Genomic DNA, 49,759 nt, shown 5'->3' with positions numbered 1-49,759 from the left:
TCCGAGACCGGAGCTAAGCGACGGGCATACGACGCACCGGCCCACGACCCCTCCCACCGGAGGGAGGCTGCGGGCGCGTGGGGGTGCGGGCTTGCTCCGGGCGCGGGGAGCCGCAGGCTTTTTAAGGGGCGCGGGGAACTGCGCGACCAGCCACGACGGGCCCGCAGTCGCCAACGGACCGAACCACCACCCCCGTACGTGCCCCACCCAACCGCCGGAGGCACGTCGTAACATGCCGAGCGTGACGCACGACGCTCCGCTGCTCGCGGACCTCATGCCGTGGTCCGTCGCACCGCCTCGGCTGGGCCGGGGGTGGCCGACGGCGCCCGATGCGGCGTCCCTGAAAGCGCGTTGGGACGCCTTTGTGAAGGCCGAAGGGCCCGACCGGGAGGCCTTGTTCGGTGTCACGCGCGCGCGGAACCTGCACTCGGCGGTGGCACAACTGCCGGGCCAGTCCAGTGGAACGGGTCGGCTGGCCCGTGCGTCGGGGCCCTGCGCGGAGCCCGTACGCGTGTTGCACGGGCCGTTCGACGAGCAGTGGCTGATACCGGACCACCGGCTGATCGACGCGGCCCGCCCGGAGCTGTGGCGGGTGGCGGACGAGCGGCAGGTGTTCGCCGTCGAGCAGGCGCCCGCGCCAGAGGGGCCCGCGCTGCTCGTCGCGTCCGTGCTGCCCGTGCTCCCGCCGCAGCCGCGGCAGCCGAAGAACGCCCCCGCGGCCCGCCCCGGCCGCATCCACCCCCTGTACCGCCGCCCCGGCGGCCTCGAACCGAACCTCGCGCCCGGCCTCGTGGACCACCTCGCCAAACGCCTGGGCCACTCCCCCGCCCCGCTCGACGTCCTCGCCTGGACGGTGGCGGTGGCGCGGACGGGCCCCGGCGGTTGCGCCGTCCCGCTCACCGCCGCCCCCGAACTCTGGGCATACGGCACCGAGTTGGGCCACCGCATGCTCAGGCTGATGCGCCGCGACGGCGACCGCCCCAAACTCCCCGGCGGGCGGCGCCCCTACGTACGCGCCCCGCTCCCCGCCCGCCCTCTCGAACTCCGCTACGACCGCGACGAGGAGACTCTCCACCTCGACGAGGGCCGCATCTCCCCCGTACCGCCCGCCGCCTGGGACTTCGAGGTGGGAGGCGCCCGGGTCCTGGACCAGTGGTTCACCACCCGGACCGCTCCCCCGGAGCCCGGCACGCTGGAGGCGATCCGCCCTGCCACGTGGCCCCAGGCCTGGACCTCCGAACTGCTCGAGCTGATCACGGTGTTGGCGTTGCTCGCGGAACTGACGCCTCAGCGGGCCGAGTTGACCATGACAGCGCCGGTCACCGCGGCCGAGCTGGGCCGCGCGGGCGTGCTCCCGGTCCCGGCGGCGGCACGCAGGCCCGCCTCGGTCCTCGACCACCACGAGGAGGGGCCTGAGGGGCAGTTCGCACTGCTCTAGCGCTCGGTGCTCAGTGCTTGGGGTCGAACGCGTCCAGGACCCTGCCGAGCGCGCGATCGAACACCTCCTCCAGGTCGATCGGCCCGGAGTCCTCCATGAGCGCCGCGGCCAGTCGCGGATACGCGCCGGTGGCCACCTGACTGCCGAGGTAGGCGATACGGACCGCGTTCTCCTCCTCCTCGGACCAGGGCATGGAGCGGGTGCGCTCGGTGGTGGCGAGCTCGTTCGCGGTGTAGGTCGTCACGATGCCGTTGAGCAGGGCGACCATCTCCATCTTCGTGCTGTACGGGAGGTCGAGCGGTTCGAGGCAGGCCAGGCAGTGCTCCAGATAGCGCAGGGTGTTGGGGCTGAAGCCGTAGATCCCCGCCATCAGGCGCGGCAGCCAGGGGTGGCGGTGCATGATGACGCGGGTCTGATGGGCGTTGCGGAGCATGTCGGCGCGCCAGTCGCCCGAGGGCTCCTTGAAGTCGTGCTCTGCGCCGACGGCGTCGATCATCAGCTCGTACAGGTCCTCCTTGCGCGGCACGTAGTTGTACAGCGACATCGTGCCGCAGCCCAACTCGGCCGCCACATGCCGCATCGACACCGCGTCCAGCCCTTGCGCGTCCGCGATCCGCACCGCGGCAGCCGCGATGTCCACGCGGGTGTACGCGGGACGCGGACCGCGTCCCGTGCGCTCGGGGCGGTTCCAGATCACTTCGGGTACGGCCTTGCGCCCTGCCATGGGTCGATCACCTCGTGACCATCCTAGTTACGTACAGCGTACGTAATGCGCTATGGTCGACCCATGACTTCTACGTACGCTGTACTTAGTGAAGGACTCGAGAAGCGCTTCGGGGAGGTCCACGCCCTCCGAGGGCTGGACCTCGCGATCGCCGAGGGCACGGTCTGCGGGTTGCTCGGACCGAACGGCGCGGGCAAGACCACGGCCGTACGGGTCCTGACCACGCTGCTGCGGCCCGACGCGGGGTCCGCGCGGATCGCGGGGCACGACCTCGTACGGGAGCCGGGCGCGGTCCGCCGCGCCATCGGCGTGACGGGCCAGTTCGCCTCGGTCGACGGCGATCTCACGGGGCGGGAGAACCTGCGGCTCTTCGCGAAGCTGCGCCGCGCCCCGAAGGCGCACGCCCGCGCCGACGACCTCCTCGACCGCTTCGAGCTCACCGAAGCCGCGGGCCGGCTCGCGTCCACCTACTCGGGCGGCATGCGGCGCCGCCTCGACCTGGCCGCAAGCCTGATCACGCGGCCCGCGGTGCTCTTCCTGGACGAGCCGACGACCGGGCTCGACCCCGCCAGCCGCAACCAGATCTGGCAAGCGGTACGCGACCTCGCCGCGGACGGTACGACGGTGCTGCTGACCACGCAGTACCTGGAGGAAGCCGATCAACTGGCCGACGACATCGCACTGGTGGACGAGGGCAGGGTCGCGCACACCGGCTCGCCCGCCGCGCTCAAGGCACTCATCGGCTCGTACGCGGAAGTCGTCGTCGCCCACGCGGACGCCGTGCCCCAGGCGGCCGTCGTGCTCGACCAGCTCACCGGCGGCGAACCACACTTCGACCACGAACGGCACGCCGTCGGCGCCGTCACCACCGATCCGACGCTCACCCTCCCCCGCCTGGTACGCGAACTCGACGCCGCGGGCGTGCCGTTGCTCGACGCGAGCCTGCGTCCGCCGAGCCTCGACGACGTGTTCCTGCGCCTGACCGACAGCCCGACCGACCGTAAGGACCTGGTGACATGAGCGCCCTCGCGTACGACACAACGGCCATGCTCGGCCGGCAGCTTCAGCGGGTCCGGCACAATCCCGGGCTGCTGATCCTCACCCAGACGATGCCGATCACGATGCTGCTGTTCTTCGGCTACGTCTTCGGCAGCGCGCTCGCCATGCCGGGCGCCGAGTACCGCTCGTTCCTGGTGCCGGGGCTGCTGGTGGCGACCGCGGCGAACGGGATCATGACGGGGATGTTCGAGGCGGCCCGGGACTCGCACCGGGGCGTGATGGACCGCTTCCGTACGCTGCCGATGAGCCGGGCCGCGGTGCCGCTCGGCCAGGCGGCGTCCGATCTGGTGCTGACCACTGCGGGGATGGTGCCGCTGCTGCTGGTCGGGCTCGCGGTGGGCTGGCGGATCGAGGGGACAGCGGCTGAGGCTGTGGCGGCCGTCGCCTTGCTGATGCTCTTCCGGTTCGCGATGACATGGATCGGGATCCTGCTCGGGCTCGCGTCCCAGAGTGAGGAGGCAGCAGGGCAGTTGGGCGGGGCGACCTTCATCCTGCCGCTGCTGTCCAATGCGTACATCCCGACGGACAATCTGCCGGGCTGGCTGCGCACGGCGGCCGAGTGGAATCCCATCAGTGCGGTGACGACGGCGGTGCGGGATCTGTTCGGCAATGCGCCGGTGCCGGAGGGTGCCGCCTGGCCCGTGGCGCATCCGGTGGCGGGATCGCTGGCCTGGTGCGCGGTACTGATCGCCGTGTTCCTGCCGCTCGCCGTCCGCCGGTACGCGACCGGCGGACGTTGAGCATCAACTCCTGTGCTTGCGTGATGCGTTCGCACCGCGGGTGGGAAGCGGGTGCGAAGGTGTTCGGGTCGGTTGCCGGTCAGTGACCGGGGTCGCTGATCAGCGGCCGCCGAACAGGGATCGGCGCAGTCGGCGCAGGGGGGCGAAGAGCGAGACCCGCCGCACTCGTGCGCGCCTGCTGTTGCGCTCCTGTGTGTGATCACGTGCGGTGAGCTCACGCATCAGTGAGGTCGCCTCGGTCGTCTCTCCCTGCGGGATGGCGGGGCCACCCAGCACCGAGAGATGGCGGTCGAGGCGCGAACTGGTCGCGCTGCTCCCGCAGGTGATCGCAGGGACTCGCGCCCTGCCACGCACTGTTATCTGTTCCATGTCACTCCCACCCATACGAGGGCACCCGGCCCGGGCAGGTTAACCCTATCGCTCCCTCATGACACTCGTGTATCCCGGGCGCAGGATTCACCTTCTTCGTAAGGCCGTTGACGATTACTCCGACGATTACTCTCCGAATCCAACCGAATTCAGGGCGAGTTGGACAACTGGGGCAGATGTGGGCTGTGGAGAGCCGCCCTGCGGCTCGACGGTGACGGCGAGTGAGGTCGCATCCGGGTTCAAATCGGTGGCGAGCAAGGGCGTGTCGCCGTCGAACAGGCCCAGGGAGCGCGGTTGGACCTCTGGTCGCATGAGCCACAGTTGGTGAACCCTTCCGTTCGTAGGTCTGCCGAGGCCCGCGGGGGTGACCACGGCGGCCCGCTCCGAGGCGGACGCGACGACGTTGATGCTCTGGCCGTTCGCGACCTGTCCGGCGCTCGCGGCGGCGTCCGGCGCCGCGAGAATGTTGGCGATCTCACGTGCCTGGGTCCGCTCCTGGTCGAGCTGGTCCTGGGTGCGGGAGGCCTGGACGCCGAACAGCGCGGCGACGACGAGCGCCGCCGCGGCGGTGGTGGCGGCGAGCGGGGACAACAGGCCGTGCAGCCGCGAGGGGCGCGGCCGCTGTGCACGCATCCCGGGCAGCGGCTGCTGTGCGGCGCGCGGGTGCGGCTGCGGCCCCGGGGCGGTCTGCCCCGGGGCAGACTCCTGGGGTGTGGTCCGTACGGCCATGAGGACCCGGTTGCGCATCGCGGCCGGGGCCGGGGCGGCCGTGTTCCAGGCGAGGCGGACCGCGTCCTCGCGCAGGAGGCGCACCTCGGCGGCGCAGCTGTCGCAGCGCTTCAAGTGCTTCTCGAAACGCTGGTGTTCGCGGGGTTCCAGCGCGTCGAGGGCGTACGGGGCGGCCAGCGAGTGCATTTCGCTGCGCCTGAAGAGGACGGTCATACGGCACCTCCCAGGCATTCGCGCAGCCGCGTGAGTCCGTCGCGCATGCGCGTCTTGACCGTGCCGAGCGGCAAGGAGAGCCGCTCGGCCACTTCACGGTACGTGTAGCCGTCGTAGTAGGCGAGAGTGACGGACTGGCGTTGCAGTGCGGTGAGCCGGTCCAGGCAGCGGCGTACCCATTCGCGTTCGAGACCGGCCTCGACCTCCTCGGCGACCTGGTCGAAGGCGGGTCCGTTGGCACGCTGGGCCTCACGCATCTCGCGTTCGCCGGCCGCGCGGGCGCTGCGGACCCGGTCGACCGCGCGGCGGTGCGCGAGGGTGAGGACCCAGGCGAGGGCACTGCCTCGGCCGGGGTCGTAGCGGGCGGCGGAGCGCCAGAGTTCGAGGAGCACCTCCTGGGCCACCTCCTCCGACTGGGCCGGGTCCCGCACCACGCGGCGCACCAGACCGAAGACCGGTCCGGACACCAGTCCGTACAGATCCTCGAAAGCCTTCTGGTCGCCTTTGGCCACGAGCACCAGAAGTTCGTCCGCCTGCACCCGTAACCCCCCTCTCCCGGCCGCGTGTCGGCCTGTCCCGACAGTCAAGCATTCGGCGCGGGCACCCGTTCGGATGGGTCCGCAGATCAACTCGTCGAAAAACACGGGTGAAACTCAAACCAATCCGCCCGCCCGGCGGCACCGAATGGCGTGTGTCAGGCAACAAAACACGCGGCAACGAGCGCCAGGGCCGAGCGGACCACACCGTCCGTCGCCTCTCGCCAGAACCGCGGGAACGCAGCTTGTAACAGAGGACGGACGGCATGACACCTAACATCCGCAGGATCGTGGGACACAGGAGCCTCACGACCCTCGTCTGTGGGGCGCTGGCTGCCGGGGGGCTAGCAGCCGCCGGCGTGACCGCGCTCGAACCGGAAGAGGCGACCGCCTCCAGCCACCGGGAGGCCCCGCTGATCTCGGGGACGCCGCAGTTCGACAACACGGACCTGTACGCGTTCGCGAGCCCCGACACCCCGGACACGACGACGATCGTGGCGAACGTGATCCCGTTCGAGGAGCCGGCGGGCGGACCGAACTTCTACACGTTCGCGGAGGACGCCCAGTACGACATCCACATCGACAAGGACGGGGACGCGCAGGGCGATCTGCTGTTCCGGTACACGTTCGACACGCACGTCAAGAACGACAAGAGCTTCCTGTACAACACGGGGCCGGTCGAGAGCCTGGACGACCCCGACCTGAACATCACGCAGACCTACGACCTCCAGCTGCTGCAGCTGAAGGACCAGAAGCTCGTGAAGCGGACGTACGTCGCGGACGACGTGCCGGTCGCTCCGTCGAACGTCGGCAAGGCGTCGATGCCGGACTACGCCAAGCTGCGTGACCAGGCGGTCAAGGAGCTCGGGAATTACGAGGCGAAGACGTTCGCGGGTCAGGCGGACGATCCGTTCTTCGCGGATCTGCGGGTCTTCGACCTGCTGTACGGCGGGAACCTGTCGGAGGTCGGCAACGACACCCTCAAGGAATACAACGTCAACTCCATCGCCCTGCAGCTCCCGAACGAGCTGATCCAGGAGTCGGCCAAGCAGCCGGTCGTCGGAATCTGGGCGACGACGAACCGCAAGGGCGCGAACGGGCACTTCAGGCAGGTCTCACGGCTCGGGAACCCGCTGGTGAACGAGGTCGTCAACCCGATCAAGGACAAGGACACGTTCAACGCGTCCGCTCCGTGGGACGACGCGCAGTTCCTCAAGAACGTGACCGAACCGGAGCTGCCGAAGCTCATCGAGGCGATCTACAAGATCCCGGCGCCGGACGAGCCCAGGAACGACCTCGTGGACGTCTTCCTGAAGGGTGTTCCGGACCTCAACCAGCCGCCGCACGTCCGGGCTTCGGAGATGCTTCGGCTCAACACCTCGATCAAGCCGGCGGCCGAGCCGAAGCGGCTCGGTGTGCTGGACGGCGACAACGCGGGCTTCCCCAACGGGCGTCGGCTCACCGACGACGTGATCGACGCCTCGCTTCAGGTCGTCGAGGGTGAACTGCTCGGCGCGAAGAACGACTTGGGCGACGCGGTCGACAAGAACGACAAGGACTTCGAGAAGGCCTTCCCGTACGTCGCTCTGCCGACCGAGGGTTCGCGCGGACCGCTGGCCAAGGGTACGGACGGCACCAAGGGCGACGTACGCAACCAGCTCGGCGACGCGCTGACGCCGGCGGGCACGAGCAGCGGCAACATCGGCGGCATGGACGACACCACGCTGATCGCCGTGTCGGCGGTGTCGGGCGCGGCCGGCTTCCTGCTGATCGGCACGGGGCTCATGTGGTGGCGCAGCCGGCGGCGGATGAGCGGCTACTACTAAGCCAAGCGCTCCGCTGGAAGTGCGGTTCGGAACTGCGGGTCCGTTGTGGCTGGTCGCGCAGTTCCCCGCGCCCCTGAGAGGCCTGCGGCCTCCTTCGGGGCACGGACCGCACCGGACTTCGGCAAGTCCGGTCAGCCACCCCCAAACTGGCGCGGCCCGCAACCACCATCCCCCACGGCGCGGGCCGCGCCTTCACCCCGTACAACCGCACCTTCAGGACATTGAGGAGAGGGCATGTCCCCGCGCAAGACCGAGGACGGCGCCACCGAGCCCGACCAGCAGGCGGCTTCCACCGATGCCTCCGCGCCCGCCGAGGGCGAGGACACTCCCCAAGCCACGGAGGAGCCCACACCGGGCGCCGCCCCGGGTCGCCCCGAGGCGGCGCCGGAATCGCGGCGGGCTCGGGTGGTGCGGCTGGCCGCTTGTGCTGTTGCTCTCGCTGTGGCGATGACCGCCGGAGCCGTCGTGATGGGGTCCCGGGATGACGGTGGGGTGAGGGCCGTGGCCTCCGTGCCCGGGACCGCGCCCGAGTTGCTGGCCGGCGGCAATCTCAATGAGAGCATCTCCGCGCTCCAGGGACATCTGAAGGCGCAGCCCAAGGACTTCAGCGGGTGGGCCACGCTCGGCGTCGCGTACGTCGAGCAGGCGCGCACCAACGGCGACCCGTCTCGGTATCCGCAGGCGCAGCGCGCGCTGGACCGTTCGCTGAAGCTGCGGCCCGACAACGACCCGGCGCTCGCCGGACAGGCGGCGCTGGCCGCCGCGCGACATGACTTCCCCGGGGCGCTGCGGTATGCGGAGGACTCGCTGGAGCAGAACCCGTACAACGAGCGGGCGTTGTCCTCGCGGATCGACGCCCTGGTCGAACTCGGCCGCTACGACGAGGCATTGAAGGCCTCCGACGAGGCCGACGCCCGTCGCCCCGGCATCCCCGTGTTCACCCGGTACGCCTACGTACGCGAGCTGCGCGGCGACGTACCCACCGCGCGGCGCGTCCTGGAGCAGGCGCTCACCAGTGCCACCGCCCCCGGAGACGTGGCGTACGTGGCGACCTCGCTCGGCCAGCTCGCCTGGCGCGAGGGCGAGTACGAGACCGCGCTGAAGCACTACGCGCGGGCGCTGCGGGCCGACAGCACGTACCTCCCCGCTCTGGAGGGCCGCGCCCGCGCCCAGGCCGCGAACGGCGACCAGGCGGCGGCGATCCGCGGCATGGAGGAGGTCGTGGCCGGCTTCCCGTTGCCCGGCCCGCTGGTCGCGCTGGGCGAGTTGTACGAGGCCCGCGGCGCCGAGGGCGACAAGGCGAAGGCCCGCGACCAGTACGCCCTGGTCGACGCGTGGACCGCGCTGGCTCGCGCGAACGGCGTCAACGCCGACCTCGACACGGCCCTCGCGGCGGCGGACCACGGCGACCGCAAGTCCGCCCTGCGCGCCGCGAAGGCGGAGTGGGACCGCCGCGAGACCGTGCACACCGCGGACGCCCTAGCCTGGGCCCTGCACGTCAACGGCCGCGACGAGGAAGCCCTCCCCTACGCCCGCCGCGCCACGGCCACCGGCTACCAGGACGCCACCTTCCTCTACCACCGCGGCATGATCGAACACGCCAACGGCAACGAGAAGGAAGCCCGCGACAGCCTGTCGTCGGCACTCGAACTCAATCCGGGCTTCTCCCCGGTGGGGGCGAAGGCAGCCCGCGCGGCCCTGAACGAGCTGGGCGGTGCCAAGTGAGCACAGCCGCAGGCCGGAAGAGCCTGAAGAGTCGGAAGAACTCCCTGCCCCGTCGCCGGTTCGCCGCCTGCGTGGCCGTTCTCATGGGCACCCTCGCCCTGCTGCTCGTCCCCACGGGGACCGCGGCCGCGCACCCGCTCGGGAACTTCACCGTCAACCGGTACGACGGACTCGTCATCGGTCCCGAGAAGCTGCGGATCGACCATGTGGAGGACCTTGCGGAGATCCCGGCGACCCAGGCCAAGCCCCGGATCAAGGAGGCGGGCAAGGAGAGCTGGGCCCGGGAACGGTGCGCGACGGCGGCCGGGAAGAGCCGGGTGACCGTGGCCGGGCGCGAGGTCGCGCTGGACGTCGGCGAGAGCCGCGTACGTGTGCGTCCCGGGCAGGCCGGGCTCGACACGCTCCGGGTGGAGTGCCGTTGGACGGCACCGCTGCCGGAGGGAGAGGTCTCCCTCGGCTTTCGCGCCTCCGTCGTCAACGGCCCCGGCTGGCGCGAGGTCACCGCGCGAGGCGACCGGATGACGCTCACCTCCTCGGACGTGCCCACGAAGTCCGTGTCCCGCGAACTGACCAGCTACCCCGAGGAGTTGCTGCAGTCACCGGAGGACACGGCGACCGCGTCCCTGAAGGCCCGCCCCGGCGGACCCGCCCTCGCCGAGGGGAACTCCGACGCCCCCGCCTCCTCCGTACTCCCGCGCGGCGCCGACCGGTTCACCCGCGCCCTGGACGCGCTGGTGGCCCGCCACGACCTGAGCGCGGGCTTCGCGGCGCTGGCCCTGGTCATCGCGGTGGGCCTGGGCGCCATGCACGCGCTCGCGCCGGGTCACGGCAAGACGCTGATGGCCGCGACGGCCGCGGCACGCGGCGGCCGGGCCGGCCTGCGCGACGTCCTGCCCCTGGCCGCGTCGGTGACGGTCACCCACACCCTGGGCGTGGTCGCGCTGGGCCTGCTGGTCACGGCCGGCTCGGCAGCGGCGCCCTCGGTGGTGACGTGGCTGGGTATCGCGAGCGGCGTCCTGGTGACGGCGGCGGGCCTGACGCTCGTACGAAAAGCCTGGCGGAACCGTGCCCATGGGCACGGGCACCCTCCTGTGCCCGACCATGAGCACGAACACGGCCACACCCACGATCACGACCACGAATCTGAGCGCCCGCACGACCACCCCCACACGGACGCGCACGACGACGCCCATCGCCACGGGGACGCCCACGAACACGCCGAGCGGCACGAGCGACCTCTCGTGCTCGCACACGCCCAGGCGGACGCCACGTCTGCGCACGGCCATGCGTCAGCGCTCCTGGAAGCCCCCGCGCACAGCGACCACCACACGACCGGACACCCCCACTCGCACGCAGAGCAGCACGATCACCAACACGCACACGGTCACAATCACACCCATGGTCACGACCACAAACACACCCACGCCAACCACACCCACACCCACGGCGGCTTCACCCACACCCACGAGATCGCGCCCACCCTCCGCGGCACGATCCTGCTCGGCTTCGCGGGCGGGTTGGTGCCGAGCCCCTCTGCCGTCGTCGTCCTGGTGGGGGCCGCCGCGCTCGGCAAGGCCTGGTTCGGGTTCCTGCTCGTCCTCGCGTACGGCGTCGGACTCGCCCTGACCCTGACGGCGGCCGCGGTCGCCGTGGTCAAGCTGGGCAGCAGGGTCAGCCGCCTGCTGGCCGACGGCCCCCGCTGGACCGGCGGCCCGGTGGCCGCGCTGGTGCGCAGGAACGTCGCCCTCGGCTCCGCGTGCCTCGTCGTGGCCCTTGGGGCTGGATTGGTGCTCCAGGGGGCGGCAACCGCACTGGGTTGAGCTACTTTTGTTCAGAATGGTGCGTTTGCGAATGGGGGCGTCGTGTCGGACGAGGCACGCAATGAACGGGTGATCGCGGGGCGTTACCGTCTGCTGTCCCCGCTGGGCGAGGGCGGGATGGGGACCGTCTGGCGCGCCCGTGACGAAGTGCTGCACCGCGAGGTCGCCGTCAAGGAGGTACGCGCCCCGGCCGGGCTGCCCACCCCCGAGGTGGAGCGGATGTACGCGCGCCTGGAACGCGAGGCCTGGGCTGCGGCCCGCGTCGCGCACCGGAACGTGGTGACGGTGTACGACGTGGCCATGGAGGAGGGCCGCCCCTGGATCGTGATGGAACTGGTCCGCGGCATCTCTCTCTACGATCTCCTGGACGCCGAGGGCCCGCTGTCGCCGCAGCGCACCGCGCACATCGGCGCCGAGGTGCTGGCCGCCCTGCGCGCCGCGCACGAGGCCGGAGTGCTGCACCGCGATGTGAAGCCCGGCAACGTACTGATGGCGAACGACGGCCGCATCGTCCTCACCGACTTCGGTATCGCCATGGTCGAGGGCAGTTCCGCGCTCACCATGACCGGCGAGGTGATCGGCTCGCCGGAGTTCCTTGCCCCGGAGCGGGCGCTGGGGCGCACCCCGGGTCCCGAGTCGGACCTGTGGTCGCTCGGCGTGATGCTGTACGCCGCGGTCGAGGGCAACTCACCGTTCCGCCAGGACACCCCGCTCAGCACCCTGCGCGCGGTCGTCGACGAGGAGCTGCCGCCGCCGCGCCGTGCGGGCCCGCTGGCCCCGGTCATCGAGGGCCTGTTGCGCAAGGACCCGGCCGAGCGGCTCTCGGGGGAAGCCGCCGAGGAGGACCTGCGCCTCATCGCGGCGGGCGGCACGCCTCGTACGGCAGCCGCCGCCTACGCGCCGACCGTCGCGGCCCTCCCCCAGCCGACCCCGCCCGCACCGCACACCCCGCCCGCCGCTCCTGTCCCGTCCCGCACCCCGACCGCCACGACCACCACCGCGGAGCCCACGCACCCCCGGCGCGCCACGGTCGTCCTGATCGCGGGCCTGGTCGCCCTCGCGCTCGCCTTCGCGGGACTGACGTACGCCCTGCTCGATGACAACGGAGGGGGCGACGAGAGCAGCAGCACCGGTGGCACCACGGGCGGAACCGGCAACGGCGGCTCCACGACCGGCGGCGAGGACAACGGCGGTACGAGCGGAGGAGGCGACGACGGTACGACCACCAGCGAGACTTCGGGCAGCAACGGCACGAACGGTGGCTCGACGGACAGCGGACAGACGAGCTCTCCGCCTCCCCAGACCGTCGAGGTGTCGCTGTCGGGCAACAACACGGATTACAGCGGCGCCTGTCCGCCGCCGGAGGCCGAGGCGCCCACGTTCACGGCGACGATCACGGTGGGCCGCGCCCCGGCGGAGGTCGACTACCGGTGGGTCACGAAGAGCGGCGAACCCTCGGACCCGGGCTGGAAGACGCTGTCGTTCTCCGACGGCGACACGTCCCAGCAGGTCAATCATGTGGAGACGAGGTACGAGGACGGCACCTACGAGAATGCGATGAGCGTCGAGGTCCGTAGCCCCGTGCATACGACGTCCGACTCGGTGGCGTTCTCGGTGACGTGCGAGACGGAGACCCCGACAACGGACGGGGCCTCCCCTACGCCATATACGCCGTAGGCGCGTCTCACAACTTGGCGGTCAGGCCACGCTCTTGAGCACGGGCAGATAACCGCCGGACTGTCCGGCAGCCTTCGGGTGGTACGACTCGCCGATGTTCAGCCAGTTGACGCTGTGCAGCCAGGGGCTGCCGGAGCAGATCTCGTGTCCGGTGAAGGCGGGCACGACGTCGCCGAAGGTGAAGCCGTGGTCGGCGGCACGCTTGGCGATGGCGCTGTTCAGGTAGTCGGCGGCGTTGTTGATGGCGGACCGTTCACCCTCGGTCATGCCGGCCGCGCAGCTGCCGCTGAGTTTGTAGAAACGGGGGTAGCCCAGGACGACCACGTGGGCCGCCGGAGCCTTTGCGCTGATCGCCGAGTAGACGGAGTCGAGTCGGCCGGGCAGCGTCGAGTCGACGTACGCCTTCGCCGTGTTGATGCGGGCGACGCAGGCGCTCTCGGACTGGAGCACACAGGTCGTCATGACGTCGGAGAAACCGGCGTCGTTGCCTCCGATGGTGATGGAGACGAGACCGGTGCCGGAGCCGAGCGGGCCCAGCTGACCCGCCACAACATCACCCGTACGAGCGCCCGAGCATGCCGTGAAGTGGAACGACGAGGGTGAGTTGGCGGCGGCCCAGAGGTGCGGGTACGCCTTCGTACTGCGCTTGCATTCGCCGCTGGATCCGATGTAGCTGCCCGCGCCGACTCCGGAGGAGTAGGAGTCGCCGAGGGCCACATAGCCGGTCGCAGCGGCGTTTTCGGATGCCTGCGCCGCCGTGGCCCCGGTGAGGGCGGAAGCGGCGGCGAGGAGGAGTGAGGTGGCGTATGCCGCAAGTCGGGAACGTCTCATGGAACCTCCCTATAGCAGGATCTCTGCCACAACTTGCGTACCACCGCACACAGTTGACGGGAAGTGTTCATGCCAATACTTTCCCGAACTTACTGGGAGTCACACCGCACATCACCTGCGTTTCATTTCCTTCACATGACGTAAACATGACAAAGTCTCAACTCCCTTGAGCTGCACGGCGGTTCGGATCACGCTGGTGTCTCAGCCGGTAGCGGAACGCAACGCTCCTGGTTGTGCGCGCGATCACGCGCGCACCCCCCACAGACGTGCGCCCCCACCCTGGCGCGCGCTGCCTAGAGGAGGACTCCCTCGTAATGGCACAACTGCGCAGCAAGAAGATCCGGATCGCCGCGACCACGACCGTCGCCACCGCCGCCCTGCTGGCAGCGGTCACCGCTCTGCCCGCTCAGGCCGCCCCGGCCCAGGGCCGGGTACTCGCGGCGGACTCCCCCACCGCGATCAAGGGCAGCTACATCGTCACGCTGAAGAAGAGCGCGGGCTTCAAGGCCGCTTCCACTCAGGGCAAGGGACTGATCAACGAGTACGGCGGCACGGTGAAGAAGACCTTCGACACCGCGCTCAACGGCTACACGGCGACGCTCACGGCGACCGAGGCCAAGAGACTCGCCGCCGATCCGTCCGTGGCCTCGGTCGAGCAGAACCAGCGGGTGCAACTCGCCGACACCACGCAGTCCAACGCCCCCTGGGGCCTGGACCGCATCGACCAGTCCGCGCTGCCGCTGTCGACCACGTACACCTACCCGGACTCGGCGGGCAGCGGTGTGACCGTGTACGTCATCGACACCGGCGTACGGATCACGCACGGCGAGATCAGCGGGCGGGCCGCGGACGGTTACGACGCCGTGGACGGCGACACGACCGCGCAGGACGGCAACGGTCACGGCACACATGTGGCCACAACCATCGCGGGCTCCACCTACGGCGTCGCCAAGCAGGCGGACATCGTGGGGGTGCGCGTGCTCAACAACGCCGGTTCCGGCACCACCGCGGGCGTCGTCGCCGGCATCGAGTGGGTCACCGAGAACGCCAGCGGCCCGTCGGTCGCCAACATGTCGCTCGGCGGCGGCGCCTCCACCGCCCTGGACACTGCCGTCGCGAACTCCATCGCGAGCGGCGTGACCTACGCGGTCGCGGCCGGCAACTCCGGTGCCAACGCCTCCTCGTACTCCCCCGCCCGCGTCGCCTCAGCAATCACGGTGGGCGCCACCAGCAACACGGACGCCAAGGCCAGCTTCTCCAACTTCGGCTCCGTGCTGGACATCTTCGCGCCGGGCGTCTCGATCACCGCGGGTTGGCACACCAGCGACACCGCCACCAACACCATCTCCGGTACGTCCATGGCGACCCCACACGTCGCGGGCGCCGCGGCGGTCTACCTGGCGAACCACACCTCGGCCTCGCCCGCAGCGGTGGCCTCGGCCCTGGTGGCCGGCGCGACCTCGAACGTGGTCACCAGCCCCGGCAGCGGCTCCCCCAACAAGCTGCTGAAGCTCGTCCCGTAGCCCCAACTCGCCCAAGATGATCGCGAGTTCCCCGGAGGATTCCTTCCTCCGGGGAACTCGTACTTGGCGCTTCCGCATCTTGACGTTCCCCTGCCCGCTGAGCGACATTGAAGCCCGGCATCCGGCGCTTCGGGGGGCAAAGACGCCAATGCAGACCATGCGTACCAAGTCATCTTCATCAGGCTCAACTTCACCAGGCGCATCTTCCACAGGCAGAGACGGGCCATCGCAACAGGATCCGGGGAGGGACCTGTTGCCACTGCTCGCGGGGGCCGCCGCGGCGATCGCGGGGGTCGGTGCGGTGCTGGCACTCGTCGACATCGACTCACCGCTGCGTGCGCCGTTCACGCTGTTCTTCCTGCTGGCCGCGCCCGGGACCGCAGTTGCCGCCAATTTGCGCGGACTGGAACCGTTCGGCCGCATCGTGGCGTCTTTGTCCGCAGCGGTAGCGGTCAACATCCTGGTCGCCCAGGGCATGCTCGCGGTCCACCAGTGGTCGGTCCGGGGCGGAATCACGGTCGTTGCCGCGCTCAGCTCACTCATGCTTCTGCTGGTCGTGGTACGGCGGTTGCGCGGCCGTACGGTGAGAAGACGGGCTTCCTGACGTGGACATCAGCGTGTACCGCCCCGGCGAACTGAGCGCCGCCGACCGGGTGGCGTGGTCGGCTCTGCAGTCGAAGGCCCACCTCAACGGCTCGCCCGAACTGGCGAACCCGTTCCTGTCACCGGAGTTCGCGCTCGCGGTAGGACGTTGCCGGCGGGGCGTACGGATAGCGGTCGTCCGGGAGGGCGGGGAGCCCGCGGCCTTCTTCCCGTTCCAGCGCGGCGCGAGTGGCATCGGCCGGGCGATAGGGCTCGGCGTCTCGGACTGCCAGGGCGTGGTGCACCGGCCCGGCTTCGACTGGGACGCGCGGGAGTTGCTGCGGTCCTGTGGGCTCGCGGTGTGGGAGTTCGATCATCTGGCCGAGGGCCAGACGCCGTTCGAGGCGGCGGCCACCGGCAGCTTCCCGTCCCCGGTCATGGACGTCGACCAGGGGTACGAGGCGTATCTGAGCCAACTGCGCGCCCAGTCACCGAAGTTCACGAAGTCGACGCTCGCCAAGGAGCGCAAGCTCGGCCGGGACCACGGTGAGGTGCGCTATGTGCACGACGAGCGCGACCCCAAGGCGCTGCGCACGCTGATGGCGTGGAAGTCGGCGCAGTACCGCAGGACCGGACGCAGCGACCGCTTCGCGCACGACTGGATCACCCGGCTGGTGTGGCAGCTGTTCCACAGCCGCTCCGAGTCGTTCGCCGGGATCCTGTCGGTGCTCTACGCGGACGACAAGCCGATCGCCGCGCACTTCGGGCTGCGTTCCGAACGCGTACTGGCGTGCTGGTTCCCCGCGTACGATCCGGCATTCTCCAAATACTCCCCCGGGCTTGTCCTGCATCTGCGGATGGCCGAGGCGGCAGCCGCCGACGGTATCGCCTATCTGGATCTGGGCCGGGGGCAGAAGGAATACAAGGACTCCCTGAAGACACGCGAAATCCTCGTGTCCGAAGGGCTGGTGACGCGCCGCCATCCGGTGGCGCTCGGACACCGGGCGCGACGCGCTCCGGTCCGGGCGCTGCGGAATGCGGTGCTGGCGCGGCCGGAGTTGTTCGAGCCGGCCGACAAACTCCTCAAGCGGATGGGACAAATCCGTTCGGGGAGCCGGGTAACGACCAAACCAAAGAAAATGTGAGGTCTCGTTCCAGGTCTTGCCACAACGTCACAATCGTCAATAACGTCATACGTCTTCATCCCGCACCGGTCCATCACTCGCGGCTCTAGGGGAGGGCTCAAGGACCGCGATGGTTTCCGGTGCGTGGCGCGGTAGGGGGGTGCCGTGCCCGGTGTCCACAAGTGGCTCCGTCCACAAGTGGTTCCGGGGTGCGTGCCGCGCGACCGGCTTATCCGGCCGGCCAGCTTTGCCAGCTCACCCGACATGTACGGAGATACATTTCGGCATGCCGTAAGTGAGAACCCCCTTTTCGAACCGGACAAAGAGCCGGACCGCCCAGGGGCGGGCGGTCCACCGGACGAGAGGGATCAGACTCATGAGTTCTTTTCTGCACCCGGCTGTTTCGGGACAGGAACCGTCCACGGCCGGTCAGTACCGGCCCATCTCTTCTCACCTGGCGATCACGCCTCCGGTGAGTGTGGTGATTCCCGCCATGAACGAGGCGGAGAATCTTCCCTACGTGTTCAAGACACTGCCGGCGTGGATCCACGAAGTGGTTCTCGTCGACGGGAATTCCACCGACAACACCGTCGAAGTGGCCCGCGAACTGTGGCCGGACGTCAAGGTGGTGAAGCAGATCGGAAAGGGCAAGGGAGATGCCCTGATAACCGGCTTCGCGGCCTGCACCGGCGACATCATCGTGATGGTCGACGCGGACGGCTCGGCGGACGGCAACGAGATCGTGTCGTATGTCTCCGCGCTGGTCTCCGGGGCGGACTTCGCGAAGGGTTCGCGGTTCGCCAACGGCGGCGGCACGGACGACATGACGCCCATCCGCAAGCTGGGCAACTGGGCGCTGTGCACGGTCGTCAACCGCAAGTTCGGCGCCCGCTACACCGACCTCTGCTACGGCTACAACGCGTTCTGGCGGCACTGCCTCGACAAGATCGACCTCGACTGCACCGGCTTCGAGGTGGAGACCCTGATGAACATCCGGGTGGTCAAGGCCGGGCTGAAGGTGCAGGAGATCCCGAGCCACGAGTATCTGCGGATCCATGGCGCGAGCAATCTGCGGGCCGTACGGGACGGGCTGCGGGTGCTCAAGGTGATCCTCAAGGAGCGCTCCAACCGGCGTTCGCTGCGCCGTGCGCACGCGGTCGCGCTCAGCTCCACGCGAGGAGAGGTGTCTTGAGCACGATCGACATCTCGGTGGTGATCTGCGTCTACACCGAGGACCGCTGGGAGGACATCCTCGCGGCGGTCTCCTCGGTGCGGGCGCAGTCCCGGCCCGCCCTGGAGACGCTGCTGGTCGTGGATCACAACCAGACACTCCTGGACCGGCTTTCGAAGGAGTACAAGGAGACGCGTCAGGTGCGGGTGCTCGCCAACGCGGGCCCCCGCGGCCTGTCCGCGGGCCGCAACACCGGCATCGCGGCCTCCCGCGGCGAGGTCATCGCGTTCCTCGACGACGACGCCGTCGCCGAGCGCGACTGGCTTCATCACTTCGCCGAGGCGTACACGGATCCGCGGGTGATGGCCGTCGGCGGGCGGACCTTTCCGATCTGGGCGTCGGGCCGGCGGCCTGCCTGGTTCCCGGAGGAGTTCGACTGGGTCGTCGGCTGTACGTACAAGGGGCTGCCGCCGGGGCGCGTACAGGTGCGGAACGTGCTGGGCGGCAACGCCTCGTTCCGCCGCAGCGCCTTCGACGTGGCGGGCGGCTTCGCGACCGGTATCGGGCGTGACGGCGACAAGCGGCCGCTGGGCTGCGAGGAGACGGAGCTGTGCATCCGCCTCACCCGCGCCCAGCCGGACGCGATCCTGCTGATCGACGACCGCGCGGTGATCCACCACCGGGTGCCCGAGGTGCGCGAACACTTCGCCTACTTCCGCACCCGTACGTACGCCGAAGGTCTCTCGAAGGCCCTGGTCGCCCGAAGCGTCGGCGCCGACAAGGGCCTGGAGTCCGAGCGCCGCTACACCACTCGCGTCCTCCCCGCCGGGGTCGCCCGTGGCCTGCGCGATGCCCTCCTCGCCCGCCCCGGCGGCGCGGGCCGGGCCGGCGCCATCGTCGCCGGAGTGGTGACGGCGGCGGGAGGGTACGTACTCGGGAGCGTTCGGGCACGCAGGGGTGGCGCTACTTTCTCGGTGGTCGAGATAGCGGAAGGTCCCGGGCGCGAGGGGGCGGCAGCATGAGAAGGGGACGCTTGCTGATGACAGCGTGGGGCGCGGCGACGCCCTGCGCCGGGCACGGCGGCGCGGTCGGAGGTGGTTCCTCATGAACAACCCCGTGCCCATCCTCATGTACCACGCCGTCTCCACTGTGCCCAACGAGGCGACTCGTGCCCTGTCCGTCGCGCCCGAGGCGTTCGCCGAGCAGATGGCTCTGCTGGACGATCGCGGGTTCACGCCGGTCAACACCGCCCAGCTGGCGGACAGTTGGCGCTCCGGAAGCCCGCTGCCCGGGCGCCCCGTCCTCGTCACCTTCGACGACGGATACGAAGGCGTACACCGGCATGCGTTGCCCGTGCTCGCCAAGCACGGGTTCGCGGCCACGCTGTTCGTCTCGACGGGCTGGCTGCGCGGCTCGTACGACACCGGGGGCGCTCTGGACACGATGCTCGACTGGGACCAGGTGCGCGAACTCGCGGGCGCGGACGTCGAGATCGGCGGCCACAGCCATACGCATCCACAGCTCGACCAGCTCACGGACGAGGCACTGTGGTTCGAGGTGCTGCGCTGCAAGGAGATCATCGCCGACGAACTCGGCACCCGCCCCGCCTCGTTCGCGTACCCCTACGGCTACTCCAGCCGCCGGGTGCGCCGCACGGTGCGCGAGGCGGGCTTCGCCCAGTCCCTCGCGGTCGGCAACCGCCTGTCGAACCGCCGCCAGGGCCCGTACGCTCTGCAACGCGTCACCGTGCGCCGCTCCACCCGCGTCGAGGAGTTCGAGCGGCTGGTCGAAGGCCAGGCCATCACCCGCACCTTCGCCAAGGACCATGCCCTCACCAAGGGATACGCCATGGTCCGCAGAGCACGCCAGATCCGCCGGAAGGCCATCCGTACCCGTGTCTGACACGACCACAGCCCAGCCCGACACACCCACGACCGAGGCGCCCGAGAAGCAGTCCGGCCGCCGACTGCGGCTGCGGCTGCCCGGACTGAGCAGGGGTTCCAAGGGGTCCGGAGGCAGCCCGCTGTTCCGGAACGCTTATGCCCTGATGCTCAACACCGGGATCTCCGCCGTCCTCGGCCTCGGCTACTGGCTGGCCGCCGCCCGCTACTACACCGAGGACGCGGTCGGCCAGGGCTCCGCCGCGATCGCCGCGATGAAGCTCCTCGCGGGACTGACGGCGGTGACGCTGACGGGCGCCCTCGCCCGGTTCATACCGGTCGCGGGACGTGGCACCGGCCGCCTGATCTTCCGTACGTACGCGGGAAGTTCACTGGTCGTGGCGCTGGCGGCAGGCCTGTTCCTGCTGACGCTGGGCCTGTGGGGGCCGTCCTACCGCTTCCTGCACGATCCCCTGCACGCGCTGGTTTTCGTGCTGGCGGTGGTCGCCTGGTCGCTGCTCACCCTCCAGGACGGGGTGCTGACGGGGCTGCGCAGCGCGGTGTGGGTGCCGGTGGGCAACACGGTGTTCTCGGCGGTCAAGCTGGTGCTGCTGGTGCTGTTCGCCGCCGCGATCCCCACCATGGGCGTGTTCGTGTCCTGGGTCGCGGCCATCGCGGTGTCCGTGCTGCCGCTGGGCTGGCTGGTGTTCCGGCGGCTGGTGCCCCGGCATGTGAAGGCGACCGAGGAGCACGCCGAGCCGCCGACGCTGAAGGAGATCGGCCGCTTCCTCGCGGGCGACTACACCGGCTCGCTGTTCTCGCTCGCCGTGGTCTATCTCGTTCCGGTGATCGTCGCCGCGCAGGTCAGCTCCGCCGACAACGCGTACTTCTACATCGCGATCACCATCGGCGGCACCGTCAATCTGCTCGCCATCAACATGGGCGCCTCGCTCACCGTCGAGGGCTCGCACGACCCGGCGCGGCTCGCCGCGAACACCCGGGCCGCGCTGATCCGGATGGCGCGGATCATGCTGCCGGTGGGCGGAGTGCTGTTCTTCGGGGCGCCGTTCGTCCTGGGCGTGTTCGGCCAGGGGTACGCGGACGCGGCGACCCCGTTGCTGCGCTGGTTCGCGGTCGGCGGGGTGCTGCGGGTCGTGATGGAGACGTACTTCGCGGTGCTGCGCGCGCAGAGCCGGACCGCCGGACTCGCGTGGCTGCAGGGCCTGTTGTGCGTGCTGGTGCTCGGCCTCACGGTGATCCTGCTTCCGACCATGGGCCTGACCGGTGCGGGCGTCGCGGAGGTCGCCGCCCTCGCGGTGATCGTGGCGATCGCCTCTCCCAGGCTGTACCGGGTCATCAGGACCGCGCCCGCCGAGGTGCCCGAGGACGCGGCACCCGACGGCGACCTGGCGGACCTGGGCGCCCGCGAGGTCCCCGCGCCGAACTCGGGCGAGCCGAAGAAGGGCCGCGGCCCGGCCTGGGCACAGCGGCTCGACCAGGACACCCTGGCGCTCGGTGTGCACCTCGACTTCGACCACCAGGAGCGGCGGCCGGACGTACGCCCCGGGCCGGGGACGCCGCCCACCGGGACGGCGGTGAAGTGGCCCGTCCCACCGGACCAACGGCCGGAGCACGGGCAGGACCATGAACCGGAGGACCATCGGCCCACCTGGGCGCTCAAGGCACCCCTCCAACTCCCCGCGCCGCGCTCCGAGTTGGGCCTGCCCGTCGAGGAACGAGAACCGGGCAGCGAGGCCTCTCTGGGACCGGCCGAAGTGAAACCCGAAGCCGGAGCGGAGGCCGCAGAGGCCGCAGAGGCCGCAGAGGCCAAATCCGAAGCCACGTCCGAGGCAAAGCCCGAGGCCGAGGCGGAAGCCAAGCCCGAGGTCACGTCGGGGGCCGAGGCACCGTCCTCCGGCTCCTCCGCGCTCGTACTCCGGGAACGCGGGACCGGTACGCCGCCCGAACCGCCACCGGCCCCTTCCCCCGCCCCGTCCTCCCCGTCCCCGTGGGAGCGGCTGCGCCCCACCCGCGTAGGCGTCGTCCTCGGCTGTCTGCTGACCGCCGCGCTCATCCTGTACTGGGTGCCCGTGTTCGGCCTCGGCGAGCGGGATCTCGACCGGATGGGCGGGCTCGGCCTGGTCTCCGTCCTGCCCGTGCCCACGCTGGCCGGTGCCGCCCTGCTGGTCACGGTGTTCGCCTCGCTGCTCTGGCGAAACCGCGAGCACCGAGGGCTGCTCCTGGTCACCCTGCTGGCCACCGTGGTGTCGCTGCACGCACTGCCCGCGGTGATCGAGACGGAGCCGCGGTTCGCGACGGCCTGGCAGCACCTCGGATTCCTGGAGTACATCGACCGGACCGGCTCGGCCGTGCCCGACCTGGACGCGCGCTGGAGCTGGCCGGGCTTCTTCGCGGCCGCCGCGTTCGTCGCGCAGGCCTGCGGCGTCGACGACCTCACCGAGGTCATCCGCTGGTGGCCGACGGCCATGCAGCTCCTCTACCTGGCCCCGATGTTCCTCCTCGTACGCCATATGCGGGCGAGCTGGCGCGCCAAGTGGACCGGCGTATGGATCTTCGTGCTCAGCGGCTGGGTCGGCCAGGACTACTTCTCCCCGCAGGGCTTCACATACCTGCTCTACATCGTCTTCGTGGCGATCCTGCTCGTCTGGTTCCGGGCGCCGCGCGTGCTGTGGACCACGCGGCGGCCCGGCGAGCTGGAGGTCGAGCCGGCCGACCGGCGCCAACGGGCCGTGCTGCTCATGGTGTTGATCGGCCTGTTCGCGGCGACGGTCCCCTCCCACCAGCTCACCCCGTTCGTGATGCTGGGCGTCCTCGCCGTCCTCGTCCTGGTGGGCCGCTCCGAACTGCGCGGACTGCCCATCCTGTTCGCCGTGATGGTCGCCGTCTGGGTGGGCTTCCTCGCCGAGCCGTACTGGCGGGGACACTTCGACGAACTGTTCGGCGGGCTCGGCGGCGTCGGCGGCAACGTGTCGTCGTCGGTCTCCGGCCGTATCGAGGGCGGCAGTTCGACCCACCAACTCGTGCTGTACGCGCGCGTGGCGCTCGCCGGCTCGGTGATGGCGCTCGCCTGCTGGGGCTGGTGGCGGCGCCGCGACCACAAGTACCGCGAACGCTCCCTGCTCGTCCTCACCTTCGTACCGTTCCTCGGCTTCGGCATGCAGTCGTACGGCGGCGAAATGGCCCTGCGCGTCTTCATGTTCGCCCTGCCGGGCGCGGCCCTGCTCGCCGCACTCGCCCTCTTCCCGCGCACCGGGGTCACCGCGAAGGAACGCGAGCGCGACCAGTTCAGCCTCGCCCCCCTCGCCGCCCTGATGGCGGGCCTCGTCCTGGTCGGCGGCTTCCTGGTGGCCCGCTGGGGCAACGAGCCCTTCGAGCGGGTCCGGCCGGGCGAGATCGCGGCCATGGAGTACGTGTACGAGCACGACAAGCCGACCGCGCGGCTGCTGTGGCTGAGCGACGACCCGGTCAACACCGTGACGCCCGCGATGCCCTGGGGCTCGAAGGACATGGAGCGGGTGGAGTACGTACCGACGCTCGCACCGCCCGATCCGGTACTGGTGTCCGGCCTGGTCAAGTCGCTCAAGGACGCGGGCCCGAACTCGTACCTCATGATCAACCGCAGCCAGGTGATCTCGCTCCAGATGGACGTGGGCTACTCGGCGAGCTGGGACACCCGGCTCATCCGCAACCTCGACGAACGCGAGGAACTGCGGAAGGTCTTCGTCAACAAGGACGCGACCGTGTACGCGATGCGCGAGCAGCCGGAGAGCAGCGTCCCGAAGGCCGATCCCGGGCCGATCGGTCCTCAGGTCACCTGGACACCCTGGTCGGTCGTGGGCGGGCTTGCGGCGATCGCACTGATCGTGCTGCTGACGACGCGCGAGGTGGTACGGGTGGCCGTCCGGCCGAGCGTGCGGCAGCTGCAGTGGCTGCAGAGCAGCTTCTGGTTCTCCCTGCCGCTGCTGGCGGTGCTGCTGGCTTCACTGGTGCAGCGGTTCTTGACGATGGCGTAGGCGTAGGAGACGGGCGTGAAGTGGCTTACCGGGTCAGCCACTTCACCTCGTACGCACCCATGTCGAACCTCTCGCCGTCGACCTCGGTACTGATCTTCCGGTCCTGGGTGTTCACGACGAGGACCGCCTTGTCGTCGGCGAGGACCCGTACGTCCGGCGCACTGCCGGCGGCGACGGACACCTGCTCGTACTCCGTGCCCGGTGGGAACTCCCTGTTGAAGCGGGAGACGAGGTCGAGCATCGGCAGGGCCTTGCCGCCGTCGGCGCTGTCGGTGGGTGTCCACAGGCAGCCGGCGCAGTCGGCGCCCTTCTCCTTCTCGGGGTTCCAGTAGAAGGCGGAGGTGGTGCCGCCGCGGGCCATCGCGATCATTCCGGAGGCCTGGACCGCGCCGCGGTGGGCCTCGGACCAGTCGTCCCGCTCGTCATCGGCGTCGGACGGCTCGACGTAGTACTCGGCCCACCACAGCGGCAGATCGCCGGTCCGCTCGCGCACCCAGCGGCTGACGACCGTGAACTTGTCGGTGGCGGCGAACTCGTCGGGCAGCAGCTCGTCGTCCTTGGTGTAGCTGGAGCCGTCCACGACGACAAAGTCCGCGCCCGCCTTGTTCTTGTTCCAGTAGTCGAAGGCGTCGAGGACACGTTGGTCCATGGCGCCCCACGCCCCCTTCACCGTCGTCGAGGCGTCTTCCTTCTGACGCGGGTCGAGGCTGTCCATCACCAGGTAAGGGCCGCCGACCTGAATGTCCTCGTTGACGTCCTTGAGCGCCTTGTGGACCAGGTTGTAGAGCTCGGTGTAGCCCTCGTAGTCCCAGCGGGCCTCGGCGTCGTTCCAGAAGCCCTTGAACTCGTTCCAGACGATGAAGTGGCGTACGTCCGGATAGCGCTTGGCGACGGTCGCGGCGAGCGCGGCGTAGTCGTCGAAGTGCTCGGGCCGCGGGGCGGTCTCCAGGGCCTCCTGGCTCCAATTGGTGTTGTCCGTCCCGGACTTGCCGCCCTTCATCCAGTCCGGGGCGCAGCACAGGGTGACCACCGGGGTGCCGCCCGACTCCCGGACGAAGTCGATACGCCGGTCCATGTCCTCGAAGTCGTAACGCCCCTTGACCGGCTCGGGATTGTCCGCACCCCAGCCCATGATGTGCTGGATCTGCGGCAGCGGCTGCTCACCGAGGCGCTCCGCCACCCGCCGCGTGGCGGCGCCGCTGCCCTCGTCGGCACTGAACTGCGTGTGGGTGAAGCCCCAGCCGACGTCCGGTCCCGCCTCCCCGGGAGGAACGGCGGGCGTGCCGTGCACCTTGTCGCCGTCACGGGTCGTACCGGCGGCGCTTCCACCGTCCCCCGGCAGCGTGTTGATCAAGGTCAGTGCCAGGGCCAGTGCCGCCGCGCCCACGCCGAGCAGCGCGGTGAGCCGCCACCGCCGTGCCCCCGAATTCCACCCATGACGTCCCATCAAGGACAACAGTAGTGGCGGGGGTGGGCGGTTGGGATGGGTTCGAGTGCACAGTCCCGTAACAGGACGGAGGGGATACAGGGAGAGATCGGCGCACACCAGGCGACTCGGGGTCCAACCGGGAAACCGGGTGCATGGGACGCGCGCGTGACGGATCATGGCGGCATGTCTGGGAACCCACACGACGCACTGCCGATCCGGCTCAACGTCGACGACAGCGACTCCCCGTCGGACGTCGTCGACGCGCTGTTCCTCGGCCGCTTCGCGACGGGCGAGCAGCCGCACTCGCACGCGGTGAACATCGACCGCGTACGGTCCGGGGCGACGCTGTTGCCACCGGGCGCCACGGTGTTGCGATCCGCCCGCGACGACAACCACAGCTCCACACTCGCCGAGGGCGACGGCTGGACCCTGCTCATCTCGCGCTGGAACCGCGGTGCTGATGTCACGGTCACCGCGACCAGCGAGGAACTGGCCGCGAAGGTGCTCGGCCAGGCCACGGACAGCGCGGAGGACGAGCCCGAGCCGCAGCCGGAGAACGTGACGATGGGCTTCTGGTACGTCTCGCCGAGGCGCGGCCCGCACCGTACGACCCGGCAGATCTCGGCGGGTACGTGGGAGGAGATCCGCCCGAACTACACGGCTCCGGTCGCGGACGCGATGGACCAGCTGATGAAGACGACCCCGGAGGACATCGCGGGCCGTCTGCTCCTGCTGCACGGCCCGCCCGGTACGGGCAAGACGTCGGCGCTGCGCACCCTGGCCCGTTCCTGGCGCGACTGGTGTCAGGTCGACTGCGTGCTCGACCCGGAGCGCCTCTTCTCCGACGTCGGCTATCTGATGGACATCGCGATCGGCGAGGAGGACAGCACGGGCAAGGACCGCTGGCGACTGCTGTTGCTGGAGGACTGCGACGAGCTGATCCGCGGCGAGGCCAAGCACACGGCGGGTCAGGCGCTGTCGCGCCTGCTCAACCTCACGGACGGCCTGCTCGGCCAGGGCCGCAACGTCCTGGTGGGCGTGACGACGAACGAGGACCTGGAGCGCCTCCACCCCGCCGTCGTCCGCCCCGGCCGTTGCCTGGCCCGTATCGAGGTCGGCCCGCTGACCCACCGCGAGTCGGTGAACTGGCTGGGCGCGGAGGAGGGCGTCGGCCGCGAAGGGGCAACGCTGGCCGAGCTGTACGCCCTGCGCCGGGGCACGTCACCGACATCGGTGCCAGGGGCGCGGGAGGGTGCGGACGCGGGCCTCTACCTGTAGGCCACCCACCGACCACCCAGGGGCGCGGGGCTGTATCGATTTGCGGCTCCGCCGCGATGGGGGTCCCCCGCTCTGGGGGTCCCCCAGGCCCTTAAGGCACTGGGGGAGCAGCCGAGAGGGGGAGAGTGACCAGCCACAACGAACCCCCAGTTATCCCCGATCCCCATAAACCGCACGCAGCGCATCCCGAACGGCATCGAGGGCCGCCCCCTCGGCGAGCCCGAGGCGGCGGACCCGTTCGGCATAAGCCCGAGCAGCGGACGCCGCCTCACGCTCAGCCGCCGAACCCGCGGACGCGACAAACGTTCCGTTGCGACCTCGGGTCTCGATCACCCCGTCGCTCTCCAGCGTCCGGTACGCCTTGGCGACCGTGTTGGCGGCCAGCCCCAGCGACTCCGCCAGCCCTCGCACGGTCGGCAACCGATATCCCACCGGCAGCACACCAGCCCGCGCCTGCTCGGAAATCTGGGCGCGCACCTGCTCGTAGGGCGCAACCCCCGCACCGTCATCGATGTCGATCTTCAACGTCACAAGCCGATTGTCCCGCACCCCACGAAAATAAGAGGCACCCAGCCACACCCCCCACGTAGCGTCAACGACATGACAGTGATCGTCCGCGACTTCCGCGCCGGAGATGCCGAGGGCTTCGCCCGTATCCGGCGCCTGGCGCTTCCCTTCATGCTCTCCACCGCCGAGTCCGTCACCTACGACGTCGCGAATATGCATCCCGACGCCCACTTCCAGCCGCTGGTCGCCGAGAGGGACGGTGAACTCATCGGCACGGCCCAGGTCGGCTTCGCGCACGACAGCCCGCAGCCGGGTCAGGGCTACCTGAACGTGTACGTGCACCCGGACCGCCAGGGCCACGGCGCGGGCTCCCTGCTCGTGAAGACCGCCGAGGAACGCCTCGCCGGCCTGAACGCGACGAAGCTCTTCTCCTGGGTCCTGGACAAGCCCGCCAACCGCACCTTCGCCGAGAAGCGCGGTTACCGCGCGGGCCGCTCCGCGCACTTCCTCCGCCTGGACCTGGCGGACGGCACGCTGCCACCGCTCCAGGAGCCGCCCGCGGGTGTTGAACTGCGCAAGGCCGCGGACTTCGCGGACGACCCGCGCCCGCTGTTCGACCTGGACGCGGAGGCGTCCGGGGACGAACCGAGCGACATCGACTACGAGTTCACGAACTACGAGGCGTGGTTGAAGGAGACCTGGCAACACCCTCTCTTCAGCCACGAGCTGACCTCGATCGCGCTCGTTGACGGCCGCCCGGCCGCGTTCAGCGCCGCGCGCACCGACGGTGGCACCCGCTACGGCACCGTGATCACGGGCACGGTCCGTGCTCACCGCGGCCGCGGCCTGGCCAAGCTCGCCAAGAACGACTCCCTGCACCGCGCCCGAGCCGCCGGCTACACGGAGGCGTTCACGGGCAACGACACCGGCAACGGCCCGATGCTCGCGATCAACAAATGGTTCGGCTACGAGATCTGCGCCACGGAGGTGCGCTATATCCGCGAACTCGGCTGATGCCGCACACCGGTTGGACATCGTCCTGGTCAAGGGCGGCCGTACGAAGATCCGTTACCCCGCCGAACTGCTCGCCGACGACGGCACCCGGATCACCGTCCGCGCCCCGTGGGCCGGCGACGTCGCCCGCGACTTCGGCTTCGTACGGTTCGAGTCCGGCGACATCTTCACCGAGTACTACTGGCGCGACCGGTGGTACGCCGTGAAGGAGGTCCGCGACTCCAAAGGCACCCTCAAAGGCTGGTACACCGACATCACCCGCCCGGCCACCGTCTCCGAGGGCGAACTGGTCGTAGAGGACCTCGACCTGGACCTCTGGCGCTCCGCGGACGGCAGGACCGTACTGCGCCTGGACGAGGACGAGTTCGCCGCGAGCGGCCTGACGCAGTCAGACCCCGAGGCCGCGTCCGCCGCCGTGGCAGCCCTGGACGAGCTGGAACTCCTGGCCCGTGAGGGTGACTTCGAGGCACTCCTCGCTTAGCCGACGCCAGCGACAACGCACAGCTCAGACCACCGCCACCACCGCATACCGCTCGTCCTCCACCTCCCGCCCCCACAGCAGCGCCTCGTCCGACAGCCGCTCCACACGCACGTCCCGCACCAGAGGCACGAGCAACCCGGTCAGCCGGTCGGCGGATATCCCGACCGGGCTCACCGTCCCCCACACACCCTCTATGAGGACGAGCCGTCCACCGGGTCGGAGCAACCCGCGCCAGTGCCGCAGGACACGCTCGGGATCGGGCAACGCCCACAGCACATGACGTACGAGCACGACGTCGAACCGCTGCTCGCCGACCGGCGGAGCGGCCGCGTCGCCGACGAGGAAGACGGCATCGCGGCCGGCCAGCTTGGCGCGGGCGAGGTCGACCATGCGGGGCGAGAGGTCGACGCCGGTGACCCGGTGGCGCTGCTCGGAGGCGAGGAGTGACAGGCTGCCGGTGCCGCAGCCCAGGTCCAGTACGTCGGACGGGCTGTCTGGCAGCCAGCCTCGCAGCCGAGCCGCCCATGCCTCGCGCATGGCGGGGTCGCGCAGTCCGTGGTCCGGCTCCTCGTCGAAGGTGGCGGACTCGGCGTCCCAGTCGACGTCGGCCCATGTCTCGCGCTCACCGTTGCTCGTCATGTGCTCAGAGTGACACCCACCACTGACAACGCCGGGCCCGAACGTGACGACCGCCACGGACACCACGGGCCGCGGGGTGACCGCCGCCACAGACAGGGGGCCGTCGATGAGTCACGCTCCCCGGAACGGTCTACCCATACAACCGCGATACCGGTAGACCCAAGGAGGCAGCCATGCGCCGCGTGACCTTGCAGAAGCCCCTCAAGAAGTCGGACTCCCGCCGTGTACGGGAAGAGGCCGACACGCGCCCCGCCGAGCGCCCGGAAGTCCGAAAGGACATTCAACGCACCTGGTGGCCGGACGGCTGACCCGCCCGACCACCAGGACTCCAACGCTGAGAAGCAATGAGAACCGTCAGGGCGCCAGCCGCTTGCGGTAGTGGAGCCGGTCGTACGGCCCTTCCACGCGACGCTCCATGAGCTCGTACCCGTATCTGGGATAGAGCTTTTGGTTCTCCCACATCTTCGCGTTCGTGAGGAGCCTGACCTCGGCCAGTCCGAGCGCACGCGCGCGTGCGTCCACGAACGCGAGCAGCCGTCGCCCGATGCCCTGCCCGTGGGCGTCCGGGTGGACGGCGATGATGTCGAGGTACAGATGATCCTCGTGGGCCTCCAGAACCAGGAGGCCCACGATCGGATCCCCGGTGACGTACACCCGCCCCGCCGCGATGTTCGCCGCGTGATCCGCCTCCATCGGCACGGGTACCAGCCCGATGCGCTCGATGTAGGGCTGGAACGCCGCGTCGATCACGGCCTTCACGGCGGGCTCGTCGCCGTCTTCGGCGATGCGGATGTCGTCAGTCGTGCCTTCGGTCATAGCTACGTCATACCTGCGGTCGCCGGCCGGTCACACCCCGGACGAGGCCTCGGTCTTCTCGTCCGAGGTCAGGACTTTCGCCTCGGACGTCTCGAGCGACCTGTTGCGGCGGACGGACGAGAGGAAGGATGCCGCGATCAGGAAGACACCGACCAGACCGGTGATGATCTCGCTGATCTGGTGCTGGATGGTGATCAGCAGGATCGCGGCGAGGGCGCCGATGGCGTAGTGGGCACCGTGCTCCAGGTAGACGTAGTCGTCCAGGGTGCCCTGGCGGACCAGGTAGACCGTGAGCGACCGGACGTACATGGCTCCGATACCGAGGCCGAGCGCCATCCAGAAGATGTGGTTGGTGATGGCGAAGGCGCCGATCACACCGTCGAAGGAGAAGGACGCGTCCAGGACCTCGAGGTACAGGAAGAGGAAGAACGCTGCCTTGCCGGCGAGACCGACCGCCGAAACCGGCTTGCCCTCGGCTCGCGCCTTCTCCTCCTCCTCGTGTTCGTGCTCCTCTTCTTCTTCGAGCTTGTCCTCGAAGTATCCGGACAGGCCGCCCACGACCAGATAGGTGATCAGACCGGCGACGCCGGAGAGCAGTACCGTGGCCGTCTTGTCCGCATGGCCCGTGCTGACATGCGCGTGGGTGGCGAAGGTCATCGCGGTCACGAGCAGAACGATGAGCGCGATGCACACCGACAGCATGTCGATCCTGCCGAGCTTGGCGAGCGGGCGCTCCAGCCAGGCGAGCCACTTGATGTCACGGTCCTCGAAGACGAAGTCGAGGAAGATCATCAGCAGGAACATGCCGCCGAAGGCCGCGATCGCCGGGTGGGCGTCGGTGACCAGGTCCTCGTATCGGTCTGGCTCCTGGATGGCGAGCTGCACCGCCTCGATGGGGCCCACTTCGGCGCTGATGGCGACGATCACGACCGGGAAGAGCAGCCGCATACCGAACACCGCGACCATGATGCCGATGGTGAGGAAGATCCTCTGCCAGAAGGCATTCATCTTCTTCAGGATTCCGGCGTTGACGACCGCGTTGTCGAAGGACAGCGAGATCTCGAGGACCGACAGGATCAGTACGATCCCGAAGGCCTCCCAGCCCCACTGCCACGCGGCGAAGGCAAGGCCGGCCGCCGTGATGGCGAACGACCAGCCGAACGTCCTCAGGATCATCTACTGCGCCGCCTTCACCGCGAGGACCGGACAGCCGGCCCCCAGCAGGATCTGCTGCGCCTGGGAGCCCATGATCAGCTTGCCGACCGCGCTGCGCCGCCGGAGACCGATCACCACCAGGGACACATCGGGCTGCTCCGCCAGTTCGATGATCTCCTCGGCGGCGTCGCCCCCGCCGAGCACCTGGCGGATGTCGAACTCGATCTCCAGCGCGGCCAGGTCCTCGCGGACATGAGCGAGCTCGGGCTCCTGCGCGAAGCGCGGGTCCACATAGGCATCACCCCGCGAGGTGTTCACCACGAGCATCTTCTCGCCGCGCAGGCGTGCCTCGTCGATTCCCGCGCGTAGCGCGGCCTCACCCTCGGGCGTGGGTACGTATCCGACCAGTACGGTCATGTCTGCTCTCCCTCCCAGGCACTTTCGGCACTCTCAGGCACTTCGCTCACGCAGCGGACGTACGACGAATCGCCGCACCAGCGGCCAGACGAACACCAGCACGATCACCGTGTAGACCGCGTAGGACACCGGTCCGCCCACCAGCCCCGACAGTTCGCCGCCCGACAGCTGCAGGGAGCGCCGTCCCTGCAGTTCGGCCCGGGGGCCGAGGATGACGCCGATGATCAGCGGTAGCACCGGCAGTCCGAACCGCCGCATCGCGAAACCGAGGAGCCCCAGCAACAGCAGCAGGAACAGGTCCAGGGGCTGTGCGTTGACGGCGTACGCGCCCATGGACGCGAAGAACAGGATTCCCGCGTACAGATAGGGGCGCGGAATCTGCAGCAGTTTCGCCCAGGTCGGCGCGAGCGGCAGATTCAGCAGGAGCAGCAGGAGATTGCCGACGAACAGGCTGGCGATCAGCACCCAGACCAGGCTCGCCTCCCGCTCGAACAGCAGCGGACCGGGCTGGATGCCGTACGACTGGAACGCCGCAAGCATGACCGCGGCGGTCGCGTTCGTCGGCAGCCCGAGGGCCAGCATCGGGACCAGCGTGCCCGCCGCGGAGGCGTTGTTCGCCGCCTCTGGCCCGGCCACACCCTCGATCGCACCCTTGCCGAACTCCTCCGGGTGCTTGGTCAGCCGCTTCTCCGTCGCGTACGACAGGAAGGTCGGGATCTCCGCACCGCCGGCCGGGAGCGCACCGAACGGGAAGCCGTACGCCGTACCCCGCAGCCAGGGCTTCCAGGACCGCTTCCAGTCCTTCTTCCCCATCCACGGCCTGCCGACCGGGATGACCTCGACGGGCTTGCGCCGCAGATGCGCGGCCACCCACAGTGCCTCGCCGACGGCGAAGATGGCGACGGCGACGACGACCACGTCGATCCCGTCGGCCAGCTGAGGGATGCCCAGGGTGAGCCGCTGCTGTCCGGACACCGAGTCGATGCCGACCAGGCCGATCGTCAGGCCCAGCAGCAGCGAGATCAGGCCCCGGACGCGTGACGCGCCCAGCACCGACGTGACCGCGATGAAGGAGAGCAGCATCAGGGCGAAGTAGTCCGGAGCACCCAGGCTGATCGCGAAGTCCACCACGAGCGGGGTCACCAGCACCAGCAGCAGGGTGCCGATCGTGCCCGCCACGAAGGAACCGATCGCGGCGGTGGCGAGTGCCTGCGCCGCCCGGCCGGCCTTCGCCATCTTGTTGCCCTCGATGGCCGTCACCACCGAGGAGGACTCCCCGGGGGTGTTCAGCAGGATGGAGGTGGTCGATCCGCCGTACATGCCGCCGTAGAAGATGCCGGCGAACATGATGAACGCCTGTACCGGCTCCATGCCGTAGGTGATCGGCAGCAGCAGTGCCACGGTCATCGCCGGGCCGATGCCCGGCAGTACACCCACCGCGGTGCCGACGAGGACGCCGATCAGCGCCAGCAGCAGGTTCATCGGGGCGATGACGTCCTCGAAGCCCTGCATGAGGTTGTTCAGGTTGTCCATCACAGGATTCCTTGCAGCACACCGGCCGGGAGGTTCACGCCGAGCCCGATCGCGAAGGCGTAGAACGTGGTGAGGGACATCGTCACCGCGATCAGCAGATTGCGTATGTAGTGCCGGTTGCCGAGGGCGAAGGCCGTTCCCCAGAACAGCAGCGCGCCGCTGATCACCCAGCCGAGCCGTTCGATCAGCACCGCGTTCACCACGAACGCGCCGATCAGCAGCAGCACCGTGCGCCAGTCGGTGCCCTGCGACAGGTCGACGTCCTCGCCGGCTTCCGGCTCACCGTGGCCACCCCGGGCCACATCGACCGCGTACAGCACCGCGACCACCAGGAGCAGTACGCCCAGGAGTACGGGCACCGCGCGCGGTCCCACCGGGTCGGTGCTGCTGGTGATGTCCGGGATCGCGAGCCCGTCCACGATCACCGCGGTGCCCAGCAGGGCGAGGAACGCGCACACACCGTACTGTGCGCGGTCCTTGCCCTGCGGCGGACGGGCGTCCTCGACGCTCCGTTCGTCGATCGGGGAGCTCATGCCAGTCCGAGCTCTGCAAGCAGGTCGGCGACGGACTTGTCCTGCTCCTTCAAGTAGGAGCCGAACTCGTCACCGGTGACGAACGCGTCGGCCCAGCCGCGCTTGGTCAGCTCGGCCTTCCACTGCTCCGAGTCGTGCATCTTGGTCAGGCTGTCGATCCAGGTCTTCTTCTGCGCGTCGGTGATCCCGGGAGGAGCGACGATGCCGCGCCAGTTGGTGAAGACCAGGTCGATCCCGGAGTCCTTGAGCGTGGGGGCGTCCTTCACGGCGTCGATCGGCTTCTCGCTGGTCACCGCCAGCACTCGCACCTGTCCCGCCTCGATCTGGTCGAGGAACTCGCCGAATCCGCTGGCACCGAAGGCGACCTTGTCGCCCAGGATGGCGGGCAGCAGCTCACCGCCGCCGTCGTACCCGACGTAGTTGACGTCCTTCGGTTCGATGCCGACGGCCTTCGCCAGCTGCATCGGAAGCAGATGGTCCGGGCCACCCGGCGACGAGCCACCGCCCACGGCCACCTTCTTGGGGTCCTTCTTCCACGCGGTGACGAGGTCGTCGATCGTCTTGTACGGGGAGTCCTTCGACACGACGATCGCGCCGGCCTCCTCGATCAGCTTGGCGATCGGCGTGGTGTCGGTCAGCGTCGCCGCAGACTTCGAGGTGTAGGCGGCACCGACGACGCCCAGCCCCATCTGCATGGCGAGCTTGCCGTTGCCCTTCTCGTTCACCAGGCGCTGCAGGCCCACGGTGCCACCGGCCCCGGGCAGGTTGTACACCTGGACCCCGGACGCCACCTTGGAGTCCTGCATCACCTGGGCGACGGTCCGGGCGGTGACGTCGTACCCGCTGCCCGGGGTGTTGGGCACCATCATCCGAAGACCGGTGACGGGCTTGTCGCTCCCGCTTCCGCCCCCCGATTCCTCCTTCTCCGCGGTGGCGCCGCAGGCGCTCACGGCGAGCATCGACACAGTGGCAAGAGCTCCGAGAAGTGCGGCTCTGCGAGTTCTCATGGCTCATCTCTTTCGCTTGGGCGAGTCCGGCGCCATGATTGTGCGGTTCCGCGGACAGTCCGTCTGCCTTGTGTGAGCATTGAAGGTTGAGTTCATAGTGGTCGTTACGTCACGCCGCCACACACTGGCCGGTGAGCTGCTGGTATTGCAGCTCGCCATCGTGGTGTTGGTGCTGGTCGCGGTCGCCGCGGTCTCCCTGGCGCAGTCGAAGGCGACGTTCGACCGGGTGGAGGGACGACGGGTGGCCCTCCTCGCCGAGGAGATGGCCGGAAACCCACTGCTGCGCACCCAGCTCGTCCGGCCCGCACCCGCCGAGACCCTCGCGCCGCTGCTGCAGACCAGGCTGACCCAGTCGAACGTCAGCTCCGTGACCGTCGCCGACGAACACGGTGAGATCGTCGCCGCCACCAATCCCACCCTGGTGGGGACACTCCTGCCGGTCGACGGGACCAGCGTCTCCCAGGCGCGCGGCTGGTCGGGCGAGCTGTCGGTGGACGGGGTCCGCGAGCTGGTGGCCCAGGCTCCGGTGCTCAGTGTGGAGCCGAAGCACATCGGCGAGCATCTCGGCACGGTCATGATCGGACGGGTCTCACCGACGGCCTGGCAGCGGCTGAACGGCGCCTCGTCGTATCTGCTCGCCTACCTCGGCATCGCGAGCGTGCTCGGGGTGGTCGGGTCCTGGCTGCTGGCCCGGCGGATCAAGCGCCAGACCTTCGGCCTCGAACCACGCGAGATCGCGGGCCTCGCCGAGCACCGCGAGGCCATGCTGTTCGGGATCGCCGAGGGCGTGATCGCGCTCGACCCGCAACTACGGCTCACGCTGGTGAACGAAGTGGGCCGCAAACTGCTCCGTCTTCCCGAGGACTGCGTCGGGATGAGCCTGGCCGACCTGGGGATCGAGGGCAGGCTGTACGACGTACTGGCCGGGACTGGTGGTAAGCACGGCGCCGAGCGGCGCGACGAGGTGGTGGTACGCCGGGGTCTGGTGCTGGTGATGAACCGGATGGACGTCATGAAGGACGGCCGTCGGCTGGGCTCGGTGACGACCCTGCGGGACCGTACCGAACTGGCCCAGCTCGAACGCGAACTGGGCTCGTTCCGCAGCAGCACCGAACTGCTTCGTGCGCAGGCCCACGAGTTCTCCAACCAGCTGCACACCATCTCCGGACTCATCCAGATCGGCGAGCACGACGAGGTCGTGCGCTATGTCCGCGCCCTGCGAAAACACCGTGAGTCGCTCGATCTGACCCTCACCAGCCGGGTCCGCGACCGGGCCGTCGCCGCACTGCTCATGGCCAAGTCCGCGCTCGCGGCGGAGCGCAAGGTCCGGCTGCGGATCTCGGAGCTCACGGCGCTGGAGAGGCTGGAGCCGATGGACGCCGCGGACGTGGCGACGGTGCTCGGCAATCTCGTCGACAACGCCCTCGACGCGGCCGCGGCCGCGGCCTCGGAGCATGGGGACGACGCCTGGGTGGAGGTCGAGCTGCGCCAGGACGCCTCGAGCGTGGAGATCGTGGTACGCGACTCGGGTCCCGGCGTGGCTCCCGAGCTCGCGCAGGAGGTGTTCTCCCACGGCTTCACCACGAAGGCCGCACAGGGCGGCGACCGGGGTATCGGCCTGGCGCTCACCCGGCTGGTCTGCACGCGCAGAGGTGGCGAGGTGTCGGTGGCCAACACAGAACCGGGCGCCGTGTTCACCGCCCGGATGTCCGTGGGGCAGTTGGCCGATCGCGAGACGGAGGAAGTCCGATGATCGACGTACTGGTTGTCGAGGACGATTTCATGGTGGCGCGGATCCACCGCGGATTCGTCGACGGTGTCGAGGGCTTCCGTGTGGTCGGAACGGTGAACTGCGGGGAGCAGGCGCTCGCCGCCGTCGCCGAGTTGCAGCCCGACCTGGTTCTGCTCGACCTCTATCTGCCCGACATGTTCGGTCTGGACGTCATTCCCCGGCTGCGGACGGCGGGCCATGACTGCGATGTGCTCGTGATCAGCGCCGCCCGCGAGGCAGAGGCCGTCAGGGGCGCCGTCCGCCAAGGCGTGGTCGACTACCTGCTGAAACCGTTCGACGCCGACGACCTCAAGGAGCGACTGGAGCGCTACAGCGCCCGGCGCGGCAATCTGCACGCCGCCGTGGTCACCGGGCAGGCCGACGTGGACCGGGCACTGGGCCGGGTGACGGCGCCGGCCCGGACACCCACGCTGCCGAAGGGGATGAGTGTGGAGACCGCGGAACTGGTCGAACGCGCACTGCGCACAGCCGACGGAACCTTGTCCGCGGCCGAGTGCGCGACCCGGGTCGGCATCTCCCGTGTCAGCGCGCGCCGCTACCTCGAGCACCTCGCCGTCACGGACCGGGCCGAGGTGTCGCTGCGCTACGGGCACGCGGGCCGGCCCGAGCGCCGCTACCAGTGGCAGGCCTAGCCCGAGACAGAAGCGCAAGTGGTCGGTTTGGCGTGCGCCGGATCGAGGGCGTTGGCCACCTCGTGGTGGGCGATGCGGTCGAAGAGGCCGAGCGCCACATGCTCGGAGAGGTTGGTCGCACACAGGTCCTGGAGCAGGACATTGCGTACGTTCGGGCCGTCGAGGAACTGCGAACGGTACGGCGTGACCACCTCGTCGTACTTGGTGGCGATGACCGTGTAGTCGACACCCGGCACCGTGTCGCCGCCCGCGTTGAGCTTGGCCAGGAAGGCGGAGCCGACCGTCTGCTCGGCGAGGGACGGCGTGGCCTTGGACAGCAGGTCGCCCACGCCGGGGAAGTACGGCAGCAGGTTGGTGAGACCGTTCAGGGTGGTGCCGTGGTTGCTGGGCCCGAGGCCGACGAGGGCGTTCACCTTGGCGGCTCCGCCCAGGAACTTCAGGTAGTAACGGGGCATCAGGCCGCCCTGCGAGTGACCCACGAGGTCGGTCTCGGCGGCGCCGGTCGCGGCGAGCACCTTGTCGACGAAGGCCCGGAGTTGCTCTGCCGACTTGTCGATCGGGCCGAGGCCGTGAAAGAGCGGGACGCCGGGCAGTTGGCCGTAGTCGAGCGAGAAGACGCAGTAGCCGCGCTTCTTCAGATACGGCGCGAGGGCCGGCCAGTTGTCGACGGAGTTCCCGAAGGTGCCGTGGACGAGGACGACGGGACGGGGGTGGGCGGCGGAGGGCTTGCAGGAGTAGTTGTTCCAGCCCGAGCTGGGGGCGGCCTTTGCCTGTGCGGTGGCGGCGGGGGTGACGAGGACGGCGGCGGTCAGCAGCAGCGCGGCCAGGGATCTGGCCACTCGCTTCCAGGGCAGCATCGAGTGATCTCCTTGCGGCTCAAGGGAGTTGCGACGACGTACGCCCTGTGATCCGGATCACGAGGATGCTGTTCACTTGTCAAGTTACGATCGAGTAGTGCAACTGTGAAGTACGCGTCAGCAAAAACTTCCAGTGATAGCCAACGACGACATCGAGGCGTAGTGACGAATCGTCACCAGATGGGCTTGATGGGCCCGTAGGGCGCGATGCGCACCAACCGCTCCCGCAGCGCCCGGACTTCACCCTCCCCGAGCAGCTCGACCCACGGCCGCACGGCCTCCGCCGCCGCTTCCTCCGCGGCCCGAGTACAGGCCCACCCCTGCTCGGTGAGCACGACCAGCCGGGCGCGCGCGTCATCGGGATGGGGTCGCCGCTCGGCGTATCCCTTGCGCACGATCTCGTCGACGAGTTGACTCGCGGCCTGCTTCGTCACCCCCAGATGGGCGGCGAGCTCGGTGACCGTCGCACCGTCCGGGGCGAGCCGGGTGAAGGTGAACCCGTGCGCGGGCCGCAGCCCTTCGAAGCCGCGGGCCTCCACCCCGTCATGGATGCGCTGCGTGAGCTCACCCGCGACGGCGAGCAGGGCGGCGGACAGGGCCATGGCCTCGGAGTTCTGCACGCCTGCATTGAAACACCCTTGACGGACTGGTCAAGCTGCTTGACCATGGGACCATATGGTCAAGCAGCTTGACCATCTATCGATCGGAGGCCGCCATGCCCGTAGTCCGCTCGTCCGAAGCCGTGACCCACGAGATCCACGGCGCCCGATTCGTCTCGTACGCCACTCCCCGCACCGGAAGCAAAGAACTCTGCGCCTGGCGAGGCGAGATCCCCGCCGGGACCAAGGCCCCCGCACACACCGTCAACCGCGAGGAGATCTTCCACCTGCTCGAAGGCGAACTCCTCATCACCCTCGACGGCCGCACCGAACGCGTCACCGCCGGCGACACCGTGATCATCAACCCGGGCGCCACCCTCCGCGTCGAGAACCCCACCGACCGGACCGCGATCTCCTGGGTCACCACCTCCATCGGCTTGGAGGCGGTACTGGCCGACGGCAGTCAGATCACCCCGCCCTGGGCCAACTGACCGCCCCGCAAGGCGACTTACGCCAAGGCCGGCGCCCCCGGCCCCACCTGCGCAAAAGCCGGAAAACGCGAAGAGTCCCGCCCCCGCAGAAGCTGCGCGGGGACGGGACCCTTCGATGCGATGGAGCGAATTGGTGGAGCCGTGTGGAGCTGTCAGCCGATCTCGGTGCCGGTGGCCTCAAGGGCCTCCGTGACCGGCTGGAAGAAGGTCTCGCCGCCGGAGGTGCAGTCGCCGCTGCCGCCGGAGGTGAGACCGATCGCGTTGGTGCCCGAGAAGAGCGAGCCGCCGCTGTCGCCGGGCTCGGCGCAGACGTCGGTCTGGATGAGCCCCTCGACGACGTCGCCGCCGCCGTAGTTCACGGTGGCGTCCAGGCCGGTGACCGTGCCGTCGGACACCTGGGTCGTGGAACCGCTGCGGATGACCTCCATGCCGACGGTGGCCTCGGCCGCGCCCGTGATCTCCTGGGCGGTGCCGTCGTAGAGGTTCACCTCGCTCGGGTGCTCCACGTCCGCGGTGTACTTGACCAGGCCGTAGTCGTCGCCCGGGAAGCTGGAGTCGGCGTTCTCGCCGATCACGTTGCCGTCCGCGTCCGACCAGCTGGTGATCGCCTCGGTGCAGTGACCGGCGGTCAGGAAGGCCGGCTCGCCGCCCTGGACCACGTTGAAGCCGAGCGAGCAGCGGCTGCCGCCACCGGTGATGGCGTCACCGCCGGCGATGAAGGGCTTGAACTCGCCCTTGGTGGTCTTGAGTTCGGCCTTGGCGCCGAGCTTCTCGACGACCTTGGTCAGCTGGGCCATCTTCGCGCCCTTGACCGTGCGGTCCGCGGTGACGACGATCTTGTTGGTGGTCGGGTCGGTCGCCCACGAGGTGCCGGCGATCGTCGCGTCCTGCTTCAGCGTCGTACGGGCGCTCTTCAGCTCGGCGAGGGAGTTCTCGACGATTCTGGCCTTGCCTCCCGCCGACTCGACGGCTTCGGCCGCGGCCTTGTCGAGCACGTTCACGACGAGGTTCTTGGCCTTCGCGTCGTAGTACGTTCCCGCCGCGTCGGCACCGAGGTCCTTGCCGAGCGTCGAGGCGAGCTTTCCGGCCGCGGTGACCGAGAGGGTCTCGGGCTTGGGTGCGGCCGTGGTCTCACTCGCGTTCGCGGACTGGAAGGTGACTCCCGCGGCCACGAGTGCGGCGATGCCCGCACCTGCCACGGCGGCACGCCGCTTGGGTATGCGTCGGTGCTTCAACTTACGTCCTCCTGTGGGGGGTCGACCGCGGCGGCTATGGGGGCCGTCGCGACCGGAAGGTGTACGGGCATGGACACGACAAACAGCAAAAGCCACGTCCACGCCAACGGACGCCGCCCACTATTCCGATCCTTACGGGGAGCACACAAGGCCTACTTCAGGACGCGCACTCGGCAACAAGCGTGCGCCCCCCGCAGGTTGACGCGCGTTGACCGGCCGGAATAAACACCACGTCAATTCCCGTAGCAAACACTACGTGCGAGTAACTATCGGCGCTCTGTGAGGTCTACACCTGTCCGGATTTCGACCCTCCGGAGTCCGGATCGAACGGCTCGGGAACCGGCGGGAGTTGCTCCCGCAGCGATTGCTCCGCCATCGACGGCGCCGACCGCTTCGGCTCGGACGCCGACTCGTACGAAGGCGCAGGCGACGACTCAGCCGTCGACTCGGCCGGCGGCTCCTTCGCCCGGGCCAACTGCTGCTGGGGCTGCGACAACAGCTTCTGAAGCTGGGAGAACAACTCCGGGGAGGGCAGCGAAGGCTGCTGCTCCTGGGAGGGCGGCGCCGGCTGCTGCGCACGCTCCAGGAAGCGCAGCAGCTCCACCGGGAAGGGCAGCACCAGCGTGGAGTTCTTCTCAGCCGCGACCGCCACCACGGTCTGCAGCAGCCGCAGTTGGAGGGCGGAGGGGGTATCGGCCATCTCCTTGGCCGCCTCGGCCAGCTTCTTGGAGGCCTGCAACTCGGCGTCGGCGTTGATGATCCGGGCCCGCCGCTCGCGGTCGGCCTCCGCCTGCCGCGCCATGGACCGCTTCATCGTCTCCGGCAGCGACACATCCTTGATCTCGACCCGGTCGATGGTGACGCCCCACTCCACGGCCGGGCTGTCGATCATCAACTCCAGGCCCTGGTTGAGCTTCTCGCGGTTGGAGAGCAGATCGTCCAGATCGCTCTTGCCGATGATCGAGCGCAGCGACGTCTGCGCCATCTGCGCCACCGCGAAGCGGTAGTCCTCGACCCGGATGACCGCGTCGGCGGCGGACACCACCTTGAAGTAGACGACGGCGTCCACGCGCACCGTGACGTTGTCCCGGGTGATCCCCTCCTGCCCGGGCACCGGCATCGTCACGATCTGCATGTTGACCTTCTGGAGCCGGTCCACGAAGGGCACGATCATGGTGAATCCAGGCCCGCGCACTTCGGATCGCAGCTTGCCGAGCCGGAGGACCACACCCCGCTCGTACTGTTTGACGACCCGCGCCGCCGCCGCCACGTACACCGCTCCGACGGATCCGAGAGTCAGCCCGGCCGTCACCAGCTCCTCGATCATTGCGACCCCCAGGGTCCGTATCGGGCGCATCAGGTGTGTACTTCAGGTACTTCGACGGTAACTCCGGCGCGGATGCGAAGGGGAGATGGAGGACGCAGGTGCCGAACGGCATTCGGATGCGGGACGGACGGTGGCTGGCGATCGAGGAGTGGGGTGATCCGGGCGGTACGCCGGTGGTACTGCTGCACGGCACACCGGGCTGCCGCTCCGGGACGGTGCCGCAGGATCTGGTGGACGAGCGTCCCGGGGTGCGGTTCATCGCATACGACCGCCCGGGGTACGGGGATTCGGACCGTGGCCCGGGCCGCCGGGTGGCGCACGCGGCGCGGGACGTGGCCGCGGTGGCCGACACCCTGAAGCTCGGCCGGTTCGCGGTGCTCGGCCGCTCGGGCGGTGCCCCGCACGCACTGGCCTGCGCGGCGCTGCTGCCGAACCGGGTGCGGCGCGCGGCGGCGATGATGAGTCTCGCCCCGCCGGACGCCGAAGGGCTGCGCTGGTTCGACGGGATGACCCAGTCCAACGTCGAGGAGTTCACGCAGGCGCTGACCGACCCACTGGACTTCGCCGAGCGCATCTCCGCGCGGGCTGCCGCGATCCGCAAGGACCCGGCCCAGCTCCTCGTGTCGATCCGTGACGGCCTCACCGACTCGGACCGGCGGATCATCGCCCAGCCCGCCATCAGCGAGATGCTGCTGCGCACCTTCCGCGAGGCGCTGCGCAGTTCGGCGTACGGCTGGATCGACGACGATCTCGCCCTGCTGAGCAACTGGGGCTTCGACCCGGCGTCGATCATCCGGCCCGTACTGCTGTGGCACGGCGCCCAGGACACCCTCTCCCCGGTGAGCCACTTCGAGTGGCTGGCCGAGCGCATCCCGCGCGCCCGGCCCGTACTGGACCCGGAGGCCGGTCACTTCGGGGCCCTGGAGGCTCTTCCGGACGTACTCGACTGGCTGGTTCCACGAGCGTCAGCCTGAACGAGGAGGACGGGCCCCCGCACCACACGTACATGCGGAGGCCCGTCCACTGCTGGCTGCGTGCCTGTGTTCCTTCGTGCCTTGCGCGCCGATCAGTAGACGGTGACCCCGTAGGCGCTCAGAGCCTCGGTGACCGGCTGGAAGAACGTGGTGCCGCCGGAGGAGCAGTTGCCGCTGCCGCCCGAGGTCAGGCCGTACGCGGTGCCGTTGCTGCCGTAGAGCGAGCCGCCGGAGTCGCCGGGCTCGGCGCAGACGTTGGTCTGGATCAGACCGGAGACGACGTCGCCGCCGCCGTAGTTGACGGTCGCGTTGAGGGCGGTGACCCGGCCGCTGTGGGTGCCGGTGGTGGAGCCGTCGCGGATGACGGTGGTGCCCACGCTGGGCGTGGCCGCGCGGGTGATGTTGACACCGTTGGCGGTGCCGGGCCTGCTGACGGACCCGGAGTACCGCACGATGCCGTAGTCGTTGCCCGGGAAGCTGGAGCCGGTGGTCGAGCCGATGACCGTGGTGCGGCCGGAGTTGGAGTACCAGGTGCCGGCGCCGTCGGTGCAGTGACCGGCGGTCAGGAAGAACTGCGTACCGCTGCTGTTCTGGACGTTGAAGCCGAGGGAGCAGCGCCAGCTACTCGCATAGATGGCGTCGCCGCCCTGGATGAGCTTGTTGAACTTGCCCGGGGTGTGCTTGATCTGAAGGGCGTCGGCGTTGCTGCCCGCCGCTTCCTTGATCTTCGCGATCTCCGCGTCGGAGACGGTGCTGTCGACGGTGACCATGACCTTGTTGGTCTTGGAGTCGACCGCCCAGGCGGTGCCCGGCACATCGGCCTGGAGCACCGAGGCGCCGGCCTTCTTGAGCTGGGTCGTGCTGAAGGTCTGTGCGTCGCTCGCGTTCGCGTTGGGGACGGTGACGGCGGCCGCGGCCACGAGTCCGGCACCGATGGCGATCAGCCGGGTGCGTCTCGCTATGCCGCTGCGGGGGGTGGTGCGCTTGGTCCTCACTTTTTCGTTCCTCCACTTGGGAAGTCGGGGGCCCGCGTGGGGTCGGGGCCCGTGAGGCGCAGCCAGAAGCCACATGTCCGGATTCCGAACACGTTGTGCCCCTGACAGGCGCTGGACGGAATATTCGACCGCCCGGTCGACCTGCGCAAGGGCGCCTTTCGGCCGTGCAGCGTTCAACTTGCGTACGTCCCGCGGAGATTGCTCAGGTCAGCGTGCGTATTGCGGCTCCCCCGCGACAATCGACATACCCAGGTTATTCCTCGGAACCCACCGTCAGGCAGACTCCCGACAGGCGTTGAGTCGCCGTCAGATGCTGCGTCACGGCGCCGGATCGACCACCCCGTTCACCCGTACGCTCCGGTCGTCACCCATACGCCGTCGAGAATCATATTTCACTCATAGTCAGCAGCCGTACACAGCAAGGCCCTTGGGAAACGCGGGCTCTCGACTAATTCGTTGTGCACCAGTACCGTCACGAAACCCCCGCGCGGCGTCTATCCCCTTGGCGCGACATCCGCATGATGGACGACCATAGGGATGCGGAAGCAGAAAGACCGCTGTGAGAGGAGGCGTCCATGGGATCGGTGCGCAAGGCGAGTGCCTGGCTTGGCCTCGTCGACGACAACAACAACGATGACGAGCGTTACTACGACGACGACTACGCCGAAGGTTCCGAGCCCCGGGATGCCTGGGTCACGGATCCGCGGGTGAAGGTGGCGTCGGAGGCGGCCGAGGAGAAGGGCCGCCGGATCGGCACGGTCACCCCGGACAGCTTCCGGGACGCCCGTGGGATCGGTGAGCTCTTCCGGGACGGCGTGCCCGTCATCATGAACCTCACGGCCATGGAGCCCGCCGACGCCAAGCGCGTCGTCGACTTCGCGGCCGGCCTGATCTTCGGCCTGCGCGGCTCGATCGAGCGCGTGTCGAACCGTGTCTTCCTGCTGACCCCCGCCGACACGGAGATCGTCAGCGGGGAGCCGGCGGGCCGTCGGACCGACGGTTTCTTCAACCAGAGCTAGGCAAGGCCGCTCACCGGCCCCGCCTTCCGGAGCCTGAGGGCTACCGGAAGGCGTCGAGTCCGGTGAGCGCCTTGCCCAGCACCAGTTGGTGCATCTCGACGGTGCCTTCGTAGGTCAGCACCGACTCCAGGTTCGTGGCGTGCCGCATCACGGGGTATTCGAGCGAGATGCCGTTGGCGCCCAGGATCGTGCGCGCGGTACGGCAGATGTCGATCGCTTCTCGTACGTTGTTGAGCTTGCCGAAACTGACCTGTTCGGGACGCAGCCGTCCCGCGTCCATCCGCCGCCCCAGATGGTGGGCGAGCAGAATCCCCTTGTGCAGTTCGACCGCCATGTCGGCGAGTTTGGCCTGGGTGAGCTGGAAACCGCCGATGGGCCGCCCGAACTGCTCACGCGTCTTCGCGTATTCGACCGCCGCCTCGAAACTCGACCGCGCGGCGCCCATCGCCCCCCACACGATTCCGTAGCGGGCGTGCGAGAGGCAGCTGAGCGGCCCTTTCAGCCCGGTGACCTCGGGCAGTACGGCATCGGCGGGCAGCCGCACGTCGTCGAGTACGAGCTCACTGGTGACCGAAGCCCGCAGGGACCACTTGTGCTTGATCTCGGGCGCGGAGAAGCCCGGGCTGTCGGTGGGCACGACGAAGCCGCGGATCCCGTCGTCGGTCTGCGCCCAGACGACGGCGACCTGGGCGACCGAGCCGTTGGTGATCCACATCTTCCGCCCGTTCAGGACCCAGTCGGTCCCGTCCCGCTTGGCGTACGTACGCATCGCCCCGGGGTCGGACCCGTGATCGGGCTCGGTCAGCCCGAAGCACCCGATGACCTCGCCGGCGGCCATCGGCGGCAGCCACCGCTGCTTCTGTTCCTCGGACCCGAACCGGTGGATCGCGTACATGGCGAGCGACCCCTGCACGGAGACGAGCGACCGGATCCCGGTGTCGGCGGCCTCCAACTCCAGGCAGGCCAGCCCGTACTGCACAGCACTCGCCCCCGCACACCCGTACCCGCTGAGCGACATGCCCAGCGCCCCGATCTCCCCCAACTCCCGCGCCAGCTCCCGGATCCCGGGCAGCTCCCCCGACTCGTACCACTCGGCGATGTACGGCATCACCCGATCCGTGGCCCAGTCCCGCACGGTGTCCCGGATCGCCAGATCCTCCGGTTCGAGGAGCTCGTCGAGGCCGAGGAGATCGGCGGGGTCGAAGGGGGGAAGCTTCGAGGATGCGGACATGGGGGCCTCCGGCGACGAAAAACTAGCACTGTTAACCAAGACGCACGGCAGACGTTACGACGCAGTGTCGCGCAAGTCGAGGGCTTGTTCCCTCCCACGAACCCGCAGCCGCCGACGGCGCCGCAACCCCACAGGAAACCCGCACTGGTCAGCGAAGTTGAAACGGACGGTGCGTGGGTGGGTGGGAAAAATCCTGACCGCAACCACAACGCACGATCAGACGGACGACTCCGCCCGCAGGTGTGCCGACGCCTCCCGAGGCGCAGGCACCTCCGCCAAGCCCGCCGCAGGCGCCTCGCACTCCATGGCCCGCGGCAACCGCAACGCCATAACGGCCCCGAGCAGCAACAGCCCGGCACTGACGAGCAACGTCACATGCAGCCCATGCACGAACGAGTCCCGGGCAGCATGCCGCAACGCCTCCCCCGGCTCCCCGCCAAGCCGCGCAGCGACCTCGTACGCCTCCCCCAAGGAATGACTCGCCGCAGCCGAGTCCGCGGCGGGCACTCCCCGCACAGAGGCCAGCCCCGGCGCGTACGCCGCGTTCATCACGCTACCGAGCAGCGCGACCCCGATTCCCGCACCCAGCTGATACGACGTCTCCCCGATCGCGGCAGCTCCACCCGCCTGCGACTGCGGAGCCTCACTGAGCATCGACTCGTACGCCCCGAACAACGTCACCTCGAGCCCGAACCCGAGCAGCACGAACCCGGTCAGCAGCAGCGGAGCGTTGTCGTGGCGGCCCATCCCCGTGAGCATGATGACCGCGGCGGCGGTGAGACAGAAGCCGAGGCTGACCATGATCCGCGGCCCGAAGCGGTGCAGCAGCTTCGCCCCGACAAGACCCGCGGCCATCGCGGCGACGGTGAGCGGCACCAGCCGCAGCCCGGTCTCCAGCGGCGAGAGATTCAGGACGAGCTGGAGGTACTGCGCGGCGATCAGTTCCAGACCGACCAGCGCGAGCAGTGCGAGCACGATGCACCCGACGGACGTACTGAAGGCGGGCCTGGCGAACAGCCGCAGATCGACGAGCGGATGCTTACGCCGCCGCTGCCGCCGTACGAAGGCGACGAGCAGCCCGGCTCCCACGAGCAGCGGCGCCACCGTGTAGGCGCTCAGCGGCATCTCCCCGGCGCCCAGCCGCTTGACGCCGAGGACGACACCGAAGAGCCCGGCCGCGGCCAGCAGCGCGCCGACGACGTCCCACGGCCCCTTGCCGTCCCCGGTCGACTCGGGCAGCAGCAACCGCCCGACGGGCAGGCTGACCAGCATCAGCGGGATGTTGATGAGGAAGACCGCACCCCACCAGAAGTGCTCAAGGAGGAACCCGCCGAGCAGCGGCCCGACGGCCGCGCCCACCGCGGCGACCGCGCTCCAGACGCCGATCGCCATGGCCCGCTCACGCCGGTCGGGAAAGACCTGCCGCAGGATCGAGAGCGTCGCGGGCATGATCATCGCGCCGCCGACGCCGAGCAGGGCGCGCGCCGCGATCAGGACGTGCGCGCTGTCGGCGCAGGCCGCCAGCGCGGAGGCGACACCGAAGAGGGCGTACCCGATCAGGAGGATCCGTCTGCGGCCGACCCGGTCGCCCAGGGTGCCGAACAGGATCAGCAGCGAGGCGCAGACCAGCGGATAGATGTCGACGATCCAGAGCAGCTCGATCGAGCCGGGCCTGAGATCCTCGGAGACGGCGGGTACCGCTACATGCAGCACGGTGGCATCGACGGCGACCAGCAGCAGGCTGACGCAGAGGACGACGAGGACAACCCATCGGTTTGCACCGGCCCCGGCCTCCCGACGGCGACGCGAAGCGGCCGTGGTCGTCCCGGACATGCACGTACCTCCCAGATGTTCCCTCGCGTTCGGCGGATCCGCTGGGTGGGGACTCCCTGCGGTCGCGGCCGGGAGGAGCGGTGTCCCGGTCTCACGCAACAAAGGCGAGTGAGTCGCCAGAGTACGCGAGTCCCCGCCAGTGGCGAGTGGCGGGCCTCTCACACAACTCTCAGAAAGCGTGTGGCGTGCGCCACGCTCCCCCGTGACCGAGCACGCCCCCGCCGGGCCGCCCGGTTCCGGGTCCGGCCCATAATCGAGCCCGTGACCGATCTTGAAACGCCCGTCGCGCCGGCCCGTCCGGGACCGTGGCCGCGCCGCGTCGCCCCCGCCCTGCTGGGGTACGCGGCGGTCCGCGCGCTGGGCCTGGTGGCGCTCGCCCTGTGGAGCGCCGCCCGCGACAAGAGCCCGCACCAGTTGCTCACGGCACGCTGGGACTCGCTCTGGTACACGCGGGTCGCGGAGCTCGGTTACGGCTATGAGGTACGTCTCCCCAACGGCGACGTGCACTCGAATCTCGCGTTCTTCCCTCTGCTGCCGTGGCTGGAGCGGGCGGTCTCGGCGGTGACTCCGCTGTCGTACGCGGACGCGGGCCTGCTGATCAGCACGCTGGCGTCACTCGCCGCGGCCTGGGGCATCTTCGCGGTCGCTGACCATGTCCATGGCCGCCGGGCAGGCGTGTGCGCGGTACTGCTGTGGGCGGTGCTGCCCGTCGGGATCGTGCAGTCGATGGCGTACAGCGAGTCGCTGTTCACGGCGCTCGCGGCCTGGTCGCTGTACGCGGTCCTGACCGGCCGCTGGCTGACGGCGGGCCTGCTCGCCTCCTTCGCCGGCCTGACCCGCCCGGTGGGCGCCGCGGTGGTCGCCGCGGTGTGGGTGGCGGCGATCGCCTCGTACGTACGGGATTCGTCCGCACGGGAACGGAGTGTTCCGGCACCGGATGGCACGCCCCTCTGGCGGCGCGTCCTGGGCATGCTCCTCGCGCCACTGGGCGCCGCCGGTTACGTCCTGTGGGTCGGGCAGCACACGGGCAAGGGCCCGCTGGGCTATCTCGACGTCCAGGCGGGGTGGGGCAACGGCTTCGACGGCGGCTATGCCTTCGCCCGGTTCGTCGCCGACAAGTTCACGTCCTTTCCCTCCGCCCTCGCCGGGATCGGGCTGATCGTCGGGGTCGCCCTGGTGATCTGGCTGTATGTGGTCTGCGTACGGCAGGGTCAGCCGCTGTCGCTGCTGGTGTACGCGGGGATCGTCACCGCGCTCGCCCTGTGCGCGTCGAGCTACTTCGGCTCGAAACCGCGCCTGCTACTGCCCGCCTTCCCCCTGCTGCTGCCGCCGGCACTGGCCCTGGCCCGACTGCGAACTCCCACGTCGGCGTGGGTGCTGGGGTGCGTGGCGGTGGTGTCGGCGGCGTACGGCGCGTTCTGGCTGAACGGCTCCGGTCCGCCCTGACCGCCTCCCCGCCCCCCGGTGAGCACCCGGGGAATTGCGCGCAAGCTTTTGGTGAACAAATTCAGGCGCACCCAATAACAACTCACCGGACGGAGCAACGGAATTGAAGGAAGGACGCGCCCGATAAATCCATAAGCCCGGGATAAACGCCTTCCTGAGAGGAATCCCACATCACATCGTCATCACAAAGAGCGCGCTCCGGCGTTGCGCACAGCTCACTCGCTGTAACGTCGAATACGTGCGTACCGAACGAAAGCTGACTCGTCTGGACCGGGTCTTCGCCCGGCTGGACCGTGAGCCGGAACGGCCGGCCCATATCGGCGTGCCCAGGATGAGCCGGCACAGGGTGGTTCTCCTCGCGGCCACACTCGCCTTTTACGTGGCCATCGTGTGGGCCGTGATCATCACGTCCTGGCTGGTCACGCTCGACTGGCAGGTCATGTTCTTCCGGCCCTACCAGCAGTGGCCGGAGATCCACGCGTTCCTCGACTACTACGTGGTGCTCGGCCAGCGCGGCC

46 protein-coding genes (1 of these 46 only partly in view) are annotated in these 49,759 nt (G+C 69.4%); 25 read left to right on the top strand and 21 right to left on the bottom strand.

What is annotated here, in order from left to right:
* The first annotated feature begins 232 nt into the window (after positions 1-232).
* The gene (locus OP79_RS28355; RefSeq protein WP_033324113.1) at positions 233-1,438 is read left to right on the top strand and encodes a type ISP restriction/modification enzyme; all 1,206 of its coding nucleotides are present in this window, start codon (positions 233-235) and stop codon (positions 1,436-1,438) included.
* A 10-nt stretch (positions 1,439-1,448) separates the two neighbouring features.
* On the opposite strand, the gene OP79_RS28350 is transcribed toward OP79_RS28355, so the two are convergent.
* Positions 1,449-2,162: a TetR/AcrR family transcriptional regulator C-terminal domain-containing protein gene (locus tag OP79_RS28350; RefSeq protein ID WP_033324112.1), complete on the bottom strand. Its 714-nt coding sequence runs from the start codon at positions 2,160-2,162 to the stop codon at positions 1,449-1,451.
* A gap of 63 nt (positions 2,163-2,225) precedes the next feature.
* On the opposite strand from OP79_RS28350, the gene OP79_RS28345 reads away from it, so the two are divergent.
* Positions 2,226-3,182: a daunorubicin resistance protein DrrA family ABC transporter ATP-binding protein gene (locus tag OP79_RS28345; protein ID WP_033324111.1), complete on the top strand. Its 957-nt coding sequence runs from the start codon at positions 2,226-2,228 to the stop codon at positions 3,180-3,182.
* On the top strand, positions 3,179-3,961 hold the full coding sequence (locus OP79_RS28340) for an ABC transporter permease (RefSeq protein ID WP_033324110.1): 783 nt from the start codon (positions 3,179-3,181) through the stop codon (positions 3,959-3,961). Before OP79_RS28345 ends, OP79_RS28340 begins: the two co-directional genes overlap by 4 nt.
* A 99-nt stretch (positions 3,962-4,060) precedes the next feature.
* Here the strand turns inward: OP79_RS28340 and OP79_RS28335 are convergent, their stop codons facing one another.
* The 3 genes from OP79_RS28335 to OP79_RS28325 all read right to left on the bottom strand — a co-directional run bounded on the left by OP79_RS28335 (position 4,061) and on the right by OP79_RS28325 (position 5,811).
* Positions 4,061-4,330, bottom strand: coding sequence for a hypothetical protein (locus tag OP79_RS28335; RefSeq protein ID WP_033324109.1), 270 nt, complete (start codon positions 4,328-4,330; stop codon positions 4,061-4,063).
* Between the two features lie 126 nt (positions 4,331-4,456).
* Positions 4,457-5,272: an anti-sigma factor gene (locus tag OP79_RS28330; RefSeq protein WP_033324108.1), complete on the bottom strand. Its 816-nt coding sequence runs from the start codon at positions 5,270-5,272 to the stop codon at positions 4,457-4,459.
* Positions 5,269-5,811 (bottom strand): sigma-70 family RNA polymerase sigma factor, encoded by a 543-nt coding sequence (locus tag OP79_RS28325; RefSeq protein WP_033324107.1) that lies wholly within the window; start codon positions 5,809-5,811, stop codon positions 5,269-5,271. Before OP79_RS28325 ends, OP79_RS28330 begins: the two co-directional genes overlap by 4 nt.
* Before the next feature lie 263 nt (positions 5,812-6,074).
* Here OP79_RS28325 and OP79_RS28320 point away from each other — a divergent pair, with 263 nt between their 5' ends.
* From OP79_RS28320 to OP79_RS54175, 4 genes are all read left to right on the top strand, one after another.
* The gene (locus OP79_RS28320) at positions 6,075-7,634 is read left to right on the top strand and encodes a DUF4331 domain-containing protein (RefSeq protein WP_033324106.1); all 1,560 of its coding nucleotides are present in this window, start codon (positions 6,075-6,077) and stop codon (positions 7,632-7,634) included.
* A gap of 234 nt (positions 7,635-7,868) precedes the next feature.
* The gene (locus tag OP79_RS28315; protein WP_033324105.1) at positions 7,869-9,359 is read left to right on the top strand and encodes a tetratricopeptide repeat protein; all 1,491 of its coding nucleotides are present in this window, start codon (positions 7,869-7,871) and stop codon (positions 9,357-9,359) included.
* A gap of 83 nt (positions 9,360-9,442) precedes the next feature.
* Complete coding sequence (locus tag OP79_RS28310) at positions 9,443-11,179, top strand: urease accessory protein UreH domain-containing protein (RefSeq protein WP_051744982.1); 1,737 nt, start codon at positions 9,443-9,445, stop codon at positions 11,177-11,179.
* A gap of 42 nt (positions 11,180-11,221) precedes the next feature.
* The gene (locus OP79_RS54175) at positions 11,222-12,856 is read left to right on the top strand and encodes a serine/threonine-protein kinase (protein WP_033324104.1); all 1,635 of its coding nucleotides are present in this window, start codon (positions 11,222-11,224) and stop codon (positions 12,854-12,856) included.
* Between the two features lie 21 nt (positions 12,857-12,877).
* Here OP79_RS54175 and OP79_RS28300 read toward each other — a convergent pair whose 3' ends face one another.
* Positions 12,878-13,687, bottom strand: coding sequence for an SGNH/GDSL hydrolase family protein (locus tag OP79_RS28300; RefSeq protein WP_033324103.1), 810 nt, complete (start codon positions 13,685-13,687; stop codon positions 12,878-12,880).
* 314 nt (positions 13,688-14,001) lie between these two features.
* Between OP79_RS28300 and OP79_RS28295 the strand changes: the two genes are divergently transcribed.
* The 7 genes from OP79_RS28295 to OP79_RS28265 all read left to right on the top strand — a co-directional run bounded on the left by OP79_RS28295 (position 14,002) and on the right by OP79_RS28265 (position 24,001).
* Entirely contained in the window at positions 14,002-15,210 is a 1,209-nt protein-coding gene (locus tag OP79_RS28295; protein ID WP_033324102.1) for a S8 family peptidase, read from the top strand.
* 253 nt (positions 15,211-15,463) lie between these two features.
* Entirely contained in the window at positions 15,464-15,814 is a 351-nt protein-coding gene (locus OP79_RS28290; protein WP_245685470.1) for a hypothetical protein, read from the top strand.
* A gap of 1 nt (position 15,815) precedes the next feature.
* On the top strand, positions 15,816-16,937 hold the full coding sequence (locus OP79_RS28285; RefSeq protein ID WP_033324100.1) for a GNAT family N-acetyltransferase: 1,122 nt from the start codon (positions 15,816-15,818) through the stop codon (positions 16,935-16,937).
* A gap of 355 nt (positions 16,938-17,292) precedes the next feature.
* On the top strand, positions 17,293-18,108 hold the full coding sequence (locus OP79_RS28280; protein WP_033324098.1) for a glycosyltransferase family 2 protein: 816 nt from the start codon (positions 17,293-17,295) through the stop codon (positions 18,106-18,108).
* Positions 18,105-19,109, top strand: coding sequence for a glycosyltransferase family 2 protein (locus tag OP79_RS28275; protein ID WP_033324096.1), 1,005 nt, complete (start codon positions 18,105-18,107; stop codon positions 19,107-19,109). Before OP79_RS28280 ends, OP79_RS28275 begins: the two co-directional genes overlap by 4 nt.
* Before the next feature lie 82 nt (positions 19,110-19,191).
* Positions 19,192-19,989: a polysaccharide deacetylase family protein gene (locus OP79_RS28270; protein ID WP_211270878.1), complete on the top strand. Its 798-nt coding sequence runs from the start codon at positions 19,192-19,194 to the stop codon at positions 19,987-19,989.
* Complete coding sequence (locus OP79_RS28265) at positions 19,982-24,001, top strand: lipopolysaccharide biosynthesis protein (protein WP_033324095.1); 4,020 nt, start codon at positions 19,982-19,984, stop codon at positions 23,999-24,001. The genes OP79_RS28270 and OP79_RS28265 overlap by 8 nt, the downstream gene beginning before the upstream one ends.
* 25 nt (positions 24,002-24,026) lie before the next feature.
* Here OP79_RS28265 and OP79_RS28260 read toward each other — a convergent pair whose 3' ends face one another.
* On the bottom strand, positions 24,027-25,448 hold the full coding sequence (locus tag OP79_RS28260) for a GH39 family glycosyl hydrolase (protein WP_033324092.1): 1,422 nt from the start codon (positions 25,446-25,448) through the stop codon (positions 24,027-24,029).
* A 165-nt stretch (positions 25,449-25,613) separates the two neighbouring features.
* Here OP79_RS28260 and OP79_RS28255 point away from each other — a divergent pair, with 165 nt between their 5' ends.
* Positions 25,614-26,708: a DUF5925 domain-containing protein gene (locus tag OP79_RS28255; RefSeq protein ID WP_033324090.1), complete on the top strand. Its 1,095-nt coding sequence runs from the start codon at positions 25,614-25,616 to the stop codon at positions 26,706-26,708.
* Positions 26,709-26,858: 150 nt separating this feature from the next.
* Here the strand turns inward: OP79_RS28255 and OP79_RS28250 are convergent, their stop codons facing one another.
* A complete protein-coding gene (locus OP79_RS28250; protein ID WP_033324089.1) occupies positions 26,859-27,239 on the bottom strand; it encodes a GntR family transcriptional regulator in 381 nt (126 codons plus the stop codon).
* A gap of 69 nt (positions 27,240-27,308) precedes the next feature.
* Here OP79_RS28250 and OP79_RS28245 point away from each other — a divergent pair, with 69 nt between their 5' ends.
* On the top strand, positions 27,309-28,229 hold the full coding sequence (locus tag OP79_RS28245; RefSeq protein WP_033324087.1) for a GNAT family N-acetyltransferase: 921 nt from the start codon (positions 27,309-27,311) through the stop codon (positions 28,227-28,229).
* Positions 28,210-28,710, top strand: a complete 501-nt coding sequence (locus tag OP79_RS28240) for a ribonuclease FAU-1 family protein (RefSeq protein ID WP_033324127.1) — start codon at positions 28,210-28,212, stop codon at positions 28,708-28,710. Before OP79_RS28245 ends, OP79_RS28240 begins: the two co-directional genes overlap by 20 nt.
* 24 nt (positions 28,711-28,734) lie before the next feature.
* Here OP79_RS28240 and OP79_RS28235 read toward each other — a convergent pair whose 3' ends face one another.
* Entirely contained in the window at positions 28,735-29,349 is a 615-nt protein-coding gene (locus OP79_RS28235) for a class I SAM-dependent methyltransferase (protein WP_033324085.1), read from the bottom strand.
* Between the two features lie 173 nt (positions 29,350-29,522).
* On the opposite strand from OP79_RS28235, the gene OP79_RS58090 reads away from it, so the two are divergent.
* Positions 29,523-29,657 (top strand): hypothetical protein, encoded by a 135-nt coding sequence (locus tag OP79_RS58090; protein WP_106972494.1) that lies wholly within the window; start codon positions 29,523-29,525, stop codon positions 29,655-29,657.
* A 46-nt stretch (positions 29,658-29,703) separates the two neighbouring features.
* Here the strand turns inward: OP79_RS58090 and OP79_RS28230 are convergent, their stop codons facing one another.
* From OP79_RS28230 to OP79_RS28205, 6 genes are read right to left on the bottom strand one after another with little or no spacing between them, the layout of a single operon-like run.
* Positions 29,704-30,165, bottom strand: a complete 462-nt coding sequence (locus OP79_RS28230) for a GNAT family N-acetyltransferase (protein ID WP_033324083.1) — start codon at positions 30,163-30,165, stop codon at positions 29,704-29,706.
* A 30-nt stretch (positions 30,166-30,195) separates the two neighbouring features.
* Positions 30,196-31,341, bottom strand: a complete 1,146-nt coding sequence (locus OP79_RS28225) for a DUF475 domain-containing protein (protein ID WP_033324082.1) — start codon at positions 31,339-31,341, stop codon at positions 30,196-30,198.
* Positions 31,342-31,737, bottom strand: coding sequence for a universal stress protein (locus tag OP79_RS28220; RefSeq protein WP_033324080.1), 396 nt, complete (start codon positions 31,735-31,737; stop codon positions 31,342-31,344).
* A gap of 33 nt (positions 31,738-31,770) precedes the next feature.
* Positions 31,771-33,270 carry a tripartite tricarboxylate transporter permease gene (locus OP79_RS28215; RefSeq protein WP_033324079.1) on the bottom strand — a complete coding sequence of 500 codons (1,500 nt, stop codon included), beginning with the start codon at positions 33,268-33,270 and terminating at the stop codon, positions 31,771-31,773.
* A complete protein-coding gene (locus OP79_RS28210; protein WP_033324077.1) occupies positions 33,270-33,803 on the bottom strand; it encodes a tripartite tricarboxylate transporter TctB family protein in 534 nt (177 codons plus the stop codon). The genes OP79_RS28215 and OP79_RS28210 overlap by 1 nt, the downstream gene beginning before the upstream one ends.
* A complete protein-coding gene (locus tag OP79_RS28205) occupies positions 33,800-34,762 on the bottom strand; it encodes a Bug family tripartite tricarboxylate transporter substrate binding protein (protein WP_373302361.1) in 963 nt (320 codons plus the stop codon). The genes OP79_RS28210 and OP79_RS28205 overlap by 4 nt, the downstream gene beginning before the upstream one ends.
* 145 nt (positions 34,763-34,907) lie before the next feature.
* Between OP79_RS28205 and OP79_RS28200 the strand changes: the two genes are divergently transcribed.
* The gene (locus tag OP79_RS28200) at positions 34,908-36,563 is read left to right on the top strand and encodes a sensor histidine kinase (protein ID WP_078492048.1); all 1,656 of its coding nucleotides are present in this window, start codon (positions 34,908-34,910) and stop codon (positions 36,561-36,563) included.
* A complete protein-coding gene (locus tag OP79_RS28195; RefSeq protein ID WP_033324074.1) occupies positions 36,560-37,234 on the top strand; it encodes a response regulator in 675 nt (224 codons plus the stop codon). Before OP79_RS28200 ends, OP79_RS28195 begins: the two co-directional genes overlap by 4 nt.
* Here OP79_RS28195 and OP79_RS28190 read toward each other — a convergent pair.
* Both OP79_RS28190 and OP79_RS28185 read right to left on the bottom strand, forming a co-directional pair.
* Complete coding sequence (locus OP79_RS28190; RefSeq protein ID WP_033324072.1) at positions 37,231-38,091, bottom strand: esterase/lipase family protein; 861 nt, start codon at positions 38,089-38,091, stop codon at positions 37,231-37,233. The genes OP79_RS28195 and OP79_RS28190 overlap by 4 nt on opposite strands.
* Positions 38,092-38,264: 173 nt before the next feature.
* Complete coding sequence (locus tag OP79_RS28185; protein WP_033324071.1) at positions 38,265-38,711, bottom strand: MarR family winged helix-turn-helix transcriptional regulator; 447 nt, start codon at positions 38,709-38,711, stop codon at positions 38,265-38,267.
* Between the two features lie 95 nt (positions 38,712-38,806).
* Between OP79_RS28185 and OP79_RS28180 the strand changes: the two genes are divergently transcribed.
* Positions 38,807-39,181: a cupin domain-containing protein gene (locus OP79_RS28180; protein WP_033324069.1), complete on the top strand. Its 375-nt coding sequence runs from the start codon at positions 38,807-38,809 to the stop codon at positions 39,179-39,181.
* 152 nt (positions 39,182-39,333) lie between these two features.
* On the opposite strand, the gene OP79_RS28175 is transcribed toward OP79_RS28180, so the two are convergent.
* Together OP79_RS28175 and OP79_RS28170 are read right to left on the bottom strand one after the other, a co-directional pair.
* Complete coding sequence (locus OP79_RS28175) at positions 39,334-40,416, bottom strand: S1 family peptidase (protein ID WP_033324067.1); 1,083 nt, start codon at positions 40,414-40,416, stop codon at positions 39,334-39,336.
* A gap of 286 nt (positions 40,417-40,702) precedes the next feature.
* Positions 40,703-41,743, bottom strand: coding sequence for a slipin family protein (locus OP79_RS28170; RefSeq protein WP_051744977.1), 1,041 nt, complete (start codon positions 41,741-41,743; stop codon positions 40,703-40,705).
* A gap of 98 nt (positions 41,744-41,841) precedes the next feature.
* Here OP79_RS28170 and OP79_RS28165 point away from each other — a divergent pair, with 98 nt between their 5' ends.
* Positions 41,842-42,717: an alpha/beta fold hydrolase gene (locus tag OP79_RS28165; RefSeq protein WP_033324063.1), complete on the top strand. Its 876-nt coding sequence runs from the start codon at positions 41,842-41,844 to the stop codon at positions 42,715-42,717.
* Positions 42,718-42,809: 92 nt separating this feature from the next.
* Here the strand turns inward: OP79_RS28165 and OP79_RS28160 are convergent, their stop codons facing one another.
* Positions 42,810-43,712, bottom strand: coding sequence for a S1 family peptidase (locus tag OP79_RS28160; RefSeq protein ID WP_033324062.1), 903 nt, complete (start codon positions 43,710-43,712; stop codon positions 42,810-42,812).
* Positions 43,713-44,287: 575 nt separating this feature from the next.
* On the opposite strand from OP79_RS28160, the gene OP79_RS28155 reads away from it, so the two are divergent.
* A complete protein-coding gene (locus tag OP79_RS28155; protein WP_033324060.1) occupies positions 44,288-44,731 on the top strand; it encodes a cell division protein SepF in 444 nt (147 codons plus the stop codon).
* A 40-nt stretch (positions 44,732-44,771) separates the two neighbouring features.
* On the opposite strand, the gene OP79_RS28150 is transcribed toward OP79_RS28155, so the two are convergent.
* Complete coding sequence (locus tag OP79_RS28150) at positions 44,772-45,962, bottom strand: acyl-CoA dehydrogenase family protein (protein ID WP_033324058.1); 1,191 nt, start codon at positions 45,960-45,962, stop codon at positions 44,772-44,774.
* A 216-nt stretch (positions 45,963-46,178) separates the two neighbouring features.
* On the bottom strand, positions 46,179-47,795 hold the full coding sequence (locus OP79_RS28145; protein ID WP_033324057.1) for an MFS transporter: 1,617 nt from the start codon (positions 47,793-47,795) through the stop codon (positions 46,179-46,181).
* Between the two features lie 261 nt (positions 47,796-48,056).
* On the opposite strand from OP79_RS28145, the gene OP79_RS28140 reads away from it, so the two are divergent.
* Positions 48,057-49,241, top strand: coding sequence for a glycosyltransferase family 39 protein (locus tag OP79_RS28140; RefSeq protein WP_033324055.1), 1,185 nt, complete (start codon positions 48,057-48,059; stop codon positions 49,239-49,241).
* 238 nt (positions 49,242-49,479) lie between these two features.
* On the top strand, positions 49,480-49,759 hold the 5' portion of the coding sequence (locus OP79_RS28135) for a phosphatase PAP2 family protein (protein ID WP_033324053.1). Its footprint extends 806 nt past the window's final position; only the first 280 of its 1,086 coding nucleotides appear in the window; it begins with the start codon at positions 49,480-49,482; the stop codon falls past the right edge of the window.

Source organism: Streptomyces yerevanensis (assembly GCF_000716805.1).
Lineage (GTDB): Bacteria > Actinomycetota > Actinomycetes > Streptomycetales > Streptomycetaceae > Streptomyces > Streptomyces flaveus.
Note: the sequence above shows the minus strand (reverse complement) of the source record. Positions and strands in the feature narration are given on the sequence as shown.

What these genes read in the sequence shown, in the direction of transcription:
- OP79_RS28355 (WP_033324113.1), top strand. Translation starts at nt 233, where the DNA reads ATGCCGAGCGTGACGCACGACGCTCCGCTGCTCGCGGACCTCATGCCG.
- OP79_RS28350 (WP_033324112.1), bottom strand. Translation starts at nt 2,162, where the DNA reads ATGGCAGGGCGCAAGGCCGTACCCGAAGTGATCTGGAACCGCCCCGAG.
- OP79_RS28345 (WP_033324111.1), top strand. Translation starts at nt 2,226, where the DNA reads ATGACTTCTACGTACGCTGTACTTAGTGAAGGACTCGAGAAGCGCTTC.
- OP79_RS28340 (WP_033324110.1), top strand. Translation starts at nt 3,179, where the DNA reads ATGAGCGCCCTCGCGTACGACACAACGGCCATGCTCGGCCGGCAGCTT.
- OP79_RS28335 (WP_033324109.1), bottom strand. Translation starts at nt 4,330, where the DNA reads ATGGAACAGATAACAGTGCGTGGCAGGGCGCGAGTCCCTGCGATCACC.
- OP79_RS28330 (WP_033324108.1), bottom strand. Translation starts at nt 5,272, where the DNA reads ATGACCGTCCTCTTCAGGCGCAGCGAAATGCACTCGCTGGCCGCCCCG.
- OP79_RS28320 (WP_033324106.1), top strand. Translation starts at nt 6,075, where the DNA reads ATGACACCTAACATCCGCAGGATCGTGGGACACAGGAGCCTCACGACC.
- OP79_RS28315 (WP_033324105.1), top strand. Translation starts at nt 7,869, where the DNA reads ATGTCCCCGCGCAAGACCGAGGACGGCGCCACCGAGCCCGACCAGCAG.
- OP79_RS28310 (WP_051744982.1), top strand. Translation starts at nt 9,443, where the DNA reads ATGGGCACCCTCGCCCTGCTGCTCGTCCCCACGGGGACCGCGGCCGCG.
- OP79_RS28300 (WP_033324103.1), bottom strand. Translation starts at nt 13,687, where the DNA reads ATGAGACGTTCCCGACTTGCGGCATACGCCACCTCACTCCTCCTCGCC.
- OP79_RS28295 (WP_033324102.1), top strand. Translation starts at nt 14,002, where the DNA reads ATGGCACAACTGCGCAGCAAGAAGATCCGGATCGCCGCGACCACGACC.
- OP79_RS28280 (WP_033324098.1), top strand. Translation starts at nt 17,293, where the DNA reads ATGAGTTCTTTTCTGCACCCGGCTGTTTCGGGACAGGAACCGTCCACG.
- OP79_RS28270 (WP_211270878.1), top strand. Translation starts at nt 19,192, where the DNA reads ATGAACAACCCCGTGCCCATCCTCATGTACCACGCCGTCTCCACTGTG.
- OP79_RS28260 (WP_033324092.1), bottom strand. Translation starts at nt 25,448, where the DNA reads ATGGGACGTCATGGGTGGAATTCGGGGGCACGGCGGTGGCGGCTCACC.
- OP79_RS28255 (WP_033324090.1), top strand. Translation starts at nt 25,614, where the DNA reads ATGTCTGGGAACCCACACGACGCACTGCCGATCCGGCTCAACGTCGAC.
- OP79_RS28245 (WP_033324087.1), top strand. Translation starts at nt 27,309, where the DNA reads ATGACAGTGATCGTCCGCGACTTCCGCGCCGGAGATGCCGAGGGCTTC.
- OP79_RS28235 (WP_033324085.1), bottom strand. Translation starts at nt 29,349, where the DNA reads ATGACGAGCAACGGTGAGCGCGAGACATGGGCCGACGTCGACTGGGAC.
- OP79_RS58090 (WP_106972494.1), top strand. Translation starts at nt 29,523, where the DNA reads ATGCGCCGCGTGACCTTGCAGAAGCCCCTCAAGAAGTCGGACTCCCGC.
- OP79_RS28230 (WP_033324083.1), bottom strand. Translation starts at nt 30,165, where the DNA reads ATGACCGAAGGCACGACTGACGACATCCGCATCGCCGAAGACGGCGAC.
- OP79_RS28225 (WP_033324082.1), bottom strand. Translation starts at nt 31,341, where the DNA reads ATGATCCTGAGGACGTTCGGCTGGTCGTTCGCCATCACGGCGGCCGGC.
- OP79_RS28220 (WP_033324080.1), bottom strand. Translation starts at nt 31,737, where the DNA reads ATGACCGTACTGGTCGGATACGTACCCACGCCCGAGGGTGAGGCCGCG.
- OP79_RS28215 (WP_033324079.1), bottom strand. Translation starts at nt 33,270, where the DNA reads ATGGACAACCTGAACAACCTCATGCAGGGCTTCGAGGACGTCATCGCC.
- OP79_RS28210 (WP_033324077.1), bottom strand. Translation starts at nt 33,803, where the DNA reads ATGAGCTCCCCGATCGACGAACGGAGCGTCGAGGACGCCCGTCCGCCG.
- OP79_RS28205 (WP_373302361.1), bottom strand. Translation starts at nt 34,762, where the DNA reads ATGCTCGCCGTGAGCGCCTGCGGCGCCACCGCGGAGAAGGAGGAATCG.
- OP79_RS28195 (WP_033324074.1), top strand. Translation starts at nt 36,560, where the DNA reads ATGATCGACGTACTGGTTGTCGAGGACGATTTCATGGTGGCGCGGATC.
- OP79_RS28190 (WP_033324072.1), bottom strand. Translation starts at nt 38,091, where the DNA reads ATGCTGCCCTGGAAGCGAGTGGCCAGATCCCTGGCCGCGCTGCTGCTG.
- OP79_RS28180 (WP_033324069.1), top strand. Translation starts at nt 38,807, where the DNA reads ATGCCCGTAGTCCGCTCGTCCGAAGCCGTGACCCACGAGATCCACGGC.
- OP79_RS28170 (WP_051744977.1), bottom strand. Translation starts at nt 41,743, where the DNA reads ATGATCGAGGAGCTGGTGACGGCCGGGCTGACTCTCGGATCCGTCGGA.
- OP79_RS28155 (WP_033324060.1), top strand. Translation starts at nt 44,288, where the DNA reads ATGGGATCGGTGCGCAAGGCGAGTGCCTGGCTTGGCCTCGTCGACGAC.
- OP79_RS28150 (WP_033324058.1), bottom strand. Translation starts at nt 45,962, where the DNA reads ATGTCCGCATCCTCGAAGCTTCCCCCCTTCGACCCCGCCGATCTCCTC.
- OP79_RS28145 (WP_033324057.1), bottom strand. Translation starts at nt 47,795, where the DNA reads ATGTCCGGGACGACCACGGCCGCTTCGCGTCGCCGTCGGGAGGCCGGG.